The following is a 55,538-nucleotide window of genomic DNA, read 5'->3' as shown; positions in this document are numbered from 1 at the left end:
CTTCACGCCCCGCCTTGTGCCGACCTCCTCGCCGATGAACAGCATGGGCGCGGCATCGCGCTCGCCCTCGCCGATGACGATGCGGCCGTCGATGTCGAGGCAGTTCAGCTCCGACCGCATGGCGTCGACCGCCGCCTGATCCGCCGCCTTCTCGTCGCCGCGCCCGCGTAACATGGCCGCGGCGACGGCGGCCCGCTCCGTGACGCGGGCGATCTCGATGGTCAGGACCCGGTCCAGGCCGTCCAGCCTGATCGTGGTGTCGTTCATGGAAGCTCTCCCTCCCGCTGGAGGCGGATATGCTGAGTGTTCATGCCGACAGTACATGAAGCGGCTGTGTCACGCCGACCGATTGTGCCGAGGTGGCCAAGGGTCAGTCGAGCGTCTCGATGCGGATCATCCGCGGCTCGCCCGCCAGGTGCCCGTCACGCGACACCGCCTCGAGCGCCTTGCGGACGGCCGCCTCCGTCGTCTCGTGGGTGATCAGCACCACCGGCGTCGTCTCGCCGTCGCCCTGTCCGGTCCGCCGGCGCTGCACGATCGAATCGAGCGAGATGGCGCTCTCGGCCATGCGCCGGGCGATCGAGGCGAAGGCGCCGACCCGGTCGAACACGGTGAGGCGGATGTAGTAGCCGCCCTCATGCGCCCGCATCCGCGCCCGCTTGTAGGGCTGGAGGCTCGCCGGCGCGACGCCGAGGGTCGGGATCGAGGTGCCGGCAGCGAGGTCCAGGATATCGGAGAGGACGGCGGAGGCCGTTGCCTTGCCGCCGGCGCCGGGGCCGGCCAGGAGGATCGAGCCGAGCAGGTCGCTGTCGACCGCCACAGCATTGGTGACGCCGTCGATCTGCGCCAGGGCCGAGGCGATCGGGATCATCGCGGGGTGGACGCGCTGCTCGATGCCGCTCTCGGTGCGCTGCGCGACGGCGAGCAGCTTGATGCGGTAGCCGAGTTCGGCAGCCGCGGCGATGTCGTCGTTGGAGACGGCGGAGATGCCCTCGATGAACACTGATTCGAGGTCGATCTCGCAGCCGAAAGCGAGCGAGGTGAGGATCGCCAGCTTGTGCGCGGCATCGAAGCCACCGATGTCGAAGGTCGGATCGGCCTCGGCATAGCCGAGGCGCTGGGCGTCCTTCAGGCAGTCCTCGAAGGCGATGCCCTCCTTCTCCATGCGCGTCAGCATGTAGTTGCAGGTGCCGTTGAGGATGCCGTAGACGCGGCTGACCGCGTTGCCGCGCAGGGCCTCGCGCAGGGTCTTGATGATCGGGATGCCGCCGGCGACGGCCGCCTCGAAGAGGATGGTCGTGTTCTTGCGCTGGGCGAGCTTGGCCAGCGACACGCCGTGATGGGCGAGCAGCGCCTTGTTGGCCGTGACCACCGGCAGGCCGCGGTTGAGGGCGGCCTTCACCGCGTCGGGGGCGGCGCCCTCGGAACCGCCGACGAGTTCGACGAAGACGTCGATGTCCGCCTTGGCGGCGAGCTCGACCGGATCGTCGAACCAGGCAAAGCCCGAAATATCGACGCCGCGGTCCTTCGAGCGGTCGCGGGCCGAGACGGCGGCGATCTCGACCGCGCGGCCGGAGCGCTTGGCATAGATGTCGGTTCTGTCGACGATCAGTCGCGCCAGCGACGCGCCGACCGTTCCGAGCCCGGCGATGCCGAGCCTCAACGGGCGAGCCATGATGTTCCTTGCTTCGTTTGTTCGCGGGCCCCTTGCCGCGACGGCGCGCGGCGGGACCCTATGCTGTTCACAGACCATGCCGGGGCGACAGGAGGCCGCCGCCGGAATTCGACGATCGGACCGCTCAGGCGGTCGCGACGAGAGGAGCGCCGTTCTGCCCGGCTTCCGCCCCCGGGGCAAGGAAGCGCTTGATGTTGCGCGCGGCCTGGCGGATGCGGTGCTCGTTTTCGACGAGGGCGATGCGCACGAAGTCGTCGCCGTGCTCGCCGAAGCCGATGCCCGGCGCCACGGCGACATCCGCCTTTTCGATCAGAAGCTTGGAGAATTCCAGCGAGCCCATCGCCTTGAAGGCGGGCGGGATCGGCGCCCAGGCAAACATGGTCGAGGACGGCGCCGGAATCGGGAAGCCGGCCCGGCCGAAGGAATCAACCAGCACGTCGCGCCGATGCTTGTAGATCGCCCGGACATCCTGCACCGCCGCGTCGCCGGCGTTCAGCGCCGCCGTCGCCGCCACCTGGATCGGCGTGAAGGCGCCGTAGTCGAGATAGGATTTTACCCGCGCCAGGGCGGCGATGAGGCGCTCGTTACCGACGGCAAAGCCCATGCGCCAGCCCGGCATCGAGAAGGTCTTCGACATCGAGGTGAATTCCACCGCGACATCGATCGCTCCCGGCACCTGCAGGATCGACGGCGGCGGCGCCCCGTCGAAGAAGATCTCGGCATAGGCCAGATCCGACAGGATGATGATCTCGTGCTTCTTGGCGAAGGCGACGACCTCCGCGTAGAAATCGAGGTCCGCCTCGTAGGCCGTCGGGTTGGACGGGTAGTTCAGAATAATCGCCAGCGGTTTCGGGATCGAGTGCCGCACGGCGCGGTCTATGGCGGCGAGCTGCTCGTGGTCGGGCTTGGCCGGAATCGAGCGGATGGTGCCGCCGGCCATCAGGAAGCCGAAGGCGTGGATCGGATAGGTCGGATTCGGGCACAGCACCACGTCGCCCGGCGCCGTGATCGCCTGCGCCATGTTGGCGAATCCCTCCTTCGAGCCGAGGGTCGCAACCACCTGGGTGTTCGGGTCGAGCTTCACGCCGAAGCGGCGCTCGTAGTAGGCGGCCTGGGCCTTGCGCAGCCCGGCAATGCCCTTGGAGGCGGAGTAGCGGTGGGTGCGCGGGTCGCGGATCGCCTCGCAGAGCTTGTCGACGACGAAGGACGGCGTCGGCAGGTCGGGATTGCCCATGCCGAGATCGACGATGTCGGCGCCCTTGGCGCGGGCCCCGGCCTTCAGCCGGTTCACCTCCTCGAAAACGTAGGGCGGCAGCCTGCGGATCTTGTGAAACTCTTCCGTCATGTCCTGTCCTGGCCAGCTCGTCCGGCGTCGCTGACGGCCGGAAGGATGCGAAGGGTCTGATGCCGCACGCTCGCCCGCCTTTGGGCCGCGCAGCGAAATTTCGGCGGGGTCGCGGCCGCCGCTAGTTGGTGCCGGTATCGCCGTCGGGTCCGCCCGTGGCAACGGCTGCGTCGACGTCCTGCCGGGTCTTCAACCGCAGCGCATTCGCTTCGGCAAGCTGGCGCGCATAGTCGGCATCCGCGGTGGCACCCTCCGTGCCCTGGCCCGCCTGCGCGCCCTGGAGACCCGAGCGCTCGGCGTTGACCTCGGCATCGGCAAGCTGCGGCGCGGCGGAACTCGGAAAGGCCCCGAGCAGGGGATAGCCATCGGGGCCGCGCCGCTGCGTCGAGGGCCCGGAGTCGATCGGCGCCCTTTGCGCCACCTTCGAGGGGCCTTCCGGACGCATCAGCGGTGCACAGCCGACAAGCGGTAGGACGACGAAAATCGCCAGGAGGCTCGCCCCGCGCAATGCGTTGATCATGGTCTTCCCGTCGTCCTGTCCTGTCGAACCCTCGTCATAGCCCAAAGCAGGGGCGGCGCAAAGGCGATCGTCGGTGCGGGAAGATTTCCGACCAAAAGCCGTCCGGGTCCGTCGCCGAGGCTGACCAAGGCCGCCGGTTTGTGCTTTCCTGTCGGCGGAGGAACATGCCATGGCAGCCAACGAGCCGAACGGCCCCGATCTTTCCGGTATTCAGCCGGACGATTCCTATGTGGTGAAGGACCCGGAAGCCTTCGCGCGCAACATGGCACGCGTGATCGAGCAGCTTGGAAAGGCGGCCTCGGCCTGGGTCGAGCCGCGGGAGAAGGGCGAGATCGTCGACGAGGGTCCTGTCGGCATTCCCGACATGATCACCACGCTGTCCAAGGTGTCGCAGTTCTGGCTGGGCGATCCCGCCCGCACGCTGGAGGCCCAGACGCAGCTCTTCGCCGGCTATTTCGGCATCTGGGGCAATATGATGCGCCGGATGGCGAGCGCGGCGGCACTACCGGAGACGCCGGCCATGCCGCCGGCCGCGCCCGCCAGCACCTCCTCGGCCACCACCGACAAGCGCTTTCGCGACGAGGAGTGGAGCCGCAACCTGTTTTTCGACCTGATGAAGCAGGTCTATCTGACGACGTCGCACTGGGCCGAGGGCCTCGTCGCGCGCACCGAGGGTCTCGATCCGCACACCCGCGACAAGGCCGCCTTCTACGTCACGCAGCTGTCGAACGCGCTGTCGCCCTCGAACTTCATCATGACCAATCCGGAGGTCTATCGCGAGACGGTTCGCACCAACGGCGCCAATCTCGTGCGCGGCATGCAGATGTTCGCAGAGGACATGGCCGCCGGCCACGGCAACCTGAAACTGCGCCAGGCCGATCCGACCCGCTTCGAGGTCGGCCGCAACATGGCGGTGACGCCGGGCAAGGTGGTGGCGCAGAACGGCATCTGCCAGATCCTGCAATACACGCCGACGACGGAGACGGTGCTGAAGCGCCCGCTGGTCATCGTGCCGCCCTGGATCAACAAGTTCTACATCCTCGACCTCAACCCGGAAAAGTCCTTCATCCGCTGGGCGGTGGCCGAGGGCCACACGGTCTTCGTCATCTCCTGGGTCAATCCGGACGAGCAGCACGCCGCCAAGGACTGGCGGGACTACATCCACGAGGGCATCCTGTTCGCGCTGTCGACCGTGGAAAAGGCGACCGGCGAGCGCGAGGTCAACGCCGTCGGCTACTGCGTCGGCGGCACGCTGCTCGCGGCCGCTCTCGCCTATCTCAAGGGACTGGGCGACGAGCGCATCCGCTCGGCGACCTTCCTGACCACGCAGGTCGATTTCACCCATGCCGGCGACCTCAAGGTCTTCGTCGACGAGGAACAGCTGGCGTCGCTCGCCAGCAGCATGGAGACCAAGGGCTATCTCGACGGCTCGCGCATGGCGACGGCCTTCAACATGCTGCGCTCTGGCGAGCTGATCTGGCCCTATTTCGTCGACAACTATCTCAAGGGCAAGGATCCCCTGCCCTTCGACCTTCTGTACTGGAACGCCGATTCGACGCGCATGCCGCGCGCCAACCATCTGTTCTACCTGCGCAACTGCTATCTGGAGAACCGGCTGTCCAGCGGCCGCATGGAGATCGGCGGCCAGGCCATCGACCTCGCCAGCATCGACGTGCCGATCTACAATCTGGCGACCAAGGAAGATCACATCGCGCCGGCGCTCAGCGTCTATGTCGGCAGCCGGTATCTCGGCCCGAACGTGACCTTCGTCCTCACCGGCTCCGGCCACATCTCGGGCGTGGTCAATCCGCCGGACCGCGGCAAGTACCAGTACTGGACCGGCCCGGCGCCCTCGAAGGAGATACCTTATGAGGGTTGGCTCGAGCAGGCCACGGAGACGAAGGGGTCCTGGTGGCCGCACTGGCAGGCCTGGATTAAACCCCTCTCCGGCGAGCGGGTGAAAGCGCGCAAGCCGGGCGGCCGCCGGCTGAAGCCGATCGAGGATGCGCCGGGTTCCTACGTCAAGGTCAGGGCCTGAGGGCCCGCCTGACGGCCTCGGCAGCGGCCGCCGGTGGACACGCGATGGGGTGCCGAGCGCCCGGACAGTGCCGGCGGCTTGAAGATCGGCCGCTTGGATGCGACATCAGGCTAACAGTGTGAACACCGGCCCGCAGCCACAGGACGAACCCAAGACCCCATGACCAGCTATCTCGAAGCCGAACTCTCGCCCGCGCGCAACACCGGCGCCATCCGCCTCTACGACGCGGAGGCCTTTGCGCGCATGCGGCGGGCCTGCCAGCTCACTGCCCGCTGCCTCGACAGCCTGGCCGCGCTGGTCAAGCCCGGCACGACGACGGAAGAGATCGACGCGCACGTCTTCCGCTTCGGGATGGAGGCGGGAGCGCTGCCGGCGACGCTGAACTACCGCGGCTACATGAAGAGCGTCTGCACCTCGATCAACCACGTCGTCTGCCACGGCATTCCCAACGACAAGCCGCTGCGCGAAGGCGACATCGTCAACATCGACGTCACCTTCATCCTCGATGGTTATCATGGCGACGCCTCGCGCATGTATCTCGTCGGCAACGTCAAGCGCGCCGCCGAACGGCTCTGCGAAGTGACCTACCGCTCGCTCGAGCTGGCGATCGCCGAGGTGAAGCCGGGCAACCACATGGGCGACATCGGCGCGGCGATCCAGGTCTATGCCGAGGCCGAGCGCTGCTCGGTGGTGCGCGATTTCTGCGGCCACGGCGTCGGCCGCCTGTTCCACGACGCGCCCAACGTCCTACACTACGGGCGCCGCGGCGAAGGCGCCGAGATCCGCCCCGGCATGATCTTCACGATCGAGCCGATGATCAATCTCGGCAAGCCGCATGTGAAGGTGCTGCCCGACGGCTGGACCGCCGTGACGCGCGACCGCACGCTCTCGGCCCAGTACGAGCACACCGTCGGCGTCACCGAGACGGGCTGCGAGGTGTTCACGCGGTCGCCGGGCGGGCTCGAAGCGCCGGGCCTTGCCCTCGCGGACGCTCTCGCGCCGATCGCCTGAGCCGATGGGGGGCGGCGAGGCCGACGACGACTGGATCCCGGGCCTCGACGAGAGCAAGTCCGCGCTCGCCGCCGGGACGCCGAACGCCGTCGCCGCCGATAAGGCCACCGCCGGCAAGCCCGCCAAGCACCATGACGGCCATCGCGACCGGCTGCGAGAGCGCTTCTCCGAGGCCGGCGCGGCCGCCTTGGCCGACTACGAACTCCTGGAACTCGTCCTCTTCCGCACCATTCCCCGGCGCGACGTCAAGCCGCTGGCGAAAGCGCTGATCGCGCGCTTCGGCACCCTGTCGGAAGTTTTGAACGCGCCGCTGCGCCGCCTCGGCGAGGTCGGCGGCATCGGCCCGACGACGGCGCTCGACCTGAAGCTGATCGCCGCGGTCAACGAGCGCGCCATGCGCTCGGCGCTGAAGTCGCGCGAAATCCTGTCGTCTTGGGCGCAGGTGCTCGACTATTGCAAAGCGGCGATGGCCTACGAGACGCGCGAGCAGTTCCGCATTCTTTTCCTCGACAAGAAGAACGCCCTCATCGCCGACGAGGTACAGCAGACCGGCACCGTCGACCACACGCCGGTCTACCCGCGCGAAGTGGTCCGGCGCGCCCTCGAACTGGCCTCGACCGCAATCATCCTAGTCCATAACCACCCCTCCGGCGACCCGACCCCGTCGCGGGCCGATATCGAGATGACGCGCACGATCATCGACACGGCCAAACCCCTCGGCATCGCCGTCCACGACCACATCATCGTCGGCCGCTCCGGCCATGCCAGCCTGAAGGGGCTGAAGCTGATCTGACCCGAGGCGGCGGCCGGTGCCGCCCAAGCGTCCGCCCCGCCCATCGCCCCGAACAGGCTGACTTCCGTCACGGAATGCGCTTTACAGCGCGAGGCTTCCAGCCTTACATTTCCACCCGTCCAGGTTGTCCGGCAACGAAAACCGTGATGGCAGGAGGGAGCGCCGGTCATGGCGGATGTCAGCTTTACGAATTTCAATCTCTACAATCTCAACCGTCCTGGCCTGAAGCTCTACAAAAATTCCCGGCCGTGGACCGAGGGCGAATACGCGGCCAAGATCGATTTCAGTGCCCGGATGCTGAAACTCCTTGCTGCGGACGTCTATGGGTTCCAGGAACTCTGGCATGCCGGCGCGCTGGCCGACATTCTCGCCGCGGCCGGTCTCAGCGAGGAATTTACCCTGCTGGCGCCCGAGGGCCATGCCGGCGGCAAGATCGTCTGTGCCGGCGCTGTCCGCTCCAGCCTGCTGGTCGGCGAGCCCGAGTGGATCGAAAAGTTTCCGGAGAGCTTTCGGCTGAGTAGCAGCGGCGACGACAAACAGACCAGCCACATCGCCGTCAGCCTCGACACGTTCTCGCGGCCGGTGCTGCATTTCACGATCAAGCCCCAGGCCGATGAGCTGCCGATCCACGTCTTCGTCTGTCACTTCAAGTCGAAGGGGCCGACCCAGATCTTTCGCGAGCCCTGGTACGACAACGACGTCTATTCCAGGCACGCCGAGGCCATCGGCGGCGGCCTGTCGACGATCCGCCGCACGGCAGAGGCGACGGCGCTGCGCATGATCCTGACCGACCTGATGAAAGGGACGCACGAGCCCGTCGTCGTGCTCGGCGACGTCAATGACGGCCTGCTCAGCAATACGCTGAACATCCTGACCGGCCAGCCCCGCTACCTCATGGGATTTTCCACGGGCGGCGGCGACGCCGACCTCTATACGGCGCAAACCCTGCAGCAGTATCGCAGCACGCGCGATGTCTACTACACGCACGTCTTCAACAACGAGCGCGAGTCCCTCGACCAGATTTTGGTCAGCGAGGAATTCTACGACAACAGCCGGGACCGGGTGTGGAAGTTCGTGGAGCTGGTCGTGCAGAACGACCATCTGAACTTCAAGGACCACCGCGCTCTCGGCACCAACGACCACGGCATCATCCGCGCGACGTTCCGCCATGCGCCGCTCAAGCAGGAAGTGGCGAAACCGCCCGAGCCCGGCGACTGAGCGCCAGGATTCGCGGTTGGCTTCGGGCTTTCTGCCGTGATCGTGCGGAATCAGCTGCGTGAAGCCGCAGGCAGGGTCGCAGGAAAGGCGTCCCCGCTCAGTGCAGATGGCCGAGGTCGCGCACCAGGCGGACCTCGCGCGGCGCGATCAGCCCGGCATGCATCACGCGCACCGAATGGATCACCGCCTCGATCTCGCGTTCCCAGTGATCGAGAAACCGTTTGAGGCGCGGATAGTCCGGCGCGAGATCGGCGAACTGCCAGTGGAAGGTCTGCAGCAAGGCCGGGTGGTCGGGCATCCTGTAGAGGACTTCGGCGGTGGTGATCCCGTAGCCGTCCAGCATCTTCTGGAAATCGGGGTCTGCGACACGCGACTGCATCGACATTCTCCTTTGCGACGCCGGCAGGGAGGCCGGGCAACAAAAGGCTGCGCCTGTTTGGTTAACGAAATCATAACGCTGCCACCCGATTAGGCAAGCGCTCCGTTCGCCTGGATTACTGTCAGTTCAGGCCTTCTACGGCAGGAAGAGCGTCAGCCTTTCACCCGCAGGGTCGAGCGGCCGCCATCGATGCCGATGACCTGGCCGGAAATCCACCCGCCCTCCGGCGACAGAAGGAGGGCGGCCATCGCCGCCATGTCATCGGCGCGCCCGAGCCGCGGAATCGGATGCATCTTCGCCACCGCCTCGGCCATCTTTTCCGATGCGGCGATCTTGGCGCCGAGGGGCGTGTTGGTCAGCGACGGCGCGATGGCGTTGACCCGGATCGACGGGGCGAGTTCGGCCGCCAGCGAACGCACGAGGCCGACCACCGCCCCCTTGGCCATCGCGATCGAGGCATGGGCGGCAAATCCCTGGTCGACCGCCACGGACGAGAACAGGACGATGCTGGCGCCTTCTTCGGCAGCCTTCAGCGCCGGCAGGCAGGCCTGAATCACTTTCGCAGCACCCAGCGCGTTCACCTGGAAATCGTGTAGAAAATCCGCCTCCGTCAGGCGGTCGAACGGCTTCAACGTGATCGTGCCGACGGCGTAGACGAGGCCAGCGAGAGCCGGCCCGGTTGCGGCCGAAAACGCCTCGGCATCCGTCAGCGCATCGCCGACGACCGCCGTAGCCCCGAGTTCGCCGGCCAGGCCTCGATCGCGTCCGCCTGGCGCCCGGTCAGGACGAGATCGTGCCCCTCGCGCGCCAGCCGTCGGGCCAGTGCCTCGCCGATTCCCCCGTGTGCCCCGACGATCAGATACCGTGCCATGCTCATCCCTCCGCTTCGCGCCTCAAATGCACCGAATGCCGGCGTCTTCAACCGTGACAAAGCGCGCGCACGGGTTCGCGGCCAGCGGTCGCGCTCAGGCCGGGCCGGCCGTCACGGCGCGAAGAGGCTGGAAGACGACAGCAAAGCGAAAAAGACGGCCTGTCCGGGTGTATCGGTTGACATTGTCAACTAATGGGGAGGAGATGGCGGTGGGTTTTCACCGGATTTGCGCCATGCCGAACGCCGAACACATTGCCGTCATCCGCGCCTTTAACCGCTTCTACACCCGCCAGATTGGTCTCCTCGAGGAAGGCCTCCTGCATTCGCCCTTCACGCTCGTCCAGGCGCGGCTGATCTACGAGATCGCGACGCGGGAGGGACTGGCCGCCAGTGACCTTTCGGCCGATCTCGGCATGGACCCGGGCCTTCTCAGCCGGATGCTGAAGACGCTGGTCGCCGAGGGGATCGTCGAGCGGCTCGTCTCGGACGCCGACCAGCGCCGCGCCGAACTGTGGCTGACCGAGAAGGGGCACGCCGCCTTCGCAGAGCTGGATGCCGCCTCCGTGCAGTCGATCGCGGCATGGCTGTCGGCGCAGTCGGACGAGGAATGCCAGCGCATGGTCGCCGCCATGGCGGAACTGCGCCGCCTCATCGAGCGCCGACCGGCGGAGATCGTCCTGCGGGCGCCGGCCGTCGGCGATCTCGCTCTCGTCACCCATCGCCAGTCCCTGCTCTACGCAGAGGAATACGGTTTCGACGCGGGCTACGAGGCGCTCGTCGCCCGCATCGTCTCGGACTTCGTCCAGAATTTCATTCCCGGCCGCGAGGGCTGCTGGATCGCCGACAGCGCGGGCACCATCGCCGGCTCTGTCTTCGTCGTCCGCCAGAGCGAGACAGTCGCCAAGCTCCGGCTGCTCTATGTCGAGCCTGCCGCCCGCGGACAGGGCCTCGGCGCACGCCTCGTTGACGAAGCGGTGCGCTTTGCCACCGCCGCCGGATACCAGACGATGACTCTGTGGACCAATTCCGTGCTGGTATCGGCACGCCGGCTCTACGAAGCGGCCGGCTTCACACTCGTAGCAGAGGAGCCGCACCACAGTTTTGGCCAGGACCTCGTCGGCCAGACCTTCGAGAAAAGCCTAGCCGCATCACGTCTTCTCCCACCGGATCACGGCGGGGACGCCATTGCAGGGGAAGGGGAAATCCGGGAAAGGCAGCGAGGCTAACCGGCCAGAACGCCGCCCGCCTCCTGCAGCGCTTCCGGCGTGTCGACATCGAGGCTGGCGGCGCGGCCCAGGTCGACGCCGCGGATCTCGGCGGGATGCGCGTTCATGAGGTCGCGGGCGCCGACATCGCCGCGCAGCGCCTCGATCTCCCTGATGTGGCAGGCACCGAGGATCACCGGATTGCGGCGTTTCCCGGCGTCGGTCGCCACCACGATCGAGCCCTCGCCCTCGGCGACGAAGGCCGCGATCAGCCGGTCGAGGTCAACAGCGGTGACGAGCGGCTGGTCGGCCAGCATTACCAGCACGCCGTCGGCCGATGGGGCCGCGGCGAAGGCCGCGCGGCTACCGGCGATGACCGAGGTCGACAGTCCCTCGGCAAAGTCCGGGTTCTCGACGATCTCGACGTCGAGACCGCTCAGCGCCGCCACGATCTCTTCGCGCCGGTTCCCGACCACCACGCGCACGCGCCGTGCGCCGCTCGCCAGCGCCACCTCGGCCGAGCGACGGACCAGCGGCACGCCGCCGAAGGTCGCCAGGAGCTTGTTCGGTCCGCCCATGCGGCTCGACCGCCCGGCGGCCAGCAGCGCGACGTCGACCACCGGCGGGGGGCCCGCCTGTGGCGCGATGCCGACGGCAGGGGCGGCCGGCGGCGCGGCGCGCTCGCGCGGCAGGGGACGCGTGGCGATCTCCATCAAGAGGCCCCCGACGCCCATGCCGCGGATATCCTCAGGACTCACCTGAAGATCAGCCAGCAAGCGATTCAGAATCCAGTCGAATCCATTCTCCTTCGGACTGCGGGCGCAGCCCGGCGCGCCGATCAGCGGTCGGCCGGCGACCTCGCCGAGAAGGAGGAGATTGCCCGGATCCACCGGCATGCCGAGATGGCGGACGTGCCCCCCGGCCGCCACCACGGCGGCGGGGATGACATCGGCTTCGTCGATTACCGCCGAGGCGCCGAAGACGACGACGAGATCGGCATCGGCGACCGCGGCGATCGCCCCCGCCAATGCGCCGGTCTCGTGCGCGCAGCGCTGCTCGCCGCAAAGCGTCGCTCCCGCCCGCGCCAGCCGCGCCGCCAGCACGGCGGCGGTCTTGTCGAGGGCGCTTTTCTTCAGCGCCGGCAGTTCGGTCTGGATCAGCGCCACCCGCTGTGGCCGGTAGGGCGCGACCCGGAAAGCCGGCCGGCCCGCGACGATCGCCGCGGCCCGCTCGACGGCGCTGCCGGCGACTGCCAGCGGAATGATCTTCACGGTCGCCACCATGCGCCCGGCCTCGACGGGTTCGTACTCGCCGAGCGTCGCCAGGGTGATGCCGGGATCGACCGCGTTGATTCTGTCGACGAGCCCGCGGTCGGGCAGGAACAGGCCGTCCGCCGCGGCGAAGAAATTCACCCGCCCGGTGCCGGCCGCTCCCACCGAGACCTGGGCGCCGGCCACCACGCCGCCGAGGCGCGAGGCGGCCTCGTCCTCGGTGAGGTCGCCGGGCGCCAGCCGGGCGACCACGACATCGCCGATGCCCGCAGCGCGAAGCGCCTCGATGTCCGCCGCCGAGAGGCGCGTGCCCTTGGCCAGCCGCCCGCCGGCGAGCTTCTGGCCATGCGCCAGGATCGCGCCCTCGGCATCCCCAACGGCAACCGGCCCAAACTTCACGCCGCCCTCGCCTGATCCGCCGTCATGCCGCGACGGCGCAGAGCCCGGATGATCGAGCCGAGCACCGCGACGGCGATCTCCGCCGGCGTCGCCGCGCCGATGTCGAGGCCGATGGGCGCCTCGATCGGCGCGCCGTCGACGCCGGACTCCGATAGGCGCGTCATCCGGGACGCATGCGTCTTCCGGCTGCCGAGCGCGCCGACATAGAAGCAACCGGCCGACAGCGCCGCGCGCAGGGGCAGGTCGTCGATCTTGGGATCGTGGGTGACGGCGACGAGCGCGGTATAGGCGTCGAGCGGCCGGGCCTTCAGCACGTCCTCCGGCCATTCGGCGGTCAGGGCCACGTCGGGAAAGCGCTCGGGCGTGGCGAAGGCGGTGCGCGGATCGACGATCTCGACGTCGAAGCCGGCCAGCCGCGCCATCGGCGCCAGCGCCTGGCTGATGTGCACCGCGCCGATCACCACGATGCGGGCCGGCGGGACGTGGACGTTGAGGAACACCTCGCCGCTCTCGGTCTTCACCATGCCGGATTTTCCGGAGCGGAACGCGGCGCCGAGCGCTTCGGCCAGCGGGTCGCCCGGTGCATCGCTCTCGCGCACCAGCCGCTGCGCCCCGGTGGCGATCTCGGTGACGACGATGGCGGCGCGCCGCGCCGCGCGCTCGGCGTTGAGGTCCTGCAGAAGCGAGAGGCGCATCAGACCGCCGTCCCGGCCGCGATCGGCTCGACCATGACGCGGATCCGCCCGCCGCAGGAGAGACCCACCCGCCAGGCGGTCTCGTCGGCGACGCCGAATTCCAGGAGCCGCGGCGTGCCCGAGTCGATCACCTCGACCGCCTCGGTGACGACAGCGCCCTCGACGCAGCCGCCGGAGACCGAGCCCTCGAAATTGCCGTCGGCATCGATGACGAGATGGCTGCCGGTCGGGCGCGGGGCCGAGCCCCAGGTCTCGACGACGGTGGCGAGCGCCAGGCGCCGTCCCTCGCCGGCCCAGGCTTCCGCGGTCTTCAGCACGTCGAGATCGACGAGGGGGGAATGATCGGCCATGGCGCGTTCTCCTTCGGCAGCGGCCAGGCCCAGAGCCCGGTCAGATCAGGCCGCAAACCGGCCTCTCGACATAGATAGGATCAGGCCGCCATCGCCGCATCGGCCGCGGCCAGCCATCGCCGCGGATCGGTGTCCGCCCCGCCGGTGCCCGACAGCGCCGCGCAGAGGTCGGCCATGGCATCCAGCGAATGCACCGAGCGGAACTCGTCGACATGCGGCAGCATCGCCCTCACCCCGCGCGCCCGCGCCGAAAAGCCGTCAAAACGCAGGAGCGGGTTCAGCCAGATCAGCCGCTTGCAGGATTTGTGCAGCCGCCCCATCTCGGCGTCCAGCGCGTCGATGGAATCGCGCTCCAGCCCGTCGGTAATGATCAGCCCGACGGCGCCCTGCGTCAGCACCCGGCGCGACCAGACATGGTTGAAGACGTGCAGCGCCTCGGCGATGCGCGTGCCGCCCGACCAGTCGCGCACGGCGCCGGCACATTCCTCCAGTGCCGCGTCGGGATCGCGGTGGCGCATTTGCCGCGTCACATTCGTCAGCCGCGTGCCGAACAGGAAAGTGTGGACGTTGCGCCGGTTCTCGGTGAGAGCATGCAGGAAATGCAGGAAAATGCGGGTGTACTGGCTCATCGAGCCGGAAATGTCGGCGATGACGACGAGCGGCGGGTGCACCTCGCGGCGCGACCGGAATTTCGGCAGGATCAGCTCGCCGCCGGTGCGCATCGACGCCTGCATCATCTTGCGCGGATCGATGCGCTCGCCGCGCGGATCGCTGCGGTAGCGCCGCGTCTTGCGATAGTCCGCCGGCAGCCGGAGTGCGGCGATCGCCGTCTTTGCCGCCTCGATCTCGGCCACCGACATCTGCGCGAAATCCTTCGCCCGCAAGACCTCGTTGCCGGAGACGGTGAGCCGCGCGTCGACCTCGATCTCGGGTTTCTCGCGCGTCTTCTCGTTGCGCTTGGCGCCTTCGAACAGCGCATCGGCGACGCGGCTTTCGCCGGCGCGCTTCTTCTCCGCCTTCGCCTCGCGCGGCGGCGCCGTGGGCGAGAACATCGCGATCATCTTTTCCAGGAGCTCGCGCGAGCGCCAGAACAGCCGGAACGCCTCGTCGAAGACGGCGTCGTCCTCGCGCCGCGTCACCAGCACGCAGTGCAGCGTCCAGTAAAAATCCTCGCGGGTCGTCAGCCCCGCCGCCTCGACCGCGGCGATGGCGTCGAGCGTCGCCGCTGGGCCGAGCTTCAGCCCGGCCTTGCGCAGAGTGCGTGCGAAAAAAGCGATGTTGTCGGCGAGCTTGCCCCCGGCGACGGCGACCGCGGGCGCGACCGCCGTCATGGCGCGGCCGCTCCCCCCGCAGCGAGACTGCGCTTCACCTCGGTGAGGATCGTGCGGCCCTCGCCCTGCTCGATCCGCGCGATGTCGTCCTGGTACTTCAGGAGCACGCCCAGCGTGTCGGAGACATGCGCCGGGTCCAGCGCCACGGCGTCGAGCTCGGTCAAGGCATTCGCCCAGTCGATCGTCTCGGCGACGCCCGGCGCCTTGAACAGGTCCATGCCGCGCAGCTTCTGCACGAAGGCAACGAGTTCGGCGGCGAGCGCGGCATTGGCGCCCGGCGCCTTGCGACGGACGATCTCCAGCTCGCGCTCGGCGGCGGGATAGTCGACCCAGTGGTAGAAGCAGCGCCGCTTCAGCGCGTCGTGGATCTCGCGGGTGCGGTTGGTGGTGATGATGACGATCGGCGGCTCGGCGGCCCGGATCGTGCCGAGCTCGGGAATGGTCACCTGGTTGTCCGACAGGATTTCGAGCAGAAAGGCCTCGAAGGCCTCGTCGGTGCGGTCGAGTTCGTCGATCAAAAGCACCGGCGCGCGGCCGGGCTCGCCCTCCAGCGCCTGCAGGATCGGCCGGCGAATGAGGAACCGCTCGGAAAAAATCTCCGAGCGCATGGCGTCGCGCGAGACGTCGCCGGAGGCCTCGCGCATGCGGATCTCGATCATCTGCGCGGCGTAGTTCCACTCGTACAGCGCCGAGGCGACATCGAGCCCCTCATAGCACTGCAGGCGGATCAGCGGCCGGTCGAGCGCCGTAGCGATGACTTTGGCGACCTCCGTCTTGCCGACGCCCGCCTCGCCTTCGAGGAAGAGCGGGCGGCCCATCTTCAGGGACAGGAAGAGCACGGTCGAGAGCGCCCGGTCGGCAACATAGTTCTGGCCGTCGAGCAGCGACTGGGTCGCGTCGATCGACGACGGAATCTTGTGGTGGTCGGTCACGATCGGTTTCCCCGGACATCTGCGAACTCGGCTCCCCAGATATGCCCTGCTGGCGCCGCTTCGCAAGGCTCGCCTCGACGGGCGACCCGCCGGACGTCAGATCCGGTGATAGGCCCGGCCGTGATAGACGAGCGCGGGCCGGTCCGGGCCGAGATGCATGGCCTGGACCTCGCCGATCATCACCCGGTGCGTGGCGACGATGCGCGAATCGATCAGCCGGCAGTCGAAGGAGACGAGCGCATCCTCGAGGACGGGTGCGCCGGTGACGCGTTCGCCCCAGTGTCCCAGCGCGAACCGTTCCTCCGGCGTCAGGCCACCCTCGCCGGCAAAAGCACGGGCGAGCCCTTCCGAATCGGCCGCCAGGAGATTGACGGCGAAGCAGCCGTTCGCCTCGAACCGCTGGTTGGCCTCGTTGGATGTGTTGAGGCAGACGAGGAGGGTCGCCGGGTCGTCGGAGACCGAGGCCACGGAGGTCACGGTCACGCCCCGCCGCCCGGCCGCGCCGTCCGTCGTCACGATGTGGACCGCCGCGGCAAACCGGCTCATCGCCTCGCGGAACGCGCCGGCCTCGATCGTCGAACTCATCAGCAAGTACACCGTCCTCGTCCCTGTCGGTCGCGGCCTATGGCCACCGGAGCCTGAACATAGGGTCTCGCGCCGCCTTTGACACGCGCGCGCCCTCCCTTGCATGTCTCGGGCCGCGCGAAAAGGCCGGCCGGCCGGCAGCACACCGCCGCGGCGCATCTCGATATCGCCCGCGAAGCCGGCTAGACTGCCGCAATGAACGCATCGCGCCCTCTCCTCGCGGCTCTCGCCGCTGCCACGCTCCTCGCGGCGCCCAGCGCGGGCCGCGCCCAGGAGGCCTCGGCGACGGGCGATGTCCGCATCGGCATCGCCGCGCCGCTCTCGGGCTCCGCGGCGATTCTCGGCGAGCAGGTGCGCGCCGGGGTGAGAGCGGGCATGGAAGCGACCGGGGGCGCCCCTCCCGTCGAAGCCGACACCGAATGCGCTGCCGGTGCCGCCGCCGAGGGAGCCCGCGCGCTCGTCGCCGCGAAGGTCGACGCCGTCGTCGGCTTTCTCTGCACCGAAGCCCTGGAGGCGGCGCTGCCGATCCTGACGGCGGCGAAGATCCCGGTGATCACCGTCGGCGTGCGCGCCAACCGCTTCACCGACACGCGGGAAAAGACCGGCGCCCTGGTCTGGCGACTCGCCCCGCGCGCCGGCGCCGAAGCCGATGCCGTGGCCAAAGATCTCGCCGCACGCTGGCATGACGTGCCTTTCGGCCTCGTCGACGACGGGTCGATCTATGGCCGCGGACTCTCCGACGCGGTGCGCAGCCGTCTCGAGGCCGACGGCCTGCGAGCCGCCAGCATCGAGAACTATCGCCCGGCCGAGGAGAAGCAGTTCGGCCTCGTTCGCCGCATCCTCGCATCCGGCGTCACCCATCTGTTCATCGCCGGCGACCGGCCCGATATCGCCATCATCGCCCGCGACGCGGCCTCGCTCGATCTCGAGCTCGACATCGTCGGCGGCGAGACCCTGCTCGACGAGGCGACGCCGGACGTGCCGCTGCAGCGCGGCGTCCACGCCATCGCGCTCAGCAACCGCTTCGAGACGATCACCGCCGCTTCCGGCGCCGCGCCGGAAGCGCGACAGGGCTATTTCGGCCCCGCCTTCGCGGCGGCCGAGATCGCCGCCGCCGCCACCCGCTTCGCCAGCAAGGAATCGCGCGAGGTCGCCGAGATTCTGAACGAGCAGACTTTTGCCACCGCGCTCGGACCGGTGCGCTTCGATGCCGTCGGCGATTCCAGCCTCGATCTCTTCCAGGTCTTCCGCTTCGACGGCGAGGATTTCGTGCCAGAAGCCGGAGGCTGAACGCTTGAGCTTCTGGACGCCCGGCCCCCGCAATCTCATCACCGACATCGCCGGCCTCAGCGTCGGCAATGCCCATGACGAGGGCCTGCAGAGCGGGGTCACGGCGATCGTCTGCGCCGCGCCGACGATCGCCGCCGTGCATGTCCAGGGCGGCGCGCCGGGAACGCGCGAGACGGACCTCCTGGCACCGGAGAACACCGTCGCTGCCGTCGACGCGCTCGTGTTGTCGGGTGGCTCGGCTTTCGGCCTGGACGCGGCCTCCGGCGTCCAGGCCTTCCTGCGCGAGCAGGGGCGCGGCTTTGCCGTCGGCGACCACCGCGTGCCGATCGTCCCTGCCGCCATCCTCTTCGATCTCGGCGCCGCGGGCGAGACGCGCTGGGGGCGCTATCCGCCCTATCGCGAGCTCGGCCACGCCGCGGCGACGGCGGCGGGCGCCGACTTCGCGCTCGGCAGCGAAGGCGCCGGCACCGGCGCCATCACCGCCCGCTTCAAGGGCGGACTCGGCTCGGCCTCTGCGGTGCTCGCCAACGGCGTCACCGTCGCCGCCCTCGTCGCGGTCAACGCGCTGGGCTCGCCGACCATCGGCCACACCCGGAATTTCTGGGCGGCGCCCTTCGAGCACGGCGAGGAGTTCGGCGGCCTCGGCCTGCCCTCGCCGTGGCCGGCCGATGCCGCCGATCCCGTGACGAAATTCGGCCCGGCCGCCGGCGCCAACACCACGATCGGCGTCATCGCCACCAACGCCGTGCTCGACACCCCGCGCGCCAAGCGCCTCGCCATCGCAGCCCATGACGGCTTCGCCCGGGCACTCTGGCCGGCCCATACCGACTATGACGGCGACCTCGTCTTCGCGCTCGCCACCGGCGGCAGCGACGTGACGCCCTCGCCACTGGAGGCAATCGAGCTGGCCGCCGCGGCCGCCGCCGTCATGGCCCGCGCCATCGCCCGGGCGATTTATGCCGCCACGCCGCGCCCCGGCGACCGCCGGCCGGCCTGGCGCCCATAGACGGAGTCAGGAACACCCATCAACCCAGAAAGGACAGACCATGCGCCCACGCCATGCCTTTCTCGCCATCTGCCTCGGCGCCGCGATGCCGCCCGCGGCCGTCGCCGGGGATATCGCGACTCTGGAGCCGATCGGCTTTTCCGCCGATGGCCGGATCTATGCTTTCGAGCAGTACGGCATCCACGACGGCTCGGGCTTCCCCTACGCCAAAATCATCGGCCTCGATCTCGTCACCGACAGCTTCGTCAAGCCGACGCCCGTCAGCATTGAGGGCACCGACGAGCAGCAGGACCTCGCCGCCATCCGCAAAAAGGCGCGCGTCGCGGCGGCGCCGATGTTGCAGAAGCTCGGGGCGAAGCCGAGCGCCGGCGCCGTCGTCGCCGACAATCCGGTGACCGAGCTCTCCGCCGACCCCGCCCGTCTCGCCTTCCTGCCGCGACCGATCGAACCCTCGCCGGACCGGCCGATCGAACTCCGGTTGAAGCGGCTCCCCTTCGCGACGGCGCCCGGCTGTGCCGGCGTGACCGGCGAGGATTTCGCCGGCTTCAGGCTGACCCAGACGGGCCCGGGCAAGGGGACGAAGGTCCTGCACGAGGACAAGGCGATCCCCAAGAGCCGCGGCTGCGCGCTCGACTACCGGCTGTCGCGCGTCATCGTCTTTCCCGGTGGCGAGGCGGCGACACGCGCGGTGGTGCTCATCGCGGTGAAAAGCATCGGCTTCGAGGGGCCGAACATCGACTTCGTCGCCTACCCCGTCCCGCTCGACTGAGCGCTGCGGTCCAGCAACGTTGAGGCGCCCGGCCGGCTCTGTTATGTCGCGGCGAGCCCCATTTCCGCGACCCGAAGGACTGCGCCCATGATTCCCCGCTATTCCCGCCCCGACATGGTGGCGATCTGGTCGCAGGAGACGAAGTACCGGATCTGGTTCGAGATCGAGGCGCATGCCTGCGACGCGCTGGCCGAGCTCGGCGTCATCCCGAAGAGCGCCGCCGCCACCATCTGGGAAAAGGGCGGCGCGGCCACCTTCGACGTCGCCCGCATCGACGAGATCGAGGCCGAGACCCGCCATGACGTCATCGCCTTCCTGACGCATCTGTCGGAGATCGTCGGCCCCGAGGCGCGCTTCGTGCACCAGGGCATGACCTCGTCCGACGTCCTCGACACCTGCTTCAACGTCCAGCTGGTGCGCGCCTCCGACATCCTCCTCGCCGATCTCGACGCGCTGCTCGCCGCGCTGAAGCGCCGCGCCTTCGAGCACAAGGACACGGTGACTATCGGCCGCTCGCACGGCATCCATGCCGAGCCGGTGACGTTTGGCCTGAAGCTTGCCGAGGCCTATGCCGAGTTCAGCCGCGCCAAGGCCCGCCTCATCGCCGCGCGCGAGGAGATCGCCACCTGCGCCATCTCCGGCGCCGTCGGCACCTTTGCCAACATCGACCCGCGCGTCGAGGAGCATGTCGCCAAGGCCATGGGCCTGAAGGCCGAGCCGGTGTCGACCCAGGTCATCCCGCGCGACCGCCATGCGATGTACTTTGCCACCCTCGCCGTCATCGCCTCGTCGATCGAGCGCCTGTCCATCGAGGTCCGGCACCTGCAGCGCACCGAGGTGCTGGAGGCGGAAGAGTATTTCGCGCCGGGCCAGAAGGGCTCCTCGGCCATGCCGCACAAGCGCAATCCGGTCCTGTCGGAAAACCTCACCGGCCTGTCGCGCATGGTGCGCTCCTTCGCCCTGCCGGCGATGGAGAATGTCGCGCTCTGGCACGAGCGCGACATCTCGCACTCCTCGGTCGAGCGCTATATCGGCCCGGACGCCACGATCACCCTCGACTTCGCACTCGGCCGCCTCACCGGCCTCATCGACAAGCTTCTGATCTATCCCGACCGGATGATGAAGAACCTCAACCAGTTCAAGGGCCTCGTCCACTCGCAGCGGGTTCTGCTGGCGCTGACCCAGGCCGGCGTCAACCGCGAGGATTCCTACCGTCTGGTCCAGCGCAACGCGATGCGGGTTTGGGAAGAGGGCAAGGACTTCCTGACCGAGCTGCTCGCCGATCCCGAGGTGATGGCCGCCATCCCGGAAGCCGAACTGCGCGAGAAATTCGATCTCGGCTACCACACCAAGCATGTCGACACGATTTTTGCCCGGGTCTTCGGCGAGAGCTGAGTATCCCGCGGGGCCGTGCCGGAACCGGCGCGGCCCCGTTCCGGTTGCGGCCCGACGAAGCTAGACGGGGCGCTTATGTTCGAACAGTTCACCCTCGAGACCATCGCGCTGCCGGAAGCGACACTGCGCGTGCGCCATGGCGGCTCCGGGCCGCCGGTGCTGCTGCTGCACGGCCACCCGCGTACCCACACGACCTGGCACCGCGTCGCGCCGATCCTCGCCCGCCACCACACGGTCGTCTGCCCGGACCTGCGCGGCTTCGGCCAGTCTTCGAAGCCGGCCGACACGCCGGACCATGCCGGCTCGTCGAAACGGGCCAAGGCACGCGATGGCATCGCGCTGATGCGCCATCTTTCGAGCGCTTTGCGGTCGTCGGCCACGACCGCGGCTCCTACACCGCCTTCCGCATGGCCATGGACCATCCGCAAAACGTTACCCATCTCGCGGTGCTCGACGGTGTCCCGATCATCGAGGCGCTGGAGCGCTGCGGCGAAACGTTTGCCAGGGCCTGGTGGCACTGGTTCTTCTTCGCCCAGCCCGAAAAGCCCGAGCGCGCCATCCTCGCCGATCCTGATGCCTGGTACACGGGGTCGCCCGAAATGATGGGGCCGGCCAACTACGAGAATTTCCGCGTCGCCACGCGCGATCCCGCAACCGTCCATGGCATGATCGAGGATTATCGTGCCGGGCTCGGCATCGACCGCGCCCATGACGCCGAGGACCGCCGCCTCGGCCGGCGCATCCAGTGCCCGACGCTCTGCCTCTGGTCGCTGCGCGACGATCTCGAAATGCTCTACGGCGACGTCCTGGCCGTGTGGCGCCCTTGGACGACGACGCTCTCGGGCCACGGCATCGACTGCGGTCACCACATGGCCGAGGAAGCACCGGAAGAGCTGGGTCGAGCCCTTCGCGCCTTTCTGTCGGCCTGAAGCGGCGGCAGCCCCCTCTTGCGGTGCCTCAGCCGTTGGCGGCGAGTTTGGAAGTGTCCTCGAGCGCAATGTCGATCTTGAACATCTGGTGGTCCGAGAACGGCTGGTCGATGATCTCGATCGAGCAGCACTGCTCCAACCCCTGCGAAATCAGGCAGGTGTCGAGCGTGGCGTGATAGGGGCCGAAGCGGAAGGTCGGGCCCGACAGGCGGTTGGCGTGGAAGAGTTTTTCGCTCTTCATCAATGGCGCCAGTTCGCGTTCGCCGGAAAACATGTTGAAGTCGCCGATCAAGACCGTCGGCACGTCGCGTTCCTCGATCCAGGTGGCGATCTGGGCGAACTGATGGGCGCGCACGCTCTTCATCAACGAACAGTGCACGACCAGCACCCGCAGGCCGGCGATGTCGATATCGTAGACGAGCCGCTTCTTGCCGTGGTCGAGATAGCGCTTGGTGAAGTCGACCTTCTGGGTCGCCATGAAGGCATTGGACTTGCCGCGCGAAATCGGCGAGCGGTGGAATTTCGTCGTGCCGCTGTATTTGTTGTCGATGGTCGCAAAGGTGTGGTGGTCCTCGCGCAGCACCGGAAACTGGTTGAAATAGCCGTTGGTGATGGAGCCCTGGTCGATTTCGACGAAGCAGCTGAGGTCGGGCTTCAGCCGCCGCATCGTGTCCCGCACGAATTCGAGGCTGCGCATCTGCGCGGCCCGCGGCGTGTAGACATGATGGTGAAGCCGGGAGAGGTGATGGCCGAGCGAGCCGTTGATGTCCCGGCTATAGCCGAGATTGGCGTAGACGATTCGAACCATCAGGAGGCGATGCCTGCTTCCGGTTCGGTTCGGGCGCGCTTCGTGCTACGCGGCGTCATGGCTGTCATCGAAAACATTCCTTCATGCGGTAGTCCGCTCCGCCAGCACCATATCAACAACACCTTGACGGGATGCAAGTTGCCTCACCGCGGTGTGAGGCGGCGATCGGCCCGGGTTCATTTTACGCTCCAGGCGGGAAAACCGGCCGTCGGCAGCCTTGCCCGGCCGCATCGCCGGTGGATCGCCGCCAGGATGGGTAACGACAGAACGATCGACATGGCAGGACGATGACCTCTCACTTCAGTCTCTGGTCCACCATCCTGTTTCTCCTGAACTGGGGGATCATCATCGGCGCGTTGGTCGTCATTCCGTTCCGGCGGTCGCCGGCGGCGGCGCAGGGCTGGCTGCTCTTGTTCTTCTTCCAGCCCTTCGCGGCCACGATCCTGTATTTCTTCATCGGCGACGCGCGCCATCCCAAATGGCGGCGCGAGCGCATCAAGGACGTGCCCTCGGTCGTGCTCAAGGCGATCGGCGAGATCCCCTCGGCCGCCGAGGCGGCGCTGACGCTCGGCCCCCGCAGCCGTACCGCCGCGCATCTCGTGCAGACGCTCGGGCAATTGCCGTGCCTCTCGGGCAACAGCATCGATCTCGACCCGAATTACAACCGCGTGGTCGACCGCATCACCGCCGACATCGATTCCGCGACCCACCACGCCCATGCGATGTTCTACATCCTCCACGACGACGAGGCCGGCAACAAGGTGCTGAGCGCCCTGGAGCGGGCCGCGCGCCGGGGCGTCAAGTGCCGCCTTCTGATCGACGCCGTCGGCTCCTCCTATCACCGCGACGCCATCGCCCGGCGGCTCGACGGCAGCGGCGTGGAGATCCGGCTGATTCTGCCGCTGCGCTTCTGGCGGCGCGCCACCCGCGCCGACCTTCGCAACCACCGCAAGATCGTCGTGGTGGACGGGCGCACCGGCTGGGTCGGCTCGCAGAACATGCACCAGATCGAATACGAACCGAACACCTTCTACCGCGAGGTGATGGCGCGCGTGACCGGCCCGGTGGTGCTCGAACTCCAGGCGATCTTCATCGGCGACTGGTTCCTGGAGACCGACGAGGACATTTCCGCGCCGGAGCTGATGCCGATGCCGGCGACGACGGAGGGCGGCGTCGTGGCGCAGGTCATGCCGAGCGGCCCGGATCATCCCGCCGGCCGGCTCGACACCCTGTTCACCGACCTGATCCATTCCGCCCGCGAGCGCGTCGTCCTCACTACGCCCTATTTCATCCCGAACGAGCCGCTGTCGCTGGCCCTGCAATCGGCGGTCCAGAAGGGCGTGAAGGTGACGCTGTTCGTCACCGCCACGACCAACAGCTTCCTGATCGACCACGCGCAGCGGTCCTATTACGACGAGCTGCTGGAATCGGGCGTCGAGGTCATGCTCTACCGCGAGCGTTTCCTGCACGCCAAGCATCTCTCTATCGACGACGACATCGCCGTCATCGGCTCGGCCAACATGGACCGGCGCTCCTTCGAGCTGAACTCCGAGGTGACGCTGCTCGCCTACGATGCCGGCGTGGTCAAGCAGATGCGGCGGATCGAGAACGACTACCGCGCCAAGAGCGCGCGACTGATGCCGGACGACTGGGACCAGCGCGGCTTCTTCACCAAGCTGACCGAGAATGCGACCCGCCTGATCAGCCCTCTCCTGTAATCGCTGCGCGGGGCAGGAAGGCCCTGCCCGGCGCTTCAGATGACGAAGCGCACCAGGGCGAATCCGCCGAGCAGCAAGGTCAGGCCGAGAGTGAAGACCAATCCGAGCCGCCTCTCGATGAAGTCGCGCATGGGCGGGCCAAACCAGTAGAGCAGGCCGGCGACGGCGTAGAAGCGCACGCCACGCGCCACGATGCTGGCCGCGACGAAAATCACGAGATTCAGTCCGGTGGCGCCACTGGCGATGGTGATGATCTTGAAGGGAAACGGCGTGATGCCGGCAATCAGGACGATCCAGGCGCCCCACTCGTTGTACCGCGCGGCGAATTCCTCGAACTTGCCGCCATAGCCGTAGAAGGTGAGGATCGGGCGCGCCACCTGCTCGAACAGGAAGGCGCCGATGGCGTAGCCGGCCAGGGCGCCCAGCACCGAAGCCACCGTGCAGATGAAGGCCAGTCGCCAGGCCGCCTGGCGCCTCGCCAGGACCATGGGAACCAGCAGCGCATCGGGGGGAACGGGAAAAAACGAGCTTTCGGCGAAGGAGACTGCCGCCAGAGCGTGGGCGGCGCGCGGACGGGCGGCGAGCCGGATCGTCCAGTCGTAGGTAGCTCTGAGCATGCCATTCCTTTGTCGAGGGAGCGGACGGGCCGCGCAGGCGCGACGCCGTGTCCCCGCACGGTTTTCAGACGGCATAGGTCAAAGTGCCGAGCGGCGAAACCCGTCGGGCTGAGAGAGCGGCGCCCGGCGGGGCACGACAGCGTTCGGCACCGGGCCGATGGCAGGCCGGTACCCTGGCGCCGACGCGGCGTCCTTGACTTCGCGCCCGGTTGTTCGCATCTGCGGCAGATGCGTATCACCGAAGCCGACATCCTCGTCATTCCGGGCTATCGTGGCTCCGAGCCGACTCACTGGCAGAGCCGCTGGGAAGGCCGGATGTCCACCGCCCGCCGCGTCCACCAGCGCGAATGGACCAAGCCCGTGCGCGAGGACTGGGTGCAGGCGATCGCCGAGGCGGTCAACGAGAGCGTCAAACCCGTCGTGCTGGTCGCCCATTCCCTGGGCGTCGCGGCCGCGGTTCAGGCCATTCCGCTGTTCGAAAAGCGCGTCGCGGGCGCCTTCTTCGTCGCCCCGCCGGATGTCGCCAATCCGCTGCTGCGCCCTCGGCACCTGATGACCTTTGGGCCCTATCCGCGCGATCCGCTGCCGTTTCCCTCGGTGGTCGTGGCCAGCCGCAACGATCCGTTCTCGACCTTTGAGGCGGCCGAGGAAGCAGCCGGGGCCTGGGGCTCGCTGTTCATCGATGCGGGGGAATCGGGGCACCTCAACCACGAAAGCGGACACGGCCCCTGGCCGGAGGGCCTGTTGACCTTCGGCAAATTCATTTCCGGGCTGAAGCTGGAAGAACAGCGCAGCGGAGAAGCGTGATCGTGTCACCGCCGTGACGGAGCGGCCGCGCGGTAGCGCTGCCGCCCCGCCGACGTCGAACGATCAGGCCTTGGCGCTTTCGGCAAGCGCCGCCGCCGCGGCCTTGAACAGGCCGATGTCGGAGGCGACGCAGGCATAGCCATAGCCGTAACCGCGGTAGCGCCGAGCGTCCTCGGCGGTCGCGGCGTAGATCCCGGCAAACTTTCCCGCCGCTGCCGCGAGCGACGCTATCTTGCGCACGGCGGCATCGGCCACCGCACCCTCCGGATCCCAGGCGCTGGTGTCCGACAGCGCGATGGAGAGATCCGAGGGGCCGACGAAGACGCCGTCGAGACCGTCAATCGCCAGGATCGCCTCGAGGTTTTCCATCGCGGCGGCGGTCTCGATCATCGCAAAGGCGAGTGTCTCGGCATTGGCCACGGCGGTATAGGCCACGGCACCGGTAAACCCGTGCAGCTCGACCGCCCGGGTCGGCCCGAAGGAGCGCGCGCCGAGCGGGGCATATTTCACCGCGGCGACGAAGGCCCCGGCATCTTCGACGCCCTCGATCATCGGCATGATGACGCCGGAGGCGCCGAGATCCAGCACCCGTGCAGCGCCGGCCCGATCCTCGATCGGCAGCCGCACCAGCGACGGCTTGCCGAGGAAGGCCGCCCGCGCAATGCCGGCTTCGATCGAGCGCAGGTCGTGCAGGCCATGCTGCTGGTCGAAGGTCAGCGCGTCGAACGGCGCCCGCAGCAGGGCCTCGTGAATGTGGGGATCGGTCAGGCTCGACCAGGCGGACAGCACGAAGCTGCCGTCGGCCAGACGTTGCCGCAGTCCGGGAAGAGCCATGACGGCGCCTTTCGTCAGAGAACCAGGTGGGGCGGGCCGAAAGGCCCTACTCCGTGCGAACCTGCTTTTCGGCTTCGAGCAGGAGCTCGGCCATGGTGCGACGGATCTGGTGGTCAGACTGCGTCACGCCGGCAGCGTCGAAATCGCGCCGGACCTTCTCGAACACGTCCTCTTCGCCGGCCTTCTCGAAATCGGACGCCACCACTTCCTTGGCGTAGGACGCGGCGTCATCACCGGTCTTGCCGAGCTTCTCCGCGGCCCAAAGGCCAAGGAGCCTGTTGCGCCGCGCTTCGATTCGGAACCGCAGTTCCTGGTCGTGCGCATAGCGAGCCTCGAAGTCCTTTTCGCGGTCCATCATCGACATCCGTTCATGCTCCACAGGGAATTTCAGACGCGGCCAGCACCCGCCGCAGCACCGACATACGGCCTGGGGCCCTATTTTTGAAGGGCAAAGGCGCGAGGACACGCCGAAATGCATCTTGTTTGCGCCCGCGGCATGCCCAACTCTACCGATGGACAAATCCCTTGACACGGCCGAGCATTGTTTAGAGGGCCCATTTGGTCTATTCACGCCCTCGGACATGACCGCTTCGCGTACCGCCGCCCGGGCGGGCCCTCATTCACGATAGAGTACCCATATGACACGTCGCCGCCGTATCTACGAAGGCAAGGGCAAGATCCTTTACGAGGGTCCTGAGCCGGGAACGCTGGTCCAGTTCTTCAAGGACGACGCGACCGCCTTCAACAAGAAAAAGCACGAGATCGTCGACGGCAAGGGTGTCCTCAACAACCGGATTTCCGAGTACATCTTCACCCACCTGAACAAGATGGGCATCCCGACGCACTTCATTAAGCGGCTCAACATGCGCGAGCAGCTGATCAAGGAAGTCGAGATCATTCCGCTCGAAGTGGTGGTGCGCAACATCGCGGCCGGCTCGCTGGCCAAGCGCCTCGGCATTGAGGAAGGCACGGTCCTGCCGCGCTCGATCATCGAATTCTACTACAAGGCCGACGCGCTCGACGACCCGATGGTGTCGGAAGAGCACATCACCGCTTTCGGCTGGGCCTCCCCGCAGGAAATCGACGACATCATGGCGCTCGCCATCCGCGTCAACGACTTCCTCTCCGGCCTCTTCCTCGGCGTCGGCATCCAGCTCGTCGACTTCAAGATCGAGACCGGCCGCCTCTACGAAGGCGACATGATGCGCATCATCGTCGCCGACGAGATCTCGCCTGACTCCTGCCGCCTCTGGGACGTGCAGACGCAGGAGAAGATGGACAAGGACCGGTTCCGCCGCGACATGGGGGGCCTCGTCGAGGCCTATCAGGAAGTCGCACGGCGTCTCGGCATCATGAACGAGAACGAGCCGCCCCGCCCCTCCGGGCCGGTGCTGGTAAAGTAAGGCGGCGGCGCGGTAGCCCCGCGCCGCAGCCGGCATCGGCGCTCAAACTCGTCTATTCCCGGGACCGGCAGATACCGTGACCGACATCACAATCGACAGGCAGAACCAGTGATCAAGGCCCGCATCGTCGTCACCCTCAAGAACGGCGTCCTCGACCCGCAAGGCAAGGCGATCGAGGGCGCCCTCGGCAGCCTCGGCTTCGCCGGCGTCGGCTCCGTTCGCCAGGGCAAGGTCTTCGACGTCGAAGTCGACGCCGCCGACCCGGCTTCCGCCGAGGCACAGCTCAAGGACATGTGCGCCAAGCTTCTGGCGAACACCGTCATCGAGAACTATACCGTGGAGATCGCTTAGGGGTTGTACCGGAGGGTGCGATGGTCGAAGTCACGAACGAGCTGATGTTCGAATTGATGAAGCGGATGCATCAGGAGATCGGTGGTCTTCGCCTCGATATCGTCGAGGTGAAGACGGAGCTGAATTCGATCCGCGGCACAATGGTGGCGATGCAGAGCGACATTCACAACATCTACGGGATGCTCGGTCGTCACGACGATCGGCTCAAACGCATCGAGCGCAGGCTCGACCTACGTGAACTGGCTGAGGCATCGACACCCTACCAGCCACACCCCTGACGCAGAAGATTGCGCTCATGCCAGCGGCACCATCTCCTCCGGATGATGCCGCTGTTTCCATTTCCGGGCCCAGCCGGCCCGGCCTGACTCTCCAACGGTTGCCGTCGCTCATGAAAACTGCCGTCGTTCTCCTCCCCGGCCTCAACCGCGACCGCGACATGATCGCGGCGTTGACGTCGATTGCCGGCACGCCGCCGCTGACGGTCTGGCAGACCGACACCGAGATCCCCGACGTCGACCTGATCGTCGTTCCCGGCGGCTTTTCCTTCGGCGACTATTTGCGCTGCGGCGCCATCGCGGCGCGCTCGCCGGTGATGCGCGCGGTCGCGGATAAAGCCGCGCAGGGCGTGTCGGTGCTCGGCGTCTGCAACGGCTTCCAGATCCTGTGCGAGGCGGGCCTCCTGCCCGGCGCGCTGATGCGCAACACGACGCTGCGCTTCGTCTGCCGCGAGGTGAAGCTCGAAGTCGTGAACGCCTCTACCCGCTTCACCACCGCCTACCGCCAAGGCCAGATCATCCGCTGCCCGGTCGCCCATCACGACGGCAACTATTTCGCCGACGAGGACACGATCGAGCGCCTGCACGGCGAGAACCGCGTCGTCTTCCGCTATGCCGAGGGCACCAATCCGAACGGCGCGACGCGCGACATCGCCGGCATCGTCAACGAGGCCGGCAACGTGCTCGGCCTGATGCCGCACCCCGAGAATCTGGTCGAGCCCGAGCATGGCGGAACCGATGGCCGCGGTCTGTTCGAAAGTGCCCTTGGCCTCGTCGGACGTGTGGCCGCATGACCGTGGCGAGCGGTTTGCGCGCCGCGCTGATCTCGGTCTCGGCCGCCGGCATCGTCGCCTTGTCGGCCTGCAGCACCCCGGCTCCCACGGTGCCTCGCGCCGCGACGACCAAGGCCGAGTCTGGCCTGGACCGCATGGAGCGGGTGACGCTGGCCGCCAACCGCTGCTGGTTCAAGTCGAACGATCCGGCTTTCGCCCGCTATAGCCTGGCGCCGGAACTCTCCTCCTTTTCCGGCAAGCCGCGCTTTCTCCTGGTTCCGAAGGGGCGCGCCGAGGCGAAGCCGTTGCTCGTGGTCGAGGCGCAGCCCGGCTCGCGGGCGCTGTCCACCTATGGCCCGGTCATGGGCACGTCGCTCGGCGCCAGGGTCGACAGCGACATCCGCCGCTGGAACACCGGCGACGGTAGCTGCCGTGCGTAGGCTTTCGACCCTGGTGGGCAGCCTCGTGCGGGCGGGTTTCGTCGCGGCCGCCGGCACGGCCCTCGCCGGCTGCGTCTACGCCAATGCGGGCGTAACGACGTTTTCCGTCGAGTCCGTTCCCGTAACCGAGATCGCGCCGGTTGTGCGCACGCCGGATCTCGAGCCCAGCGGACCGGAGATCCAATATGCGCGCGATTCCGTCCGCGCGGTCTTCAGGCGCCGCGATGGGGAGCGAAGCCAGCAGTTTCTTGCCGGCTACCCCGATGGCTACGCGCTGTGCATCCGCTCGGCCGGGCGCTATGCTTTGATCATCTTCCAGCGGCGGATTTTCGAGAGCCAGATCTCGCAGGCCGCCGACGATACCGTCATCCTGCACCGCCCCGACGAGACCGCTGCCTGTCGTCCCGTCGAGTTGTGGACGAAAGCCTAAGGACGCGGGGCGGCCGTGCGGCGGCCCCGACCCTGCCGGCCAATCCTTCGGGCGGCCGCATCGACATCATACCCCTGACGCCCCGGCGCACGGAGACCCCATGACCGAGATCACCATCACGCCCGAGATCGTCGCCGCCCACGGGCTGAAGCCGGACGAATACCAGCGCATCCTCAACCTGATCGGGCGCGTGCCCCTCATCACCGAGCTCGGCATCTTCTCGGCGATGTGGAACGAGCACTGTTCCTACAAGTCGTCGAAGCGCTGGCTGAAGACGCTGCCGACGAAGGGCGTCCGCGTCCTCCAGGGTCCCGGCGAGAATGCCGGCGTCGTCGACATCGGCGACGGCGACTGCGTCGTCTTCAAGATGGAGAGCCACAACCATCCCTCCTTCATCGAACCCTATCAAGGCGCGGCGACGGGCGTTGGCGGCATCCTGCGCGACGTCTTCACCATGGGCGCCCGGCCGATCGCGGCGATGAACGCCCTGCGCTTCGGCGCGCCAGACCATCCGAAGACGCGCCACCTCGTTGCCGGCGTCGTCGCTGGCGTCGGCGGCTACGGCAACGCCTTCGGCGTGCCGACCGTCGGCGGCGAGGTGAATTTCCACCCGCGCTACAACGGCAACTGCCTCGTCAACGCCTTCGCCGCGGGACTTGCGAAGTCGGACGCGATCTTCCTGTCGGAAGCCAAGGGCGTCGGCCTGCCCGTCGTCTATCTCGGCGCCAAGACCGGTCGCGACGGCGTCGGCGGCGCCACCATGGCCTCGGCCGAATTCGACGAGAACATCGAGGAGAAGCGCCCGACCGTGCAGGTCGGCGACCCCTTCACCGAGAAATGCCTGCTCGAAGCCTGCCTCGAACTCATGCAGACCGGCGCCGTCATCGCCATCCAGGACATGGGCGCCGCCGGCCTCACCTGCTCGGCTGTCGAGATGGGGGCCAAGGGCGGCCTCGGCATCGAGCTCGACCTCGACAAGGTGCCGGTGCGCGAGACGCATATGAGCGCCTACGAGATGATGCTGTCGGAGAGCCAGGAGCGCATGCTCATGGTTCTGGAGCCGTCGAAGCAGGCCGTCGCCGAGGCGATCTTCCTGAAGTGGGGCCTCGATTTCGCCGTCGTCGGCAAGACCACCGACGATCTGCGCTTCCGCGTGCTCTTCCAAGGTCATGAGGTCGCCAACCTGCCGATCCGCGAGCTCGGCGACGAGGCGCCGGAATACGACCGCCCCTGGATCGAGCCGAAGCCCGCCAAGCTGATCCACGCCGCCGATATCGCCGAGCCCGCCGACCTCGGCGCGACGCTCTTGAAAATCCTCGGTTCGCCCGACATCGCCTCGCGCCGCTGGGTGTTTGAGCAGTACGATACGCTGATCCAGGGCAATTCGCTGCAGCGCCCGGGCGGCGATGCCGGCGTCGTGCGCGTCGACGGCCATCCGACCAAGGCGCTCGCCTTCACCAGCGACGTCACACCGCGCTATTGCGAGGCCGACCCCTTCCAGGGCGGCATGCAGGCCGTCGCCGAATGCTGGCGCAACCTCACCGCCGTCGGCGCCGAGCCGATCGCGGCAACCGACAACCTCAACTTCGGCAATCCCGAGAAGCCGGAGATCATGGGCCAGCTGGTCAAGGCGATCGAGGGCATCGGCGCCGCCTGCACGGCGCTGGCCTTCCCCATCGTCTCCGGCAATGTCTCGCTCTACAACGAGACGCACGGCCAGGGCATCCTGCCGACCCCGACTATCGGCGGCGTCGGCCTGATCGACGACCGCACGAAAACCGCCAGCATCGGCGCCATGGCCGATGGCGACGTGCTCTTCCTCGTCGGTCGGGATGGAAGCCATCTCGGCGCTACCATCTATCTGCGCGAGATTGCCGACAGCGAGGACGGCGCCCCGCCGCCGGTCGACCTTGCCGAGGAAAAGCGCCACGGTGATTTCGTCCGCGGCCTGATCCGCGCCGGCCGCGTCGCCGCCTGCCACGATCTCTCCGACGGCGGTCTCGCCATTGCGCTGGCCGAAATGTGCATCGCCTCGGGCAAGGGCGTCATGGTCGACGCCGGCACCGGCGCGGCGCATGCGCTGCTGTTCGGAGAGGATCAGGCGCGCTACGTCGTTGCCCTTGCCGCTGGCGACGCCGACAGGCTCGCAGCGGAAGCCGCGCATTTGGGCGTCGCCCTACGCCGGCTCGGCACTGTCGGCGGTGACCGCCTGGACATCCGCAACCGCCTGTCGGTGCCGGTGATGGACCTCACCGTCGCGCATGAGAGCTGGTTCCCGGCCTACATGTCCGGGGCCCCCGACATCGCCGTCGCCGCCGAGTGACGTTTCGCTTTGCCGGGATCGATTGATCGTCCCCGGCGAAGCGCCTATTCTCGGCCCGAAGCGGGCGAGCCCGATGCCACAACAGGAGACGCGCCTCATGGCGATGAACGCCCATGACATCGAAAAGATGATCAAGGACGGTATCCCCGATGCCGAAGTCACGATCCGCGATCTCGCCGGTGACGGCGACCACTACGCGGCCGAAGTCGTCGCCGAGAGCTTTCGCGGCAAGTCGCGGGTGCAGCAGCACCAGATGGTCTACCAGGCACTGCAGGGCAATATGGGCGGCGTTTTGCACGCGCTAGCCCTTCAAACCAGCGCGCCGAAGTAGCATCCGTTTCATCGCTCAGGCGGACGATCGCAGGCAGTGTGTACCAGCAGGGAGATGCGGAATGCAGGAAGCAGAAACGCCCTCTCCCGGCAACAATCACACGCTCGCCTATCTCAGACGACTGGAACAGCGTCACGAACAGCTGCTGCAGATTCTGGTCCGGCAGCAGGAATTGATTGCCCGGCTGGACAGGAACATCGGCGAGGGCTTTTCGTCGCTCGAACGGGAGTTGCGCGAAGGCCTGTCGCGGACGGACCGGGACCTGCGTGAGGTCAAATCCGATCTCGTCATCGCCGAGAACAACATTCTGAAACGGATCGGCGAACACTACGAAACATCGCGACGCCTCAACGAACACGAGGATCGACTGGTGACACTGGAAGCCGAACGCTTCGGACCTGCTCCCTGAACTTCACGAGCATTCGCTACCCCTCGTGCTGGAAATCGGCGGCAGGAGATCGTATCTCTGGCGAGACACGATTTATCACTGAAGGAACCTGACATGACCGGCATCAACGACTGGATCGACAACGAGGTGAAGACCAACGACATCGTGGTCTTCATGAAGGGCACCCCGGCCTTCCCGCAGTGCGGTTTCTCCGGCCAGGTGGTGCAGATCCTCGATTACCTCGGCGTCGGCTACAAGGGCGTCAACGTCCTGGCTTCCGACGAGCTGCGTCAGGGCATCAAGACCTATGGCGGCTGGCCGACCATTCCGCAGATCTACGTCAAGGGCGAGTTCGTTGGCGGCTCCGATATCCTGCGCGAGATGTTCCAGGCCGGCGAGCTCAAGGACTTCTTCGAGGAGAAGGGCATCTCGACCACGGTGCCGGCCACCGCGCAGGCCTGAGAGGCCGACCACCCTCGCAACGAGCTGTGAAGGCCGGCGCTTCGAGGAGCACCGGCGAGAACAGCGTGCGGTGATCTGTAGAACACGGGTCGGCGCCAAAGACGCCGCTCTTCGTCCCGTCGGCCGATAGGACGAAGCCTCGGCGTAAGCGGCTGACATTGACGTGATGCATGATAGCCATGCGTGCGGCGCCCTGTCGGCCGGCTTGAAGCCAAGCCCTTGCTTTCGCTCCGGCAGGCCAAAACGATAACCTGCCATCCTCCTGTTAGGGCGCGTCGGGCGACGGCGCGTTTACCAAGTCTTACTTGCCATTTCGGCATGGACCGATATGTCTGCGCCCATCCAAGGAAGGATCAGACATGTCGAAAGCGTCGAGCCCTAGCGCAACGCACGGACTCCCCTATTGGGAACTCGTCACCATGGTGGCGCTGCTGATGGCGCTGAACGCCGCGGCGATCGACATTTTCATTCCGGCGCTGCAGGAAATCGGCTCGACGCTCGGCGTCACCGACGAGAACACCCGCCAGCTGGTCATCACCGCTTATGTTGTCGGCTTCGGTGCCGCGCAGATCATCTACGGCACCCTGTCGGACCGTTTCGGTCGGCGCCCGGTTCTGTTTGCGGGCCTCGCCATCTACGTTCTCGCCTCCTTTGCCGCGATCTTCTCGCCGACCTTCGGCGTGCTTCTCGCCTTCCGCGCCCTGCAGGGCGTCGGCGCGGCGGCGACGCGGGTCATTGCGGTGTCGATCGTGCGCGACTGCTTCGGCGGCGCCCGCATGGCCAGCGTCATGTCGCTGGTGATGATGGTGTTCATGACCATTCCGGTGCTCGCGCCCAATCTCGGCCAGATCATCATGGCCTTCGGCAGCTGGCAGGAGATTTTCGTCGTCACCGGCATCGTCGGGGCCGCTGCTCTTGTTTGGAGCGCGCTTCGCTTGCCGGAGACCCTGCATCCGGAGGATCGCCGCCCCCTGACGGTGAAGCGCACGGCCGAGGCCTTCCGCATCGTTCTCACCAACCGCCGCGCCTTCGGCTACACGCTGGCGACGGCACTGATCTTCGGCGTCCTGTTTTCGTTCATCAACCAGGCCGAGCAGATCTACACCGGGATCTACGACATCGGGCCCGCCTTTACGCTGTATTTCTCGATGGTCGCGATCTTCATGGCGGCGGCGTCGTTCACCAATTCCAAGCTGGTGGAGCGGCTCGGCATGCGCCGCCTGTCGCACGGTGCCCTGGTCGCGTTCACCGTGCTCAGCGTACTGCAGCTGGTGATCTCGACGGCGCTCGGCGGGATCATGCCGTTCTGGCTGTTCCTCGTGATGATGACGCTGACCTTCTGCATGTTCGGCTTCATCGGCACGAACTTCAACGCGCTGGCGCTCGATCCGCTCGGCCACGTCGCGGGCACCGCGTCCTCCGTCCTCGGCTTCATGCAGACGCTCGGCGGCGGCCTTCTCGGCGCACTGATCGGGTCGTTCTACGACGGCACGCTGCTGCCGCTCTATGCAGGCTTCACCGTGCTCTCGCTGGGTTCGCTCGCCTGCGTTTACTATGCGGAAGGTGGCCGGCTCTTCGACCGCCCCCGCGAGAAGCACGAGCACGCCGCCGAAGTCGCCGCGCAGACGCGCTGAGCCGTCGCCGTCACCGGCGCGCCTCGCCCGCCCTCGAGGGGCAGGCGACGCGCTGTGGCATCAGCCGCCGTATACGGCACCGTGCAGGGCTTGCCAGCTCGCTTCGTCCGCCGCGCAGAGCAGACCACCGGTCGTGTGACCGGGACGGTAGGCCGAGCCGTCGAGCCGGCGCACATAGCCGCCCGCCTCGCTGAGGATCAGTGCGCCGCCGAGATGATCCCAGGGCATCAGGTTCTGGTAGAGATTGAAGTGCAGGTTGCCGGTCGCCGCCAAGCGATACTCCTGGCCTGCGCAGCGATAATTGCCGAGCACCTTCACCGCCGACAGGCGCGCCATGAACTCCCGCTTCTCGGAAGCCGGGAGGGACGAATGCGATCCGACGCCGACCATGTCGCCGAGCGGCACGGGAGCGGCAACGCGGAGGCTGGTGACCGTGCCGTCCGCCTGCTTCATCACCGCCCCCTCGCCCCTCGCCGCCTGGACGAAATCGTCGCCCATCGGGTCGTAGATCAGCCCGGCGATGGTCTCACCCTTCGAGACGACCGCCGCCATGACGGCGAAGACCGGCGCGCCGGCGGCAAAGTTCGCCGTGCCGTCGATCGGGTCGACGACGATGACGAGATCGTCCGTCCCGACCTTCTCGATGAGGCCGTAGTCGGCGGCAACCGATTCTTCGCCCACGAAGGTGGCTTCCGGAAAAGCCTTGGCGCATTCCGCCATGATGAAACGCTCCGCCGCCTCGTCGGCTTCGGTGACCAGATCGATCGCCGAGGACTTCTGCCGGATGTCGCCGGCGCCGAGCCGCCGGAAGCGCGGCATGATTTCGGCAAGGGCGGCGGCGCGCAGAATGGCGCCGAGGCGGTCGATGTCGAAGGTCTGGGTCATGGCGTATCCGAGCGTGTCAGGAGAGAGGCGAAGTCGAAGAGTTTCGGATCGAGCAGGTGGCTGGGGCTGACATGAGACAACGCCCGCAGCATCGTCTCCTTGCGGCCGGGAAAGCGCTGTTCCATCTCCGCCAGCATCGCCTTGGTGGAGTTGCGCTGCAGCCCGTCCTGGCTGCCGCAGAGGTCGCAGGGAATGATCGGGAAGCCGAGCGCCTCGGTGAATCTGCCGAGATCCTCTTCGGCCGAGGCGATCAGCGGCCGGAGCACCATGACGTCGCCCTCGTCGTTGAGAAATTTCGCCGGCATCGCCGACAGGCGGCCGCCGTGGAAGAGGTTCATGAAGAAAGTCTCGAGACAGTCCTCGCGGTGATGGCCGAGGACAAGCGCGGAGCATCCCTCCTCGCGGGCCACCCGGTAGAGATGGCCGCGGCGCAGGCGCGAGCAGAGCGAGCAGTAGGTGGCCCCCGCCGGCAGCTTGTCCGTCACCACCGAATAGGTGTCGCGGTACTCGATGCGGTGCGGAATGCCGTGCCGCTTCAGGAATTCCGGCAGGATGTGTTTTGGAAAATTCGGCTGGCCCTGGTCGAGATTGCAGGCGAGCAGCTCGACCGGCAGCATGCCGCGCCATTTGAGATCGCAGAGAAGCGCCAGCAGCGCGTAGGAATCCTTGCCGCCGGACAGGCCAACCAGCCAGCGCGCGCCCGGCTGGACCATGCCATTGACCGCGATCGTCTCGCGCACCTGCCTGAGCAGCCGCTTGCGCAGCTTCTTGAAGCCGACGGTATCGGGAGCGGTGGCGAGCAGAGGATGCGCGCCATCGGAGACGTCGTCGTCCGCGGCGGGATGAAGGGTTTCGGCGATGTCGTCGAGCATGTCCGGCGTCCTCGTTTGGCCGAGGCTTACAGGAGGGAGGAGGGAAAGACAAAGCCGGGGAAGGCAGAGGCTGAGGAGAGGCGCACTCCTTCTCGGCAAAGTCTCTAAACGCCTGCGAGCCGGCCCAGCGGTTCAGAACACGTCGTTCCTTATCCGCTCGTCATCCCGGACTTGATCCGGGATCCATTCCAAACCATTGGCGGGTTTGAGGCGACTTGGCCGTGGGCCTGGCGGAGAGGCAGCTGGCGTCATGTCCTGCGGCGATTTGGAATGGATCCCGGGTCAAGCCCGGGATGACGAGCCTCAAGATGCGGGCAGTGGCTGGAGCGGCGTACGGAGCGTACGGGGCCGCCATCTCTGCCTTCCCCCCAAACGAAAAAGGCCGCCCCGAAGGACGGCCTTTTCCAAACTCTGCCGTCGAAGCCGGTTAGCGCGAGTAGAACTCGACGACCAGGTTCGGCTCCATCACGACGGCGTAGGGCACGTCGGAGAGGGTCGGGACGCGCTGGAAGGTCGCGACCATCTTGTTGTGGTCGGCCTGGATGTAGTCGGGAACGTCGCGCTCGGCGAGCTGCGTCGCTTCGATCAGGATCGTCAGCTGCTTCGACTTCTCGCGAACCTCGATCACGTCGCCGGCCTTGCAGCGGTACGAGCCGATGTTGGTGCGCACGCCGTTGACGTTGACATGGCCGTGGTTGACGAACTGGCGGGCCGCGAACACGGTCGGAACGAACTTGGCGCGGTAGACGACGGCGTCGAGGCGGCTCTCGAGCAGGCCGATCAGGTTCTCGGACGTGTCACCCTTGCGACGGGCGGCTTCCTCGTAGATCTTGCGGAACTGCTTCTCGGCTACGTCGCCGTAATAGCCCTTCAGCTTCTGCTTGGCGCGCAGCTGCGTGCCGAAATCGGAGACCTTGCCCTTGCGGCGCTGGCCGTGCTGGCCCGGGCCGTACTGGCGGCGGTTCACCGGGGACTTCGGGCGTCCCCAGATGTTCTCGCCCATGCGGCGATCGATTTTGTACTTGGATTCTGCGCGCTTGGTCATCGCATTTCCTTCAAACGAAAAACCCCGGTCGGACGATTCCGGCCGGGTGAGGAAACGCGCCCTCCTCTGCCCATCCCGGGGGATGAACCGACAGAGCTGTCGACGCGGGGGTCGGCAAGCTCACGGGACACGTTAAAAACCGATCGCACCCGAAAGGCGCGACCGGTTGGCGTCTGGGTAGTGAGATGAATGAATTATGTCAAGCCGAAGCGGCCGATCAGTACTTTCCGATCACCCAGAAGGCGTGGATGACGCCCGGCAGCCAGCCGCAGAGGGTGAGCAGAAGGTTGATCCAGAAATGCTTGCCGAGCCCGACCTGGGTGAAGACGGCCAGCGGCGGAATGAAGATGGCGATGATGATGCGAATGATGTCCACGGGAAGTCCGTCCTGCTCACGATTGCGTTGCAGGTCGAACGTTCCGGCCGCACGGGCGTTCCGGCTCCGGCGCAAAACACCCTGCCTCCCGCGGGCGCGCCCCACATTGTTCGCATCGCTTGATGCATTCGCGACAAAGGAACGATCATGGCCTTCTCGCTGACTCCCGGCATCGCTTGCCTCTCCCTCCTCATGAGCGTCGGCGCCGCAGCCCCGGCGAAAGCCGACGCCGGCGTTCTCGACCGCTTCGAGGGAGGCTGGGGCGGTTCCGGCACCATCCAGCGCGACGTCGATTCGACCCCCCGCAAGGTCACCTGCAGCCTCGACGGCGCCCGCGGCGACGCCAACAGCATCAGCCTCGCCGGCCAGTGCCGCGCCCTCGTCGTCTTCAGCCGCAGCATCGGCGCGACCCTGACCTTCGATCCTTCGAGCAATCGCTACAGCGGCGTCTACACCGGTTCGTCCAAGGGGCCGGCCCAGCTTTCCGGGCGGCTGAGAGGCGACCGGCTGGTGCTCGACATCACCTATCCCCAGCCGATCTACGGCGACCGCAAGGCGGTCATGACCATTGCCAGCCGGGGCGCGAACGGCTTTTCCATGGTGGTCACCGACAAGGTCGACGGGGCCGACAAGCAGACGTCGAATTTCTCGTTCCAGAGCCGCTGAACGATCCGCAGATCGGTGGAGACGCCCCAGCCGTCGTGCGTCGTCAGCGCGCGTTGTCAGGCTGGGCGGGCCCCGGAGGGCAAAGCGCCGGCAGCCAGACGTCGCCGGCGCAGGGCGACGATGCCGAAGACGATGGCGGCGGTCACCGCCAGGATGAGAAGCGCAAGCAGCGGCCGGTAGAAGAACCAAGCGATCGCGATCGTCACCCCGCCGGTGACCGTGGCGGCAACGAAGGCGATCAGCCCGGTTCCCAGGCCCACGAGGTCGCCGAGCAAGGGGACGACACTGGCCACGACCGAGATCGGCTTGGTCACCAGCGCGAAACCGATGAAGAGCAGGACGAGCCCGACGAGGCGGACGATCCAGGTGATCACCACATTGGCGCTCTGCGCATCCGCAAACATCTTGTCCAGTGACACGGCGCCACTGTCGACCAGGAGCAGCCGATCGCCGGCCTGCGTCTGATAGGCGGTGAAGCTGTCGCCGCTCTGCTGGGCGATCAGGCTCAACGGCCCCGCCGGCACTTTGGTATAGCTGATGCGCAGGTCGCCGAGCGCTGGCGCATTGGCGTTCTCGCCGACGAAGATTCGGCCGAGCGCCACCGTTACCGGCCGCCCGGTCTCCGCCAAGGCCGCCTCGATCTGTTCCCCTGCATCGGCCGACAGCGCCACCGGTTCGTCGCCCGAAACTTGCGACAGAACCTCGTCGCCCAGCGTAAAGCCGCCGAAGGCGGCCGCCGGCGCCTGGATGCTGTCGCTCCCGAGAGGCATTTCCGGATTTTCATGCCCGGCCGGCGCATGGAATTCTGACGAGTCGATCGGACCTTCCGCCCAGTCGCGGGCATAGGTGTAGGTGGTCACCGTCTCCTCGCCGCCGCCGAGCTTGGTCCGCGTTTCAGATTTCGACGACTCCTTCCACTGGAACATCTCGACCTGGCGCTGCAGGCGGATGCCGGCGGCCTCCACGCCCAGCAGCGGATCGACAAGCGGATCGGCCACCACGGCATCGCCCTGCGCATAGACGAGCTTGCCCTCGTTGGCGGCTTGCACCGTGGCGGGATCGATGCTGACGACCGTGCTCTGTCCCTCGCTGAGCGACTGCGCGGTGACCACCGCCCTGCCCTCGTTCCAGAACAGCACCCCGATGACGATGAGCACCAGGACGATACCGACCAGGACCCCGGCGACAGATTGAAAAATCCGCCGGAACCAGGAGACGGAGGTAACTTCCGTAACCGAATCTGTGGAGTTGCTCATTGCATTGCCCCTCCTGACCCGCGCGCGTCCGCCCGGCGCGGTCCAGACCGGCCCGGATCGGCTCGAAGACGGCGCTGCGGCGCGACAGAATTAGCCGAACTGCCGTTACGGGAACAGCTGGGCGAAGAAATATTCAGTGAGCGGTTTTGCCCGCTTGGTCGGCACCGCCGGAGATCGGCGGCACGCGTGCCGGCGGCGGCGCTCCCGGCCTCAGCCGGCCAGGCCGAACCCGTGGATCAACCGGGCCGTCGCACGGTCCACGGGCCCGGCGGTGAAGACGGCGCGGTCGAAACCGTCGGGCAGGCGCGCCGCAGCCTGCGGCAGAAGCGTCAGCGCCTGCCGGGCAATCGCCTCGGCCGGGTCGAGCCAGTCCACAGGCCAGGGCGCGAGCTTGCGGAAGACGTTGGCCAGAAACGGATAATGCGTGCAGGCGAGCACGACGATGTCGGTCTTGCGCCCCCCCTCCTCGACGAAGCAGGCGGCGATCTCGTCCGCCACCGCCGCCGTATCGACCTTGCCGCCGCGCAGATGCGTCTCGGCCATGGCGGCGAGATGGCGCGAGCCGACGAGGTTCACCGTGCACTTCTGGGCGAAGTCGGCGATCAGGCCGCGCGTGTAGTCGCGCTTCACGGTGCCGGGGGTCGCGAGCACGCTGACGAGGCCCGATCGCGTGCGTTCGGCCGCCGGCTTGATCGCCGGGACGGTGCCGACGAAGGGAATGGCGAAGCGGCGCCGCAGCTCGGCCATGACCAGCGTCGACGCGGTGTTGCAGGCGATCACCGCCATCGACGGATCGAGATCCTCGATCAGCCGAGCGAACAGGTCGGAAATGTGCCGGATCAGCGCGGCCTCCTCCCAGTCGCCATAGGGAAAGCCGGCATCGTCAGCGACATAGACGAAGGAACGGTCGGGCATGATGGTGCGCAGTTCGCGCAGCACGGTGAGGCCGCCGATGCCGCTGTCGAAGACGAGGATCGGGCGCAGCGCCGAGCCCGCGGCATCGGCCGCCACCGTCTGGAGCGGAAGGGCCGACAGGCCCGCCTCGCTCATCCGCGCGGGCTCCGGCCCATGCGACGCTCGATATGGCGCAGCATGCCGCGCAGCGTGCGCACCTCCTGCTCCGAGAAATTCGCGCGCGTCAGGATCGTGCGCACCTTCTGCGACATCGCCGCCCGTTTCTCTTCCGGGTGGAAATAGTTCGCCTTGTCCAGCGTCGCCTCGAGATGGCCGAGGAAGCGGAAGAGGTCCTCCTTCTCCGCCGGCGGCACCTCGGGCGCGGCGAAGCGGGGACCTGCGGCTTCCTGCTGGCCGGAGCGCATCCACTCATAGCTCATGAGAAGAACGGCCTGGGCGATGTTGAGCGAGGCGAAGGCCGGATCGACCGGGAAGGTCACGATCTCGTCGGCCATTCCGACCTCCTCATTGTTCAGGCCGAAGCGCTCCCGCCCGAACAGCAGGCCGGCGCGTTGGCCGGCGGAAATGCGCGCCCTGAGCTCGGCACCGGCGGAATCGGGTCCGCGCACCGGTTTCAGGCTGTCGCGCGGCCTAGCGGTGGTGGCGAAGAGATAAGTGAGGTCGGCGACGGCCTCCTCCACCGTCTCGAAGACGCGCGCCGCCTCGATCACATGCACCGCCCCGGAGGCGGCGGCGCTGGCGCGCTCGTTCGGCCAGCCGTCGCGCGGCGCGACGAGGCGGAGGTCCCCGAGGCCGAAATTGGCCATCGCGCGCGCCACCATGCCGATGTTCTCGCCGAGCTGCGGTTCGACCAGCACGATCGCCGGCGACGCGGGTTTTGTCAGCCCGTCGGCAATCAGCCGCTCCCTGCGATTTGTTCCTGCCACGCGGTTCTCCTTGAATTCCTGCCGCTGATACAGCGACCGCGCCCTCCGGCCAAGAGGTGACGGGGTCCCGGCGGATCAACAGCTTTCCGCCCGTCGCGGAATCGATATCGAAACCTGTCGATTCACCGCCTGCAGCGTCCCGCCCCCGGCACCACCGCGGCGGCGAGTATGCTGTGCCATGGATAACAGAGCCTTACCGGGGCAAACGGAATCGATATCGCAAGCTTTTGAATCGGTATGGCAAGCAGGGGATGGCAAGCCGAAGCCTACCCTCGTCTTTTGCCCTCGTATGGGTTTTCTCGCCGCGCCGGCCTCATGGGGCTAGGGCGTCGCACCGGTCGCCCTGCCCTGCGGCCGCCGGCGAACTTCGGCGCGCTCTGCTTTGCGTCTGCGAACGGCGATGATATAGCCGCAGCCAGCACGCCAGGGCTGCCGCCCGCTCATTCATGGCGGCCCGTCAGGAAGCCGCAGACAACCCCGAGGAAGATATCGATGGCGAAGATCAAGGTCGCAAATCCGGTCGTGGAGCTCGACGGCGACGAGATGACACGGATCATCTGGCAGTTCATCAAGGACAAGCTGATCCATCCTTATCTCGACATCGAGCTCGACTATTACGACCTCAGCGTCGAGCACCGCGACGAGACCTCGGACCAGGTCACCATCGATGCTGCCCACGCGATCCAGAAGCACGGCGTCGGCGTGAAGTGCGCGACCATCACCCCGGACGAGGACCGGGTGAAGGAATTCTCGCTGAAGAAGATGTGGAAGTCGCCGAACGGCACCATCCGCAACATCCTCGGCGGCGTCATCTTCCGCGAACCGATCATCGCCAAGAACGTGCCGCGCCTCGTCCCCGGCTGGACGAAGCCCATCATCGTCGGCCGCCATGCCTTCGGCGACCAGTACAAGGCCACCGATTTCCGCTTCCCCGGCAAGGGCAAGCTGTCGATCAAGTTCGTCGGCGAGGACGGCGCGGTGATCGAGCACGAAGTCTACGACGCGCCCGCCGCCGGCGTGGCCATGGCGATGTACAACCAGGACGAATCGATCCGCGACTTCGCCCGTGCCTCGCTGAACTACGGCCTCCTGCGCGGCTATCCCGTCTACCTCTCGACCAAGAACACCATCCTGAAAGCCTATGACGGCCGCTTCAAGGATATCTTCGAGGAGGTCTACCAGGCCGAATTCGCCGCCCGGTTCAAGGAAGCGAAGATCACCTACGAGCACCGCCTGATCGACGACATGGTCGCCTCGGCGATGAAGTGGTCGGGCGGCTATGTCTGGGCCTGCAAGAACTACGACGGCGACGTCCAGTCCGACACGGTGGCGCAGGGTTTTGGCTCGCTCGGCCTGATGACCTCCGTCTTGATGACCCCGGACGGCAAGACCTGCGAGGCGGAAGCCGCGCACGGCACCGTCACCCGCCACTACCGCCAGCACCAGCGCGGCGAGGAGACCTCGACCAACTCGATCGCCTCGATCTTCGCCTGGACGCGGGGCCTCGCCCACCGCGCCAAGCTCGACGACAACGCCGAGCTTGCCCGCTTTGCCGACACGCTGGAGAAGGTCTGCGTCGACACCGTCGAGGCCGGCCACATGACCAAGGACCTCGCCCTCCTCATCGGTCCCGACCAGCCCTGGCTCTCGACCACCGGCTTCCTCGACAAGATCGACGAGAACCTGAAGAAGGCGATGGCCGCTTAAGGTCCATTCTCGGCGCCGCGCGCCGCACGAAATTAGAAGGGGCGCTCGGTCACGGACCGGGCGCCCCTTTTTTTTCGTCGGCTGGAGCCAGAGAAGGGGCCGGCGCGCGTGAATGACGGCCACGGCATGAAACCTCCCGGCCGCTGCCGCATTGGGCTTCCACACCGTTAATGGAGAACAGCCGAGAATGACTTTCGCCAAGCCAGCCGCCTTCCTGCTCGCCGGACTTCTGTCCACCACCGCCGCCTTCGCCCAGGCCGCTTACGTCGAGATCGACGACGCCGTCATGATCCCGGCGCTGAACGTCACCGCGGACGCGCTGGACGACATGGACGTCTACGACGCCGCCGGCACGAAGATCGGCGACATCGAGGAGGTGCTCGGCACCACTGCGCAGGCCCCGACCTCGGTCAGCGTCGACTTCGAGGACGACCTCGTCCAGGGCGACGACGACCGCGTCGTGCCGCTGGAGAGCCTGACCATGGACGGCCAGCGCGTCGTGCTCGCGCTCGACGCCGCCGCGATCACGCAGCTGACGGTCTACGATGACTGATCCAGGCGTCTAGGGCGCGAGCGCCCTGATCGCCTCTTTGTCGAACGATCAAAGCCCGGCAGCGATGCCGGGCTTTTTCGTCGTAAGCTGTTCAAAAGAAGCCAACGGGATTCGGCAGCACCGGCAGCGTGGCGCAAACCGTTTTCAGTCCTCATCCTGAGCCCGTCGAAGGAGGAGGACTGCGCAGGGCGCTTCAGCGTGGTGCCGACCCTCGTGCTTCGACAAGCTCAGCATGAGGGTTTGGGCGCTCAGCGCAACCGGCTCCCGCCCTCATCCAGAGCTTGTCGAAGGACGAAGACTGCGGCACCGCACTTCAGCGGAGTGCCGACCCTCATGGTTCGACAGGCTCACCATGAGGGTGAGGAGGTCAGCGCAACCGGCTCCACTCCTCATCCTGAGCCTGTCGAAGGACGAGGACTGCGGCACCGCACTTCAGCGGAGTGCCGACCCTCGTGGTTCGACAGGCTCACCATGAGGGTGAGGAGGTCAGCGCGACCGGCTCCAGTCCTCATCCTGAGCCTGTCGAAGGACGAGGACTGCGGCACAGCGCTTCAGCGGGGTGCCGACCCTCGTGCTTCGAGAGGCTCAGCATGAGGGTTTGGGCGTTCGGCGCGACCGGCCGCCTAAACGGAAAAGGCTCTCCCCTCCTGATCCTCAGCCCGCCAGCGCCGCCTCGACCGCCGCCACCGCGGCATCGGCCTTGTCGGCCTCCGGGCCGCCGGCCTGGGCCATGTCGGCGCGGCCGCCGCCGCCCTTGCCGCCGATCGCCTCGCTCGCCGCTCGTACCAGCGTCACCGCGTCGAGCCGGTCGACGAGATCGGCGGTGACGCCGACGACGACGCTGGCCTTGCCCTCGGCCACGCCGACGAAGACTACGACACCGGAGCCGAGGCCCGTCTTGGCCTCGTCGACGAGGCCCTTCAGGTCCTTGGCGCCGACGCCCTGCAGCACCCGGCCGAGAAAGCCGACGCCTGCCACGGTCTTGGCGGCCGTCGCGCCGGCGGAACCGCCGCCGTCGCCGGCCAGCGCCAGTCTCTTGCGCATCTCGGTGACCTCGCGCTCGAGGCGCTTGCGCTCCTCGACCAGCGCCTCGAGCCGCTCCGCGGCCTCGGCCGGCGAGGATTTCAGCGCCGCGGCCATGCGGCGGACGCGCTCGTCCTGCTCGATGAAATAGGCGCGCGCGGCGTCCCCGGTCAGCGCCTCGATGCGGCGCACCCCAGCGCCGACCGCCGTCTCGGCGACGACGTGGACGAGACCGATGTCGCCGGTGGCGCGCACATGCGTCCCGCCGCAGAGCTCGGCCGAATAGGTCCGGCCGGCCTTCTCGCCCTCTTCGGCGACGCCCATGGAGACGACGCGGACCTCGTCGCCGTATTTCTCGCCGAACAGCGCCATGGCGCCCTCGGCGATCGCGTCGTCGACCGTCATCAGCCGCGTCGTCACCGGTGTATTCTGCAGGATGATGCGGTTGGCGAGGCGCTCGACTTCGGCGAGCTCCGCCGCCTCGATGGGTTTCGGGTGCGAGAAGTCGAAGCGCAGCCGCTCCGGCGCGACGAGCGAGCCCTTCTGCGCCACATGCGTGCCGAGGATCTCGCGGAGGCCTTCGTGAAGAAGGTGCGTCGCCGAATGGTTGGCGCGGATCTTCGAACGCCTTGCATGGTCGACGACGAGTTCGAGCGCCGCGCCCTGTTTCAGTGTGCCCTCGACGATCCTCCCGCGGTGGACGAAGAGGCTACCGCCGACGAGCTTCTGCGTGGTCGCGATCTCGACCTTGACGCCTTCGCCGCGCATTACGCCCGCATCGCCCTGCTGGCCACCGGATTCGCCGTAGAAGGGCGTCTGGTTGACCACGATCGAGACCTCGTCGCCGACATTCGCGGAAGCCACTTCCTTGCCGTCGACGACGAGCGCGGTGACGACACCCTCGGCCGTCTCGGTGTCGTAGCCGAGGAACTCCGTCGCCCCGACGCGGTCGCGGATCGAGAACCAGACGGTTTCCGACGCCGTCTCGCCCGAACCGGTCCAGCTCTTGCGCGCCTCGGCCTTCTGCCGCTCCATTGCGGTCTTGAAGGCGTCGACATCGACCTCGATCCCGCGCTGGCGCAGCGCGTCCTGCGTCAGATCGAGCGGAAAACCGTAGGTGTCGTAGAGCTTGAAGGCGGTCTCGCCGGACAGTTTGGCGCCCGTGCCCATGCCTTCCGTGGCGTCGGTCAAAAGCGACAGGCCGCGGTCGAGGGTGACGAGAAAGCGCTTCTCCTCCAGTTTGAAGGTCTCGGCGATCAGCGCTTCGGCGCGCACCAACTCGGGATAGGCACGGCCCATCTCGGCGACCAGCACCGGCAACAGACGGTAGAGGATCGGCTCGCGCGCGCCCAGCATCTTGGCGTGACGCATGGCGCGGCGCATGATGCGGCGCAGGACGTAGCCGCGGCCCTCGTTCGACGGCAGGACGCCATCGGCAATGAGGAAGGCGGAGGAGCGCAGATGGTCGGCGATGACGCGGTGGCTGGCGCGGTTGTCGCCCTCCGCCGGAACGCCGGTCAGCTCGACCGAGGCACCGATCAGCGCCTTGAACAGGTCGATATCGTAATTGTCGTGGACGCCCTGCAGCACCGCGGCGAGCCGCTCCAGCCCCATGCCGGTGTCGATCGACGGCCTGGGCAGGCTGACCCGCTCCTCGACCGAGATCTGCTCGTACTGCATGAAGACGAGATTCCAGATCTCGATGAAGCGGTCGCCGTCCTCGTCGGCGCTGCCGGGCGGCCCGCCCCAGATCTTGGGACCATGGTCGTAGAAGATTTCCGAGCACGGGCCGCAGGGGCCGGTCTCGCCCATCGACCAGAAATTGTCGGAGGTCGCGATGCGAATGATGCGGTCGTCGGAAAGGCCGGCGATGCGCTTCCACAGCGAGGCCGCCTCCTCGTCGTCATGGTAGACGGTGACGAGCAGCTTATCCTTGGCGAGCGCGAACTCCTTCGTCAAAAGCGTCCAGGCGAACTCGATGGCGTTCTCCTTGAAATAGTCACCGAAGGAGAAATTGCCGAGCATTTCGAAGAAGGTGTGGTGCCGCGCGGTGTAGCCGACATTGTCGAGATCGTTGTGCTTGCCGCCGGCGCGCACGCATTTCTGCGAGGTCACGGCGCGGTTGTAGGGCCGGCTCTCGACGCCGGTGAAGACGTTCTTGAACTGCACCATGCCGGCATTGGTGAACATCAAGGTCGGATCGTTGCGCGGCACCAGCGGCGACGAGGCGACCTTCGCGTGGCCGTTCTCGGCAAAATAGTCGAGAAACGTCGACCGGATTTCGTTCACGCCACTCATGCAAGACCTTCAGATGCCAGGCGCACCGACGGCTTTCGCGGGACGGTCCCGCGCGCCGTTGCGATGCGATGAACGAGCGGAGCAATCGGCCCCCGCGGCCGCGGAACCCGCGCCGCGAAGCGAAGCTCCGGGATGAGACGCCGGCGAAAGGCCATGCGCCCGCGCTTTGTAGCGTCGGCTCCAATATCTGTCCATCGGCGCTTCGCGCCGGAACAGAAAACGACGAAGGGCGGAACGCTTGGCGCCCCGCCCTTCCCCAACCCTCTGCTGTCGACGCCGGCCTCACGGTCACCTGCGTCGCCGCCGCCCCTCCTTCGAGAGGAGGCGGCGCAACCGATCACGCGTCGGCGTCGTCGTCGCTGGCCTTGCCGTCATCGAGCAGCTGCTCGGCGATGAGTCCGGCATTCTGGCGGATCGCCAGTTCGATATCGGCGGCCATGTCGGGATTGTCGCGCAGGAACTGCTTGGCGTTCTCGCGACCCTGGCCGAGCCGCTGGCTGTTGCAGGAGAACCAGGCGCCGGACTTCTCGACGATGCCGGCCTTGACGCCGAGATCGATGAGCTCGCCGAGCTTGGAGACGCCCTCGCCGTACATGATGTCGAACTCGACCTGCTTGAAGGGCGGCGCCAGCTTGTTCTTGACCACCTTCACCCGCGTCTGGTTGCCCGTGACCTCTTCGCGGTCCTTGATCGCGCCGATGCGGCGGATGTCGAGGCGGACCGAGGCGTAGAACTTCAGCGCGTTGCCGCCCGTCGTCGTCTCCGGCGAGCCGTACATGACGCCGATCTTCATGCGGATCTGGTTGATGAAGATCACCATGCACTTCGACCGCGAGATCGAGCCGGTGAGCTTGCGCAGCGCCTGGCTCATCAGCCGCGCCTGCATGCCCGGCAGGGAATCACCCATCTCGCCCTCGATTTCGGCTCGCGGCGTCAGCGCCGCGACCGAATCGACCACGAGCACGTCGATCGCGCCGGAACGCACCAGCGTGTCGACGATCTCCAGCGCCTGCTCGCCGGTGTCCGGCTGCGAGATCAGGAGGTTTTCCAGATCCACGCCAAGCTTGCGGGCATAGACCGGATCGAGCGCGTGCTCGGCATCGACGAAGGCGCAGATGCCGCCCTTCTTCTGAGCTTCGGCAATGGTGTGCAGCGCCAGCGTGGTCTTGCCCGAGCTCTCGGGCCCGTAGACCTCGACGATCCGGCCCTTGGGCAGGCCGCCGATGCCGAGCGCCATGTCGAGGCCGAGCGAGCCGGTCGAGATGGTCTCGATCTCGACGAGCTTCTCATTGGCACCGAGGCGCATGATCGAGCCCTTGCCGAAGGCGCGTTCGATCTGCGACAGGGCGGCGTCGAGTGCTTTATTCTTGTCCAACGATGGGTCCTCGACAAGCCGTAGGTTTTTCTGTGCCATGGGAGAGCCACCTTATTCCACGCGGGGTACAGCGGCGCAATCGCGCCGTCACTGCAGTCTTCGTACATGTTTTGTTCTGGATTGGCAAGTCCGATCTCGCTTTGTTCTTCAATTTCGTTGATGAGTCGGTCCCGGCGGTCGCCCGGCATTCGTTAAGATTTTCCTAAAAGGATCGACATGCCCCTTCGCCCGCACAGATTCTTCCTCGCGGGCGCCGCCCATGTCGATCGCCGCGCCCGCCCTGCCGGCACTTTCCGGCCGCGGGCGTCCAATCCCGGCAGCATGGTCGAATCGGTCGGGGGCGCCGTCTTCAATGCGGGCCTCGCTTTGCGGATGTTCTCGGCCGAGGTGTCGATGATGTCGGCCCGCGGCGGCGACCTCGAAGCCGGCCTCGTCGAGGCGGCGGTGGCGGCCGCCGGCATGACTGACCACAGCCTGATCTGGCTCGACCGCCGCACCGCGACCTACACCGCGATTCTCGACGACCGCGGCGATCTCGTCGCCGGCATCGCCGACATGAAGATCTACGACCTCCTGTCCGGCCGCAGCTTCACGCGACGGCACGTGCGCGCTCTCATGGACGGAGCCGAGGCGCTGATCCTCGACGCCAATCTCCCGATCGCCGCGATCGACCATCTCCTCGGCGCCTTCGCCGGCAGGCCGGTCGCCGCGATCGGCGTGTCGCCGGCCAAGGCGGTTCGGCTCGGCGAGCATCTCGCCGGTCTGACCCTTCTGTTCCTCTCGCGGGCCGAGGCAGCCAGCCTCGTCGAAGCCTCGACGTCCACCGGCATCGCACTCCTGGCCGAACTCCTCGCCGAGAAGGGCGCCGGCCGCGTCATCATCACCGACGGTGCGTCCGATGTCGCCATCCTCGACCACGGCGCGGTGACACTGCAGGCCCCGCCGCCGGTCGCCCGGCTGCAGGACGTCACCGGCGCGGGCGACACCCTGGCGGCGGTCGTCACCCTCGCTTTCGTCGACGGCTGGCCGCTGGTCGAGGCTGTCAGGCTCGGCATGGCGGCAGCCAGCCGGCGCATCGCCAGCGACAGCGACGGCTCCAGGGATTGCGTCGCCGCCATTCACGCCATCGCCGCGGCCATGACGGCGCCCCGGCCCAGCCCCCTCGCCTGAAGGATTCAGTTGATGTCGAAATCCGCCCTCTTCCGCTTCTCCGACGCCGTCGGCGCCGCGCTGGCCGCCGGTCGCCCGGTGGTCGCGCTGGAATCGACGATCATCACCCACGGCATGCCTTTCCCGCAGAACGGCGAGACGGCGCAGGGCGTCGAGGCGATCGTGCGGGCCGAGGGGGCAGAGCCGGCCACCATCGCCGTGCTGGACGGAGTGCTGCACATCGGCCTGGAGGCCGGCGAACTCGACACGCTGGCGCGCGCCGGGGACGCGATGAAGCTTTCCCGCGCCGATCTCGCCTTCGCCCTCGCCACGGGGCGGACGGGCTCGACCACCGTCGCGGCGACGATGATCGCCGCCGAGCGCGCCGGCATTGCCGTCTTCGCCACCGGCGGCATCGGCGGCGTCCACCAGGGCGCTTCGGAGAGCTTCGACGTCTCCGCCGATCTGGAGGAACTGGCGCGCACGGCGGTCATCGTCGTCTCCGCCGGTGCCAAGGCGATCCTCGACCTGCCGAAGACGCTGGAAGTGCTGGAGACCAAGGGCGTGCCGGTCGTCGGCTATGGCTGCGACATGTTTCCAGCCTTCTGGTCGCGCTCGTCAGGCCTAGCCGCGCCGCTCCGGCTCGACACGCCCGAAGCGATCGCCGCCTTCCAGAAGATGCGGCAGGCGCTCGGCATCGAGGGCGGCATGCTGATCGGCAATCCGGTGACGGCGGAGGACGAGATCCTCACCGCGACCATCGAGGCCTATGTCGCGACCGCGCTCGCCGAGGCGCATGCCGCGGGCATCACCGGCAAGGCGGTGACGCCCTTCCTGCTCGGGCGGATGTTCGCGCTGAGCCAGGGGCAGTCGCTGAAGACGAACATCGCCCTCGTCGGCTCCAATGCGCGCCTGGCGGCCCGCATCGCCGTGGCGCTGGCCGTGCCCAACTGAGGCGGGCGCCTTCGGGATCGAGGCGCCTGAGGCGGGCGCCCTACTGGTCCAGCATTTCCTTCACCGCGATGGCGAGATCGCGCAGCGAGAAGGGTTTGGCCAGGAAGCCAAACTTCTCGCCCTCCGGCAGGTTCTTGGCAAACGCATCCTCGGCATAGCCGGAGACGAAGATGAACTTCAGGTCCGGCCGCGCCTTACGCATCTCGCGCAGCAGCGTCGGCCCGTCCATCTCCGGCATCACGACGTCGGAGACGACGAGGTCGATCCGGCCGCCGAGTTCCTCCATCACCTCCAGCGCCTCGACGCCGGAGGCCGCCTCGTGCACCTCGTAGCCGCGCATCTTCAAGGCCCGCACATTGCCGGCGCGCACATGGTCCTCGTCCTCAACGAGAAGGATCGAGGCCGTTCCCGACAAGTCGGCCTTGGCCGACAGTACGGCCGGCCCCGCCTCCACCTTGGCGAGCGCCGCTTCCGACGGGAAATGCCGGGGCAGGAAGATGCGGAAGCTGGTGCCCTTGCCGACCACCGAGTCGACGAAGATGAAGCCACCGGACTGCTTGACGATTCCATAGACCATGGAAAGGCCAAGCCCGGTTCCCTTGCCGATCTCCTTGGTGGTGAAGAACGGCTCGAAGATGCGCTCGGCCACCTTGTCGGGCATGCCGCCGCCGGTATCGGCCACCTCGACAAGGGCGAAGTCGCCCTCGGTCATCTCGACATAGCCGAGGCGCTTGATCTCGGCCTCCGGCACGTTGCGGGTCGAGATGGTGATGGTGCCGCCTTCGGGCATGGCGTCGCGGGCGTTCTGCACGAGGTTGGTGATCACCTGCTCGAACTGGCCGATATCGGCCATCACGGGCCAGAGGTCCCGCGCATGATGGCGCTCGAGCTTCACCAGGTCGCCCGAGATCCGCTTCAGGAGCAGATGCATGTCGGCGATGACGTCGGTGAGGTTCAGCATCTTCGGGCGCATGGTCTGGCGCCGCGAATAGGCCAAGAGCTGCCGGACGAGCGACGCCGCCCGGTTAGCGCTCTGCTTGATCAACAGGAGATCCTGGAAGGACGGGTCGCCGGCGCGATGGTTGAGCAGCAGGAAGTCGACCGAGGCGGTGATGATGGTCAGGACGTTGTTGAAGTCGTGCGCGATGCCGCCAGCCAGATTGCCGATGGCCTGCATCTTCTGGCTCTTGGCGAACTGGTCTTCCAGCGCCCGCTGGTCGGTGATGTCGACGCCGTAGAGGATGACCGCCTCGCCGGAGCCGTCGTTGACGTCGGAGACGGCACTCACATAGAGCCGGACCGAGCGGGGGTTGTCGCCGGCCAGTTCCGCGTCGACCGACGGGATGCCCGCCTGGTGGCGGGCAGCCAGCGTCAGCGACTGGCGCAGGGCCTCCCAGCTTTCCGCCCTGAGGCCGTCGCCGATCCGGCCCGATCCCGTCGCCACCGTCTGCCCGAACATCTTGGCGAAGGCGGGGTTGGCGCGCACCACCTCGCCGCTTTCGCTGAGCGCGGCGATGGCCATGGGCGAGGAGTTGAAGAAGCGGGTGAAGCGGACTTCCGCCGCCTCCAGCGCATTCGCGCCGTCGCCGTCGAGGCTGCGGTTGAGGACGATCGTGCGCGTCAGTCCCAACGCCCCGTCCGGGCCGCGCCCGCCGCGGCGCAGCAGCCGGGCCGGCAGGCGCTTGCCGCTGGCGCCGAGCAGATCGAGATCGATGGCGCTGATGGCGTTCGGATCCTCCTCCTCGGCCCCGACGTCGAGCAGGGCCAGGCCTTCCTGCGCCACGAAATCCTCGATCGAGCGGGAATAGGGGCGGAACGAGACGAGGTCGACGCCGAGCCAGTCGGCGAGCGTGGCGTTGATATAGGCGATGCGGCCGGTGCGGTCGGAGGCGAAGAACCCGGCCGGGGCATGATCGAGATAGTCGATCGCATGCTGCAGGTCCTGGAAGAAATTCTCCTGCTCGTCGCGTTCGGCGGTGATGTCGGCGATCTGCCAGGCCTGGACGGCGCCCGCAGGCCCGCCCATCGGCCGGACGGAGGTGCGATACCAGCGCGGCCCGGCCTCGCCGTCGCCGGAAAGGCTGCGCGACAGGCGAAACTCCTCCTGTCCGCTGGCATTCTCGCGGGCGAGATTGGCGAGGCGGTAGATCGCCTCCGAGGCGTCGCGCTCGCGCGAAAGGAGGCGCTCCAGCGTCTTGACGTCGGTGGCCGATCCCGCGCCCGTCGTCCGGCCATAGGCACGGTTGGCGTAGACGATGCGGCCCTTGCCGTCGACGATCAGCGTGCCGACGTCGAGCGTATCGAGAAAATCCTTGGCGATGCTGCCGTCGCCGCTCTTGCCAGCCACGGCGATCAGCCCGAGGGCCACCGCGAAGATCGTGGCGATGCCGACCATCGCCAGGACCGCGAAGATCGCCAGAAGCGCCAAAGCGCCATAGCTATGGCCGACCAGCGCCAGCCCCGCGGCAAAGAACAGCAGCGCGCCGCCGAGCAGCAGCAGCCGTCGGACGGCGCCCGCGCTGGTGCTGCGATCGACGAGCGGCTTGTCTGTCGCGCCAGTTGCGGCGCCGTTCATCGCGCAATCCGTTTCGATGGCATGTCGAATCCCTGCTGCAAACGCCCGGCATTGCGGGCGGACCCACTGTCCGACCCGGCACGAATCCGCCGCTTCGCGCGTCTCTCCTGCAATAGTGTCTCTATCCGAGGCAAAGGTCGACTGAAAGATGCCGTCGCTGCTTCGCAGGAGACAGGCGGCGGTGCCGGCCGCAAGGCGTGCGCACCGGCCCGGGTGTGGCGCGCCGATCGACGGCGTCGGGGGCCAACAAAGCGCGCAACAACGCTGTTAACCGCATGCTTTCCACCGCTCGAGCCGGCAAATACCCTTGTCCTGACGATTTATTTCCGGTCTACCATGAACTTGTTCTACCCTGGGAGTTCAGTATGCGTGAATGGCTCGTCGATCTCGTTGGCGAAGGCATGGCTCCGGTCGCCTCCTTCGTGCTGGCGGCTGCGATCGTCGTCATCCTCGTCTTTGTCGTCATCTGGGTCGCCATGCGCGCCCTGGGGGGCCAGATCGGCAACCGCGCCAAAGGCCGGGGCCCCCGCCTCGCCGTCATGGACGTCACCCCCATCGATCCCAAGCGAAAGCTGGTTCTGGTGCGCCGGGACGAGGTCGAGCACCTGATTCTGATCGGCGGCCAGAATGACGTGGTGATCGAGGCCAACATCCTCAGGGTCGCCGCGGGCACGAGGACACAGCGCACCGAACCCTCCTTCCGTCCCGACGATATCCCGGCGGGCGAGCGCCGTCCCGCCGCGGCCCCGCAGCGACTGGCGCCCGCCGCCGCCGCCGCGCCGCATCCAGCCCGGCAGCCCGCGAACGGGCCGGCGCGCAACGGCGTGCCGGCAGCTGGCAATGGCGTGCCGGCAGCTGGCAATGGCGTGCCGGCAGCTGGAAGTCCGCTGGCCCGCGCCGTCCCGCGCCCGCCAGCCGCGGCCGACGACGGCGGTCCCGTGGTCAACGGCCCCGCCGCATCGGTCGATACCGGCGTCGAGCCCGTCCTGCGGGCCGAGCCGCCGGCTCCCGTGGCACCGCCGGTCGCCCCCGAAGCCAAGTCTGTCGAGGCCGAGCGCCGGGAGCCCTCCTTTTCCGCCGCGATCCCGGTAGCGCCGCCGGTGGCGCCGGTCGCCGACCGGGGCGGACCGGCGCCGACACCGGAAGCCACGCCCGCGGCGGAAAAGTCCGCGCCACCCGTCGCCGCCCCAGGACGGTCCGACGCTTCGTCGCGGGTCCAGGGCGAAGCGGCGCCGCAGGTCGTGGCGTCGCGTCCGGCCGCCGATATGGCGCCTCTTGCCGGCGAACGGGCACGCGATGCCGCGCCCGCGTCCGAAGGCCGGTCGGCGGCACGGCCGACCGAGCCGGAGCGGCCGGTGCAGC

The 55,538-nt window shown here is 67.4% G+C and carries 55 protein-coding genes and 1 pseudogene (2 of these 56 running past the window's edge); 29 read left to right on the top strand and 27 right to left on the bottom strand.

The features are described 5' to 3' along the window. The 4 genes from glpX to IEX88_RS10845 all read right to left on the bottom strand — a co-directional run. Positions 1–267 carry the beginning of a class II fructose-bisphosphatase gene (glpX, locus tag IEX88_RS10860; RefSeq protein WP_188850626.1) on the bottom strand. The gene continues 723 nt to the left of window position 1, outside the view, so the window shows 267 of its 990 coding nt (coding positions 1–267); its start codon is at positions 265–267; its stop codon lies beyond the left edge, outside the window. A gap of 103 nt (positions 268–370) precedes the next feature. Continuing rightward, positions 371–1,675, bottom strand: coding sequence for a homoserine dehydrogenase (locus tag IEX88_RS10855; protein WP_188850625.1), 1,305 nt, complete (start codon positions 1,673–1,675; stop codon positions 371–373). A 124-nt stretch (positions 1,676–1,799) separates the two neighbouring features. Beyond that, the gene (locus IEX88_RS10850; RefSeq protein ID WP_188850624.1) at positions 1,800–3,020 is read right to left on the bottom strand and encodes an LL-diaminopimelate aminotransferase; all 1,221 of its coding nucleotides are present in this window, start codon (positions 3,018–3,020) and stop codon (positions 1,800–1,802) included. Positions 3,021–3,141: 121 nt separating this feature from the next. Continuing rightward, on the bottom strand, positions 3,142–3,540 hold the full coding sequence (locus tag IEX88_RS10845; protein WP_188850623.1) for a hypothetical protein: 399 nt from the start codon (positions 3,538–3,540) through the stop codon (positions 3,142–3,144). A 169-nt stretch (positions 3,541–3,709) separates the two neighbouring features. On the opposite strand from IEX88_RS10845, the gene IEX88_RS10840 reads away from it, so the two are divergent. From IEX88_RS10840 to IEX88_RS10825, 4 genes are all read left to right on the top strand, one after another. Further along, on the top strand, positions 3,710–5,578 hold the full coding sequence (locus IEX88_RS10840; protein WP_188850622.1) for a PHA/PHB synthase family protein: 1,869 nt from the start codon (positions 3,710–3,712) through the stop codon (positions 5,576–5,578). Between the two features lie 159 nt (positions 5,579–5,737). Then, a complete protein-coding gene (map, locus tag IEX88_RS10835; protein WP_188850621.1) occupies positions 5,738–6,589 on the top strand; it encodes a type I methionyl aminopeptidase in 852 nt (283 codons plus the stop codon). Between the two features lie 4 nt (positions 6,590–6,593). After that, the gene (gene radC, locus IEX88_RS10830) at positions 6,594–7,382 is read left to right on the top strand and encodes a RadC family protein (RefSeq protein WP_188850779.1); all 789 of its coding nucleotides are present in this window, start codon (positions 6,594–6,596) and stop codon (positions 7,380–7,382) included. 168 nt (positions 7,383–7,550) lie between these two features. After that, positions 7,551–8,600, top strand: coding sequence for an endonuclease/exonuclease/phosphatase family protein (locus tag IEX88_RS10825; RefSeq protein ID WP_188850620.1), 1,050 nt, complete (start codon positions 7,551–7,553; stop codon positions 8,598–8,600). Between the two features lie 97 nt (positions 8,601–8,697). Here IEX88_RS10825 and IEX88_RS10820 read toward each other — a convergent pair whose 3' ends face one another. The 3 genes from IEX88_RS10820 to IEX88_RS27260 all read right to left on the bottom strand — a co-directional run bounded on the left by IEX88_RS10820 (position 8,698) and on the right by IEX88_RS27260 (position 9,850). Beyond that, entirely contained in the window at positions 8,698–8,979 is a 282-nt protein-coding gene (locus IEX88_RS10820; protein ID WP_188850619.1) for an usg protein, read from the bottom strand. A 152-nt stretch (positions 8,980–9,131) separates the two neighbouring features. Beyond that, positions 9,132–9,611, bottom strand: coding sequence for an SDR family NAD(P)-dependent oxidoreductase (locus IEX88_RS10815; protein ID WP_373289569.1), 480 nt, complete (start codon positions 9,609–9,611; stop codon positions 9,132–9,134). Positions 9,612–9,685: 74 nt separating this feature from the next. Next, positions 9,686–9,850, bottom strand: a complete 165-nt coding sequence (locus IEX88_RS27260) for an SDR family NAD(P)-dependent oxidoreductase (protein ID WP_210319261.1) — start codon at positions 9,848–9,850, stop codon at positions 9,686–9,688. Between the two features lie 233 nt (positions 9,851–10,083). On the opposite strand from IEX88_RS27260, the gene IEX88_RS10810 reads away from it, so the two are divergent. Next, positions 10,084–11,076 carry a bifunctional helix-turn-helix transcriptional regulator/GNAT family N-acetyltransferase gene (locus tag IEX88_RS10810; RefSeq protein ID WP_188850618.1) on the top strand — a complete coding sequence of 331 codons (993 nt, stop codon included), beginning with the start codon at positions 10,084–10,086 and terminating at the stop codon, positions 11,074–11,076. Here the strand turns inward: IEX88_RS10810 and IEX88_RS10805 are convergent. The 6 genes from IEX88_RS10805 to IEX88_RS10780 form a co-directional block, all read right to left on the bottom strand. Beyond that, positions 11,073–12,725, bottom strand: coding sequence for an NTP transferase domain-containing protein (locus IEX88_RS10805; protein WP_188850617.1), 1,653 nt, complete (start codon positions 12,723–12,725; stop codon positions 11,073–11,075). The two genes, IEX88_RS10810 and IEX88_RS10805, sit on opposite strands and share 4 nt — an antisense overlap. After that, the gene (locus tag IEX88_RS10800) at positions 12,722–13,420 is read right to left on the bottom strand and encodes an XdhC family protein (protein WP_188850616.1); all 699 of its coding nucleotides are present in this window, start codon (positions 13,418–13,420) and stop codon (positions 12,722–12,724) included. Before IEX88_RS10800 ends, IEX88_RS10805 begins: the two co-directional genes overlap by 4 nt. Next, entirely contained in the window at positions 13,420–13,770 is a 351-nt protein-coding gene (locus IEX88_RS10795; RefSeq protein ID WP_188850615.1) for an XdhC family protein, read from the bottom strand. Before IEX88_RS10795 ends, IEX88_RS10800 begins: the two co-directional genes overlap by 1 nt. 80 nt (positions 13,771–13,850) lie before the next feature. After that, positions 13,851–15,101, bottom strand: coding sequence for a vWA domain-containing protein (locus IEX88_RS10790; protein ID WP_188850614.1), 1,251 nt, complete (start codon positions 15,099–15,101; stop codon positions 13,851–13,853). Continuing rightward, positions 15,098–16,033, bottom strand: a complete 936-nt coding sequence (locus IEX88_RS10785; protein WP_188850613.1) for an AAA family ATPase — start codon at positions 16,031–16,033, stop codon at positions 15,098–15,100. Before IEX88_RS10785 ends, IEX88_RS10790 begins: the two co-directional genes overlap by 4 nt. A gap of 96 nt (positions 16,034–16,129) precedes the next feature. Then, positions 16,130–16,618 (bottom strand): flavin reductase family protein, encoded by a 489-nt coding sequence (locus IEX88_RS10780; RefSeq protein ID WP_244640078.1) that lies wholly within the window; start codon positions 16,616–16,618, stop codon positions 16,130–16,132. Between the two features lie 195 nt (positions 16,619–16,813). Between IEX88_RS10780 and IEX88_RS10775 the strand changes: the two genes are divergently transcribed. The 5 genes and pseudogenes from IEX88_RS10775 to IEX88_RS10755 all read left to right on the top strand — a co-directional run bounded on the left by IEX88_RS10775 (position 16,814) and on the right by IEX88_RS10755 (position 22,007). Then, positions 16,814–17,908 carry an ABC transporter substrate-binding protein gene (locus IEX88_RS10775; protein WP_188850612.1) on the top strand — a complete coding sequence of 365 codons (1,095 nt, stop codon included), beginning with the start codon at positions 16,814–16,816 and terminating at the stop codon, positions 17,906–17,908. A 4-nt stretch (positions 17,909–17,912) separates the two neighbouring features. Beyond that, positions 17,913–18,914, top strand: a complete 1,002-nt coding sequence (locus IEX88_RS10770; RefSeq protein ID WP_244640038.1) for a P1 family peptidase — start codon at positions 17,913–17,915, stop codon at positions 18,912–18,914. A 40-nt stretch (positions 18,915–18,954) separates the two neighbouring features. Then, complete coding sequence (locus IEX88_RS10765; protein WP_188850610.1) at positions 18,955–19,683, top strand: DUF2259 domain-containing protein; 729 nt, start codon at positions 18,955–18,957, stop codon at positions 19,681–19,683. An 87-nt stretch (positions 19,684–19,770) separates the two neighbouring features. Beyond that, positions 19,771–21,078 (top strand): adenylosuccinate lyase, encoded by a 1,308-nt coding sequence (gene purB / locus IEX88_RS10760; RefSeq protein WP_188850609.1) that lies wholly within the window; start codon positions 19,771–19,773, stop codon positions 21,076–21,078. Positions 21,079–21,153: 75 nt separating this feature from the next. Continuing rightward, a pseudogene (locus IEX88_RS10755) lies at positions 21,154–22,007 on the top strand (alpha/beta fold hydrolase). A 28-nt stretch (positions 22,008–22,035) separates the two neighbouring features. Here the strand turns inward: IEX88_RS10755 and IEX88_RS10750 are convergent. Continuing rightward, positions 22,036–22,815 carry an endonuclease/exonuclease/phosphatase family protein gene (locus IEX88_RS10750; RefSeq protein ID WP_188850608.1) on the bottom strand — a complete coding sequence of 260 codons (780 nt, stop codon included), beginning with the start codon at positions 22,813–22,815 and terminating at the stop codon, positions 22,036–22,038. 287 nt (positions 22,816–23,102) lie between these two features. On the opposite strand from IEX88_RS10750, the gene cls reads away from it, so the two are divergent. After that, positions 23,103–24,533, top strand: coding sequence for a cardiolipin synthase (cls, locus tag IEX88_RS10745; RefSeq protein ID WP_188850607.1), 1,431 nt, complete (start codon positions 23,103–23,105; stop codon positions 24,531–24,533). Between the two features lie 35 nt (positions 24,534–24,568). Here cls and IEX88_RS10740 read toward each other — a convergent pair whose 3' ends face one another. Then, entirely contained in the window at positions 24,569–25,150 is a 582-nt protein-coding gene (locus IEX88_RS10740; protein ID WP_188850606.1) for a YqaA family protein, read from the bottom strand. 228 nt (positions 25,151–25,378) lie between these two features. Between IEX88_RS10740 and IEX88_RS10735 the strand changes: the two genes are divergently transcribed. Beyond that, positions 25,379–25,957, top strand: a complete 579-nt coding sequence (locus tag IEX88_RS10735; RefSeq protein WP_188850605.1) for an RBBP9/YdeN family alpha/beta hydrolase — start codon at positions 25,379–25,381, stop codon at positions 25,955–25,957. Positions 25,958–26,020: 63 nt separating this feature from the next. Here IEX88_RS10735 and IEX88_RS10730 read toward each other — a convergent pair whose 3' ends face one another. Beyond that, positions 26,021–26,791, bottom strand: coding sequence for an HpcH/HpaI aldolase family protein (locus IEX88_RS10730; RefSeq protein WP_188850604.1), 771 nt, complete (start codon positions 26,789–26,791; stop codon positions 26,021–26,023). Between the two features lie 46 nt (positions 26,792–26,837). Then, a complete protein-coding gene (locus IEX88_RS10725; protein WP_188850603.1) occupies positions 26,838–27,155 on the bottom strand; it encodes a DUF1476 domain-containing protein in 318 nt (105 codons plus the stop codon). A 274-nt stretch (positions 27,156–27,429) separates the two neighbouring features. Here IEX88_RS10725 and purC point away from each other — a divergent pair, with 274 nt between their 5' ends. The 11 genes from purC (at position 27,430) to IEX88_RS10670 (ending at position 35,601) form a co-directional block, all read left to right on the top strand. Then, positions 27,430–28,194, top strand: a complete 765-nt coding sequence (gene purC / locus IEX88_RS10720; protein ID WP_188850602.1) for a phosphoribosylaminoimidazolesuccinocarboxamide synthase — start codon at positions 27,430–27,432, stop codon at positions 28,192–28,194. A gap of 108 nt (positions 28,195–28,302) precedes the next feature. Continuing rightward, complete coding sequence (gene purS, locus IEX88_RS10715) at positions 28,303–28,545, top strand: phosphoribosylformylglycinamidine synthase subunit PurS (protein ID WP_188850601.1); 243 nt, start codon at positions 28,303–28,305, stop codon at positions 28,543–28,545. A gap of 20 nt (positions 28,546–28,565) precedes the next feature. Then, on the top strand, positions 28,566–28,823 hold the full coding sequence (locus IEX88_RS10710; RefSeq protein ID WP_188850600.1) for a hypothetical protein: 258 nt from the start codon (positions 28,566–28,568) through the stop codon (positions 28,821–28,823). A 110-nt stretch (positions 28,824–28,933) separates the two neighbouring features. Beyond that, entirely contained in the window at positions 28,934–29,614 is a 681-nt protein-coding gene (purQ, locus tag IEX88_RS10705; protein WP_188850599.1) for a phosphoribosylformylglycinamidine synthase subunit PurQ, read from the top strand. Further along, positions 29,611–30,033, top strand: a complete 423-nt coding sequence (locus IEX88_RS10700) for a hypothetical protein (RefSeq protein ID WP_188850598.1) — start codon at positions 29,611–29,613, stop codon at positions 30,031–30,033. Before purQ ends, IEX88_RS10700 begins: the two co-directional genes overlap by 4 nt. Beyond that, the gene (locus IEX88_RS10695; protein ID WP_188850597.1) at positions 30,026–30,463 is read left to right on the top strand and encodes a hypothetical protein; all 438 of its coding nucleotides are present in this window, start codon (positions 30,026–30,028) and stop codon (positions 30,461–30,463) included. The genes IEX88_RS10700 and IEX88_RS10695 overlap by 8 nt, the downstream gene beginning before the upstream one ends. Positions 30,464–30,563: 100 nt before the next feature. Continuing rightward, entirely contained in the window at positions 30,564–32,786 is a 2,223-nt protein-coding gene (gene purL, locus IEX88_RS10690; RefSeq protein WP_188850596.1) for a phosphoribosylformylglycinamidine synthase subunit PurL, read from the top strand. A 97-nt stretch (positions 32,787–32,883) separates the two neighbouring features. Beyond that, positions 32,884–33,117, top strand: coding sequence for a BolA/IbaG family iron-sulfur metabolism protein (locus IEX88_RS10685; RefSeq protein WP_188850595.1), 234 nt, complete (start codon positions 32,884–32,886; stop codon positions 33,115–33,117). Between the two features lie 61 nt (positions 33,118–33,178). Then, positions 33,179–33,526 carry a hypothetical protein gene (locus IEX88_RS10680; RefSeq protein WP_188850594.1) on the top strand — a complete coding sequence of 116 codons (348 nt, stop codon included), beginning with the start codon at positions 33,179–33,181 and terminating at the stop codon, positions 33,524–33,526. Between the two features lie 93 nt (positions 33,527–33,619). After that, positions 33,620–33,967 carry a Grx4 family monothiol glutaredoxin gene (grxD, locus tag IEX88_RS10675; RefSeq protein ID WP_188850593.1) on the top strand — a complete coding sequence of 116 codons (348 nt, stop codon included), beginning with the start codon at positions 33,620–33,622 and terminating at the stop codon, positions 33,965–33,967. A gap of 359 nt (positions 33,968–34,326) precedes the next feature. Continuing rightward, positions 34,327–35,601, top strand: a complete 1,275-nt coding sequence (locus IEX88_RS10670) for a multidrug effflux MFS transporter (RefSeq protein WP_188850592.1) — start codon at positions 34,327–34,329, stop codon at positions 35,599–35,601. 60 nt (positions 35,602–35,661) lie between these two features. On the opposite strand, the gene IEX88_RS10665 is transcribed toward IEX88_RS10670, so the two are convergent. The 4 genes from IEX88_RS10665 to IEX88_RS10650 form a co-directional block, all read right to left on the bottom strand. After that, complete coding sequence (locus IEX88_RS10665; protein ID WP_188850591.1) at positions 35,662–36,486, bottom strand: inositol monophosphatase family protein; 825 nt, start codon at positions 36,484–36,486, stop codon at positions 35,662–35,664. Continuing rightward, positions 36,483–37,358 (bottom strand): tRNA 2-thiocytidine(32) synthetase TtcA, encoded by an 876-nt coding sequence (ttcA, locus tag IEX88_RS10660; protein ID WP_188850590.1) that lies wholly within the window; start codon positions 37,356–37,358, stop codon positions 36,483–36,485. Before ttcA ends, IEX88_RS10665 begins: the two co-directional genes overlap by 4 nt. Positions 37,359–37,785: 427 nt before the next feature. Then, the gene (gene rpsD, locus IEX88_RS10655; protein ID WP_188850589.1) at positions 37,786–38,403 is read right to left on the bottom strand and encodes a 30S ribosomal protein S4; all 618 of its coding nucleotides are present in this window, start codon (positions 38,401–38,403) and stop codon (positions 37,786–37,788) included. 217 nt (positions 38,404–38,620) lie between these two features. After that, positions 38,621–38,779: a YqaE/Pmp3 family membrane protein gene (locus tag IEX88_RS10650; protein WP_188850588.1), complete on the bottom strand. Its 159-nt coding sequence runs from the start codon at positions 38,777–38,779 to the stop codon at positions 38,621–38,623. Positions 38,780–38,926: 147 nt separating this feature from the next. Here IEX88_RS10650 and IEX88_RS10645 point away from each other — a divergent pair, with 147 nt between their 5' ends. Continuing rightward, on the top strand, positions 38,927–39,445 hold the full coding sequence (locus IEX88_RS10645) for a hypothetical protein (protein WP_188850587.1): 519 nt from the start codon (positions 38,927–38,929) through the stop codon (positions 39,443–39,445). 56 nt (positions 39,446–39,501) lie between these two features. Here IEX88_RS10645 and IEX88_RS10640 read toward each other — a convergent pair whose 3' ends face one another. The 3 genes from IEX88_RS10640 to IEX88_RS10630 all read right to left on the bottom strand — a co-directional run bounded on the left by IEX88_RS10640 (position 39,502) and on the right by IEX88_RS10630 (position 42,542). After that, a complete protein-coding gene (locus tag IEX88_RS10640; RefSeq protein WP_188850586.1) occupies positions 39,502–40,701 on the bottom strand; it encodes a TMEM43 family protein in 1,200 nt (399 codons plus the stop codon). A 210-nt stretch (positions 40,702–40,911) separates the two neighbouring features. After that, the gene (murI, locus tag IEX88_RS10635) at positions 40,912–41,751 is read right to left on the bottom strand and encodes a glutamate racemase (RefSeq protein ID WP_188850585.1); all 840 of its coding nucleotides are present in this window, start codon (positions 41,749–41,751) and stop codon (positions 40,912–40,914) included. Continuing rightward, the gene (locus tag IEX88_RS10630) at positions 41,748–42,542 is read right to left on the bottom strand and encodes an RNA methyltransferase (RefSeq protein WP_188850584.1); all 795 of its coding nucleotides are present in this window, start codon (positions 42,540–42,542) and stop codon (positions 41,748–41,750) included. The genes murI and IEX88_RS10630 overlap by 4 nt, the downstream gene beginning before the upstream one ends. 492 nt (positions 42,543–43,034) lie before the next feature. On the opposite strand from IEX88_RS10630, the gene IEX88_RS10625 reads away from it, so the two are divergent. Together IEX88_RS10625 and IEX88_RS10620 are read left to right on the top strand one after the other, a co-directional pair. Continuing rightward, positions 43,035–44,249 carry an NADP-dependent isocitrate dehydrogenase gene (locus tag IEX88_RS10625; protein WP_188850583.1) on the top strand — a complete coding sequence of 405 codons (1,215 nt, stop codon included), beginning with the start codon at positions 43,035–43,037 and terminating at the stop codon, positions 44,247–44,249. Positions 44,250–44,436: 187 nt separating this feature from the next. Continuing rightward, a complete protein-coding gene (locus IEX88_RS10620) occupies positions 44,437–44,802 on the top strand; it encodes a PRC-barrel domain-containing protein (RefSeq protein WP_188850582.1) in 366 nt (121 codons plus the stop codon). Positions 44,803–45,456: 654 nt separating this feature from the next. On the opposite strand, the gene alaS is transcribed toward IEX88_RS10620, so the two are convergent. Together alaS and recA are read right to left on the bottom strand one after the other, a co-directional pair. Beyond that, positions 45,457–48,123 carry an alanine--tRNA ligase gene (gene alaS, locus IEX88_RS10615; RefSeq protein ID WP_188850581.1) on the bottom strand — a complete coding sequence of 889 codons (2,667 nt, stop codon included), beginning with the start codon at positions 48,121–48,123 and terminating at the stop codon, positions 45,457–45,459. Positions 48,124–48,460: 337 nt separating this feature from the next. After that, on the bottom strand, positions 48,461–49,537 hold the full coding sequence (recA, locus tag IEX88_RS10610) for a recombinase RecA (protein WP_188850580.1): 1,077 nt from the start codon (positions 49,535–49,537) through the stop codon (positions 48,461–48,463). A 177-nt stretch (positions 49,538–49,714) separates the two neighbouring features. Between recA and IEX88_RS10605 the strand changes: the two genes are divergently transcribed. Further along, the gene (locus IEX88_RS10605; RefSeq protein ID WP_188850579.1) at positions 49,715–50,668 is read left to right on the top strand and encodes a carbohydrate kinase family protein; all 954 of its coding nucleotides are present in this window, start codon (positions 49,715–49,717) and stop codon (positions 50,666–50,668) included. 12 nt (positions 50,669–50,680) lie between these two features. Beyond that, on the top strand, positions 50,681–51,601 hold the full coding sequence (locus IEX88_RS10600) for a pseudouridine-5'-phosphate glycosidase (RefSeq protein ID WP_188850578.1): 921 nt from the start codon (positions 50,681–50,683) through the stop codon (positions 51,599–51,601). A 40-nt stretch (positions 51,602–51,641) separates the two neighbouring features. Here the strand turns inward: IEX88_RS10600 and cckA are convergent, their stop codons facing one another. Beyond that, a complete protein-coding gene (gene cckA / locus IEX88_RS10595; RefSeq protein ID WP_188850577.1) occupies positions 51,642–54,176 on the bottom strand; it encodes a cell cycle histidine kinase CckA in 2,535 nt (844 codons plus the stop codon). A 365-nt stretch (positions 54,177–54,541) separates the two neighbouring features. Between cckA and IEX88_RS10590 the strand changes: the two genes are divergently transcribed. Beyond that, a protein-coding gene (locus tag IEX88_RS10590; protein WP_188850576.1) for a flagellar biosynthetic protein FliO crosses the window boundary here: on the top strand, positions 54,542–55,538 show its 5' portion. Its footprint extends 1,079 nt past the window's final position; 997 of the gene's 2,076 nt are visible here — the first part of the coding sequence; its start codon is at positions 54,542–54,544; its stop codon lies beyond the right edge, outside the window.

The sequence above is a fragment of the Aureimonas glaciei genome (genome assembly GCF_014643375.1).
GTDB lineage: Bacteria > Pseudomonadota > Alphaproteobacteria > Rhizobiales > Rhizobiaceae > Plantimonas > Plantimonas glaciei.
This window is presented reverse-complemented; position numbering and strand designations above follow the sequence as displayed.

Bases quoted from the DNA above. Each gene is read 5' to 3' on its own strand.
- purB (WP_188850609.1), top strand. From the start codon at position 19,771: ATGATTCCCCGCTATTCCCGCCCCGACATGGTGGCGATCTGGTCGCAG.
- purC (WP_188850602.1), top strand. From the start codon at position 27,430: ATGACACGTCGCCGCCGTATCTACGAAGGCAAGGGCAAGATCCTTTAC.
- IEX88_RS10825 (WP_188850620.1), top strand. From the start codon at position 7,551: ATGGCGGATGTCAGCTTTACGAATTTCAATCTCTACAATCTCAACCGT.
- IEX88_RS10845 (WP_188850623.1), bottom strand. From the start codon at position 3,540: ATGATCAACGCATTGCGCGGGGCGAGCCTCCTGGCGATTTTCGTCGTC.
- IEX88_RS10855 (WP_188850625.1), bottom strand. From the start codon at position 1,675: ATGGCTCGCCCGTTGAGGCTCGGCATCGCCGGGCTCGGAACGGTCGGC.
- ttcA (WP_188850590.1), bottom strand. From the start codon at position 37,358: ATGCTCGACGACATCGCCGAAACCCTTCATCCCGCCGCGGACGACGAC.
- IEX88_RS10680 (WP_188850594.1), top strand. From the start codon at position 33,179: ATGCAGGAAGCAGAAACGCCCTCTCCCGGCAACAATCACACGCTCGCC.
- IEX88_RS10795 (WP_188850615.1), bottom strand. From the start codon at position 13,770: ATGGCCGATCATTCCCCCCTCGTCGATCTCGACGTGCTGAAGACCGCG.
- IEX88_RS10620 (WP_188850582.1), top strand. From the start codon at position 44,437: ATGACTTTCGCCAAGCCAGCCGCCTTCCTGCTCGCCGGACTTCTGTCC.
- IEX88_RS10780 (WP_244640078.1), bottom strand. From the start codon at position 16,618: ATGAGTTCGACGATCGAGGCCGGCGCGTTCCGCGAGGCGATGAGCCGG.
- alaS (WP_188850581.1), bottom strand. From the start codon at position 48,123: ATGAGTGGCGTGAACGAAATCCGGTCGACGTTTCTCGACTATTTTGCC.
- murI (WP_188850585.1), bottom strand. From the start codon at position 41,751: ATGAGCGAGGCGGGCCTGTCGGCCCTTCCGCTCCAGACGGTGGCGGCC.
- IEX88_RS10625 (WP_188850583.1), top strand. From the start codon at position 43,035: ATGGCGAAGATCAAGGTCGCAAATCCGGTCGTGGAGCTCGACGGCGAC.
- rpsD (WP_188850589.1), bottom strand. From the start codon at position 38,403: ATGACCAAGCGCGCAGAATCCAAGTACAAAATCGATCGCCGCATGGGC.
- IEX88_RS10820 (WP_188850619.1), bottom strand. From the start codon at position 8,979: ATGCAGTCGCGTGTCGCAGACCCCGATTTCCAGAAGATGCTGGACGGC.
- IEX88_RS10840 (WP_188850622.1), top strand. From the start codon at position 3,710: ATGGCAGCCAACGAGCCGAACGGCCCCGATCTTTCCGGTATTCAGCCG.
- IEX88_RS10790 (WP_188850614.1), bottom strand. From the start codon at position 15,101: ATGACGGCGGTCGCGCCCGCGGTCGCCGTCGCCGGGGGCAAGCTCGCC.
- IEX88_RS10800 (WP_188850616.1), bottom strand. From the start codon at position 13,420: ATGCGCCTCTCGCTTCTGCAGGACCTCAACGCCGAGCGCGCGGCGCGG.
- purQ (WP_188850599.1), top strand. From the start codon at position 28,934: ATGAAAACTGCCGTCGTTCTCCTCCCCGGCCTCAACCGCGACCGCGAC.
- grxD (WP_188850593.1), top strand. From the start codon at position 33,620: ATGACCGGCATCAACGACTGGATCGACAACGAGGTGAAGACCAACGAC.
- IEX88_RS10735 (WP_188850605.1), top strand. From the start codon at position 25,379: ATGCGTATCACCGAAGCCGACATCCTCGTCATTCCGGGCTATCGTGGC.
- IEX88_RS10670 (WP_188850592.1), top strand. From the start codon at position 34,327: ATGTCGAAAGCGTCGAGCCCTAGCGCAACGCACGGACTCCCCTATTGG.
- IEX88_RS10645 (WP_188850587.1), top strand. From the start codon at position 38,927: ATGGCCTTCTCGCTGACTCCCGGCATCGCTTGCCTCTCCCTCCTCATG.
- IEX88_RS10850 (WP_188850624.1), bottom strand. From the start codon at position 3,020: ATGACGGAAGAGTTTCACAAGATCCGCAGGCTGCCGCCCTACGTTTTC.
- IEX88_RS10730 (WP_188850604.1), bottom strand. From the start codon at position 26,791: ATGGCTCTTCCCGGACTGCGGCAACGTCTGGCCGACGGCAGCTTCGTG.
- IEX88_RS10685 (WP_188850595.1), top strand. From the start codon at position 32,884: ATGGCGATGAACGCCCATGACATCGAAAAGATGATCAAGGACGGTATC.
- IEX88_RS10725 (WP_188850603.1), bottom strand. From the start codon at position 27,155: ATGTCGATGATGGACCGCGAAAAGGACTTCGAGGCTCGCTATGCGCAC.
- IEX88_RS10810 (WP_188850618.1), top strand. From the start codon at position 10,084: ATGCCGAACGCCGAACACATTGCCGTCATCCGCGCCTTTAACCGCTTC.
- map (WP_188850621.1), top strand. From the start codon at position 5,738: ATGACCAGCTATCTCGAAGCCGAACTCTCGCCCGCGCGCAACACCGGC.
- recA (WP_188850580.1), bottom strand. From the start codon at position 49,537: ATGGCACAGAAAAACCTACGGCTTGTCGAGGACCCATCGTTGGACAAG.
- IEX88_RS10740 (WP_188850606.1), bottom strand. From the start codon at position 25,150: ATGCTCAGAGCTACCTACGACTGGACGATCCGGCTCGCCGCCCGTCCG.
- IEX88_RS27260 (WP_210319261.1), bottom strand. From the start codon at position 9,850: ATGGCACGGTATCTGATCGTCGGGGCACACGGGGGAATCGGCGAGGCA.
- IEX88_RS10750 (WP_188850608.1), bottom strand. From the start codon at position 22,815: ATGGTTCGAATCGTCTACGCCAATCTCGGCTATAGCCGGGACATCAAC.
- cls (WP_188850607.1), top strand. From the start codon at position 23,103: ATGACCTCTCACTTCAGTCTCTGGTCCACCATCCTGTTTCTCCTGAAC.
- IEX88_RS10775 (WP_188850612.1), top strand. From the start codon at position 16,814: ATGAACGCATCGCGCCCTCTCCTCGCGGCTCTCGCCGCTGCCACGCTC.
- radC (WP_188850779.1), top strand. From the start codon at position 6,594: ATGGGGGGCGGCGAGGCCGACGACGACTGGATCCCGGGCCTCGACGAG.
- IEX88_RS10640 (WP_188850586.1), bottom strand. From the start codon at position 40,701: ATGAGCAACTCCACAGATTCGGTTACGGAAGTTACCTCCGTCTCCTGG.
- purL (WP_188850596.1), top strand. From the start codon at position 30,564: ATGACCGAGATCACCATCACGCCCGAGATCGTCGCCGCCCACGGGCTG.
- IEX88_RS10665 (WP_188850591.1), bottom strand. From the start codon at position 36,486: ATGACCCAGACCTTCGACATCGACCGCCTCGGCGCCATTCTGCGCGCC.
- IEX88_RS10600 (WP_188850578.1), top strand. From the start codon at position 50,681: ATGTCGAAATCCGCCCTCTTCCGCTTCTCCGACGCCGTCGGCGCCGCG.
- cckA (WP_188850577.1), bottom strand. From the start codon at position 54,176: ATGAACGGCGCCGCAACTGGCGCGACAGACAAGCCGCTCGTCGATCGC.
- IEX88_RS10605 (WP_188850579.1), top strand. From the start codon at position 49,715: ATGCCCCTTCGCCCGCACAGATTCTTCCTCGCGGGCGCCGCCCATGTC.
- IEX88_RS10700 (WP_188850598.1), top strand. From the start codon at position 29,611: ATGACCGTGGCGAGCGGTTTGCGCGCCGCGCTGATCTCGGTCTCGGCC.
- IEX88_RS10710 (WP_188850600.1), top strand. From the start codon at position 28,566: ATGGTCGAAGTCACGAACGAGCTGATGTTCGAATTGATGAAGCGGATG.
- IEX88_RS10765 (WP_188850610.1), top strand. From the start codon at position 18,955: ATGCGCCCACGCCATGCCTTTCTCGCCATCTGCCTCGGCGCCGCGATG.